Consider the following 43,905-nt stretch of genomic DNA (forward strand, 5'->3'; position numbering starts at 1 on the left):
GGTCATCGCCCGGTCAGGTGCGGCGCGGGGCCAGGACGCAGAACTCGTTGCCCTCCGGATCGGCGAGCACCACCCACGTCACCTCGGGGCCCTGCCCGACGTCGGCCGGGCGCGCGCCGTGCGCCAGCAGGCGCCGTACCTCCGCCTCCTGGTCGTCGGGGCGGAAGTCGAGGTGGAGGCGGTTCTTCACCGTCTTGGTGTCCGGCACCGGTACGAAGAGCAGCCCCGGCAGCCGTTCGGGGGCCGGGCGGATCTCGTACTCGTCCGGATCGTCGTTCACGACGACCCATCCCAGGGCCTGCGCCCACCAGTGCCCCAGGGCGGCCGGGTTCCCGGCGTCGACGACGAGCTGCTCCCACTCCAGTGCCATGCGCCGAGCCTAGGCCGTCCCTCTTGCCCGCCCCGCGCCGCCACACGCACCGGTCGCACCGCGGGGTCCCGGCCGGCCGGTGCGGGGCCGGCCGGGACACCGGGCTCAGGCGAGGTCGAACCGGTCGAGGGTCATCACCTTGTCCCAGGCCGCCACGAAATCGCGTACGAACTTCTCACCCGCGTCCTTGGACGCGTAGACCTCCGAGAGGGCCCGGAGCTGCGAGTGCGAACCGAAGACGAGGTCGACGGCGGTGGCGGTCCACCTGGCCTTGCCCGTGGCGACGTCCTGGCCTTCGAACACGTTCTCCGCCGTGGCCGACGCCTTCCACTGCGTACCCATGTCGAGCAGGTTGACGAAGAAGTCGTTGGTCAACGTCTCCGGCCGCTGGGTGAGCACGCCGTGGGCGGCCCCGCCGAAGCCGGCGTTCAGGGCCCGCATGCCGCCGACCAGGACCGTCATCTCGGGCGCCGTCAGGGTCAGCAGGTTGGCGCGGTCCAGCAGCAGGGTCTCCGGCGCGAGCTTCTCACCCGCCGGGAGGTAGTTGCGGAACCCGTCCGCCCTCGGTTCGAGTACGGCGAACGCCTCCACGTCGGTCTGCTCCTGCGAGGCGTCCGTGCGCCCCGGTGCGAACGGGACCGTGACGGCGTGGCCGGCCTTCTCGGCGGCCTGCTCCACGGCCGCGCACCCGCCCAGGACGATCAGGTCGGCGAGCGACACCTTCGCCGCCCCGGCCTGCGAGCCGTTGAAGTCCTGCTGGATCCCCTCCAGGGCCCGCAGCGTCTCGGTCACCTCGGGCAGGGCGTTGACCTCCCAGTCCTTCTGCGGAGCCAGCCGGATCCGTGCCCCGTTGGCCCCGCCCCGCTTGTCGGTGCCGCGGAAGCTCGCGGCCGCCGCCCAGGCGGTGGTGACCAGCTGGGAGACGGACAGTCCGGAGGCGAGGATCCGGGCCTTGAGGTCGGCGATCTCCGCGTCCCCGACCAGCGGGTGATCGACCGCGGGCACCGGGTCCTGCCACAGCTGCGGCTCCGGGATCCACGGGCCGAGGTAACGCGAGAGGGGGCCCATGTCGCGGTGCAGCAGCTTGTACCAGGCCTTGCCGAACGCCTCCGCGAGCCGGTCCGGGTTCTCGTGGAAGGCCTTCGAGATCGGCGCGTAGACCGGATCCAGCTTCAGCGCGAGGTCCGTCGTCAGCATCATGGGAGCGTGCCGCTTCGACGGATCGTGGGCGTCGGGCACCGTGCCCTGGGCCGAGGGATCCTTGGGCGTCCACTGCTGCGCACCGGCCGGGCTCGTCGTCAGCTCCCAGTCGTAGCGGAACAGGTTGTCCAGGTACCCGTTGTCCCACTTCGTCGGCTCGGAGGTCCATGCGCCCTCGAGCCCGCTGGTGAGCGCGTCGACGCCACTGCCGGTGCCGTACGAGTTCTTCCAGCCGAGGCCCTGCTGCTCGACCGGGCAGGCCTCGGGTTCCGGACCGATGTAATCGGCCCCGACCGCGCCGTGGCACTTGCCGAACGTGTGGCCGCCGATGATGAGCGCGGCCGTCTCCTCGTCGTTCATCGCCATGCGCTTGAACGTCTCGCGGATGTCCCTGGCGGCGGCGATCGGATCCGGATTCCCGTTGGGCCCCTCCGGATTGACGTAGATCAGTCCCATCTGAACGGCGCCGAAAGGACCGGTGAGTTCGCGGTCGCCGCTGTAGCGCTCGTCTCCGAGCCACGTGTCCTCGGGCCCCCAGAAAACCTCCTCGGGCTCCCAGATGTCCTCTCGGCCGAATCCGAAACCGAACGTCTTGAATCCCATGGATTCCATCGCACAGTTACCGGCGAAAACCAGAAGATCGGCCCATGAGATCTTGCGGCCGTACTTCTGCTTCACCGGCCAGAGCAGACGGCGCGCCTTGTCGAGGCTCGCGTTGTCCGGCCAGCTGTTGAGCGGGGCGAAGCGCTGGGCGCCGGAGCCGCCGCCGCCCCGGCCGTCCTCGATGCGGTAGGTGCCCGCGGCATGCCAGCTCATCCGGATGAAGAGCGGCCCGTAGTGGCCGTAGTCGGCGGGCCACCAGTCCTGCGAGGCCGTCATCACCTCGAACACGTCCTGCTTCAGCGCGTCGAGGTCCAGGGAGGCGAACTCTTTCGCGTAGTCGAAGTCCTCACCCATCGGATCGGACAGGGGCGAGTTCTGGTGGAGAACCTGAAGGTCCAGCTGATTCGGCCACCAGTCCCGGTTCGTCCGGGGGCGAGTCGGCGTGGGGGCCGGGGCGGGGATGACTGGGTTCTCGCTTTCGCTGCCGGACACGTCAGTCCTTCTTCCTGTCTCGGTGTTTCCCTCTGCTCACGAACGGCGCCGATAATCGAGCGCGTATCGGCGTCCGTATGGTCGCGCACCGCAGACCGCGCAGCCACGAGAACACGCAGAAGGTGACGGAAGCGGAAGTGGAACGGGAATTGTTTTCCGGCTCGGCTCGGCCCGGCGCGGCCCCCGGGCTCAGAGCCCGGCGACCTTGGAGCTCGCCGACAGCTCGTAGACCAGGGTGACCGTGCGCCGGCCGCCGGGCGGGAGGGCGACGTCCCAGCGGGCGATCCCGTCGGCGTCGACCACCTCCGGCGGCGGGGAGCAGGCCTCCTTGCGCAGCCGAACCTCCACCGCCGAGACCTCGGAGACCGGGATCCGCTCCCGGAGCACGACCACCCGGTCACCGCGCTCGCCGGGGGCGGAGAACCGGGACAGGTGCAGCCGGACCGTACGGGTGACCACGGTCCGCTGCATGATCCCGGCGGAATCGCGGGTCTCCTCGGCCTGCCGGACCACCCCGTGGTCGTCGCAGCTGCCGAAGGCCAGCTCGACGGGGGTGCCCGGGGCGGAGAATTCCAGTGTGCCGCGGCCGCTGAACCCGCTGCCGCGGACCAGGTCCACGGGACCTGCGAGCAGCGCGTGACCGGACAGGTTGTCGAACCGCACCACCTGGGTGACCAGCGGCGAGACCTCCGGTGAGCAGGCGTACTCGCTGCTCGCGGCCGTGGTGAAGACGGACAGCGGCACCCGGTGGGCGCGGCCGTCCCCGGGCACGGACACCGGCGCGGGGGAGTGCAGCACGCGCGCCTCGCCGCCGTCGTCCACCCCGGGCAGGCCGAGCACCGGGGCCGGGCCGAGGGTCCCGATCTCCTCCTCGCGCAGCTCGACGTCGACCGTGCGGCGCTCCGCCGCGGAGCGGTCCGTCAGCGTCAGCCGGTCCTCGTCCAGCCGCGGCGGATCGGTGGCCAGCGCCGAGCGAGCCGTCGACAGGGTCAGCCGTACGTCCGACCAGTCCTCCCCGGTGCGCTGCCAGACGACCGCGTCCGTTTCCAGGGTGAGGGCGTCCCCGTCGAGTACGGCCCGGTAGGCGGGCCGCCACAGCGCGCACGGGGTGAGGTGGCTCAGGCGCAGCCCGACCGGCCCGGCGACCGCGGTCTCCACCGTCAGCTCGACATGGGCGAGCAGCTCGGGGGGCTCCTCCTCGGAAAGGTCCATGGCCCGCTGGACGGCCCCCAGTTCGGCGCCGAGGGCGGTCAGCCGGGCCTCCTCGGCCCGCAGTTGCTCGCCGTACGTGTCGCGCTCGGCGTCCAGCCGGTCCAGTTCGCGGGTCCAGCGGGGCCGTTCGGCCTCTCCCGAACCGGCGCCTTCGCCGATGTCCCGCAGCAGGTCGGCGGTGAGGCGGCCGAGCAGGTCGAGGCGGGCGCGCAGCCGGTCGCGCCGCTGCCCGGTGGCCAGCCGCTCCTCTTCGAGGGCGTGTACGCGGTGGCGCAGCGCGGAGCCCTCCTCGGCGGACGGCAGTGGCCCGCGCGGGGTCCAGCCGCGGACGATCCGCACGTCGAGCACGGTCGCCGGGTGTTCGGCGGTCAGCTCGGCATGGAGGGTGCGGTCGACGGCCAGCGCACTGACCGGGCCGAGCCGCAGCCGCTGGACCCCGGCCTCCAGGTCGAGCACGGCGGTGCGCTCGACATGGGCGCGGTCCTCGAGACAGGTGACGGCGGTGACGGGGAGGGCGATCGGCTTCGGGGCCGTGGACATGGGGTGCGTCAGCTCCTGCGGTTGCCGCCGGCCAGGGCCTTGCCGGTCGGGATGCGGATCTCGTAGCCGCCGTCGAGGGCGGTGGTGGCGCCTGCGGGCAGGTCCAGCCGCCAGACGCGGGTGCCCGGGGCGTGGTGTTCGGGCCCCGTGCCCTCCTCGGGCACCGTCCAGTCGGCCCGTTCCTCGATGCGGACGTCCGGATCGGAGGTGACCGGAACCCGCTCGCGGACTTCGACGGTGACGGGCCTCGCCAGCCCGTTGGCCAGCTCCACGTGCACGCGGTGGTCGAGCACGGTGGTGTTGTTGCGCAGGCCCGAGGTCGACTCGCGCAGGTTCGTACGGCGGGTGACCCGGATGCCCTCGGCGGACCCGAGCCCGACCCGGCGGACCCCGCCGGGGGCGAGCGTGGGCAGCGCGGCGGTCAGCAGGAACTCGTCGTCGACGACGACCTCCACCGGGCCGGCCAGCAGCGCCTGGTCGGTGGCGTTGGAGAGGACCAGCGTGGCGTACACGGTCTGCTCCACGGACGGCACGCAGAGGTACTCGGTGCGCAGGCCGACCGGGACCTCGGCGACGGTGACGGTGTGCCAGGTGCCGTCCGACGGGACGTCGGCGCGCGCGGTGGCGTCGAAGCGGTGGTCGAAGGACCCCGCCGACTCGCGGGGCCGCACGGCCCGTCCGGGCAGCGGCAGCGAGGCCACCGACTCGGCGCGGCGCCGGCACTCGGCCGCCACCGGGTCGACGGGCGAGCCGGGGAAGAGCCGGCCCCGGCGGCCCCCCTGCTCGTCGGGGCCGCACAGGACGAGGGCGGAGTAGTCGAGTTCGGCGCCGCTCGGCTGCGGCGGACCGGCCACCGGCTCCGGAGGGGGCGGCGGCGGGGCCCCGCCCGGAGCCGCGGGAGCCGGGGGCGCCATGGCGGCGGGGGGCATCGCGGCGGGGGCTCCCGCGAAGGACCGGGCGGCGGAACGCGACCGGGAACCCGGCCGCGGGGCGGCGGGCTGCGCGGGCGGCGGCAGCGCGAAGTCGGGCATCGCGCCGCCGTAGCCCTGCGGTGCGGGTGGCGGCGGAGGCGGTGGCGGAACGGCGCCGTACCCGGAGCCGCCCACGAACGTCTCGGACGTCACGGAAGTCACCGACGGCACCGAAGTCACGTAGGCCGCGGCAGCCCCGACGGAGGCGGGGGCGGGGGTCGGGACGGGGCGCGGGCCGGCCGCCTCGTACCCGGCGAACAGGCCGGAGAGCCCCGCGGGAGGCTCGCGCCAGCCGGAGGGCGCGGGGGCGGGCTGACGGCGTCCGATCCGGACCGAGCGGAGCTTCGGCAGGTCGGTGCGGCGCCGGAGATCGGCGGTGGCCAGGGCGATGCGCACCCCGGTCCAGTCCTCGCCGGTCCGCTGGGCGACCGAGGCGCGCAGCACCAGGTGCCCGCTGTCGTCGCCCTGCCGGTGGGTGAGCCGGTAGGCCGGCACCCAGATGGCGCCCGGAACCCCGTACTCCAGCTCCAGTTCCACCTCGTCCTCACCGGCGCCCACGAGGGTCAACGCCGCGCAGACCGTGGTCTCCACGTGCGAGGAGGGCGCGTCGGTGGAGGCACGGGCGAACCGGTCGGCGGCGACGGAGAACGCGTGGTCGGCGATGCGCAGCTCCTCCTCCAGCTCCACGAGGCGGGCGTGCAGTGTCGCCAGCCGCTCGTCGACGAAGTCGGCCAGTTCCAGCCACGCGTCGACGGGGGTGCGGCGGTGCGGGTCGTCGCGCTTGCGGGGAGGCGGCACCGGGTGGAGGGTCCGGACCTCCTCGATCAGGCTGAGCTGCCGGTTCCGGCGTCCCTGCGCCGCCGCGTACGCGTCGCCCAGCCGCTCGGCCTCGCGCCGCAGGGCGTCGGGCGTGCCCGCGCCGAGCGGTTCGGCCTCGACCTCCACCCGGGCCTCGGTGACGCGCACCCCGGGAGCGCCGAGGACACGGGCCCGCAGCGAGCCCGGGTCCAGCGAGCGGGGCAGCCCCGGCACCCGTACCCGGCCGTCGGGGGGCACGCTGCCCCGGGCCAGGCGGCGGCAGAGGGCGCCCTGCGCGTACACCACGACCGAATCGAGGGTCGTCGCCCCCCAGACTCCTGCCGTCCCTGCCGTCCCTGCCGTCCCTGCCGTCCCTGCCGTCCCTGCCGGGTCTGCCGTTTCCGTCGTCATGTGCTCCGCCCCCGCCGTGCCGATGGGCGAAGCCTACGCCCGGGCCCGTGCGGGCGTGGTGCCGTGGTGATCTGCGCGCGGGCACGCGGTCGGCCGTGACGACGACTCAGGCGATGCCGTAGCGCGCCTCGATGCCCGCGATGAGCAGGCGCATGCCCTCCTCGAACCCCGTGGCGAAGTCCTGGAAGAGTTCGGCTCCCGCGGCTGCCGCCAAGGGGAACTCCGCCATGCGCGCGGCGCGTTCGTCGACGTCGAAGCCGTCGCGGCGGTCACCGGGGAGGGGTTCGACCCCTTGTTCCTCGGTGACGAAGCCGAGCGTGAAGTAGTAGGCCGTGGTGAGGGCCCGTACGGCCTGGGTGGGCTCGAAGCCGGCCGTGACGAAGGCGCGGAGGTTCTCCTCCAGCTGGACCGCGTGCTCGGTGCCGGTGAAGCGGGAGCCGCTGTAGACCTTGGCGCCGTCGCGGTATCCGAGCAGGGCGGCCCGCAGTCCCGCGTTGAAGACCATCAGCTGTTCCTGCCAGGTGGCGCCGGAGGGGATCCGCTGCCCGGCGACCATCCGGCGGTACATCTCGGTGGCCATTTCGTCGAGGAGTTCCTGCTTGTTCTTGAAGTGCCAGTAGAGGGCCGGCGCCTGGACGTCCAGCTCCTTGGCGATCGCGCGCAGGGTCAGTCCGTCGAGGCCGACCTCGTTCAACAGCCGCAGCGCGGTGTCGACGGCCTGCTTCTTGTCCAGCTTGGGGGGTTTCCGGGTTGCCACGCTTGACAGCTTAACACCGTTAAATGCATGCTGGTGATCGCAGCACTTAACAACGTTAAGGAGAATGCCGTGAACACGCACACCCATGCCCACGCACCCGTCCACGCCCTGCACACCGACGTGCTCATCGTCGGAGCCGGCCCCACCGGGCTCGCGCTGGCCATCGACCTCGCCCGGCGCGGCATCGACGCCGTCGTCGTCGAGCGGGCCGCTTCCCTCTTCCCGGGATCGCGCGGCAAGGGGTTGCAGCCCCGCACCCTGGAGGTGCTCGACGACCTCGGCGTGCACGACGCGGTCCGGGCGGCCGGGGCCTCGTACCCGGTCGGCGTGATCTGGCAGGACGGCGTCCGCACCGGCGAACACCGGATGTTCGACGCGGCCGTGCCGGCCGAGGGCGCCCCGTACGCCGAGCCCTGGATGGTGCCGCAGTGGCGGACGCAGGAGATCCTCGCCGCGCGGCTCGCGGAGCTGGGCGGGGAGATCGCCTTCGGCCGGGAGCTGGCCGGCATCGAGCAGGACCCGGAGGGAGTGACGGCCACCTTCGTCTCCGGGCCGCCCGTCCGGGCGCGGTACGCCGTGGCCGCGGACGGCGGCCGGTCCACCGTGCGGCGGGCGCTGGGCATCGGCATGACCGGCGAGACCGTGGACCCGAGCCCGATGCTGGTCGCGGACGTCCGCATCGAGGGCCTCGACCGCGACCACATGCACGTCTTCCCGCCGACCGAGGGCGGGGGCTACCTCGCCATCTGGCCCCTGGCCGCGACCGAGGAGTTCCAGGTGGTGGCGGGGTTCCCGGAGGGCACCGAGCCGGACCTCTCGCTCGACGGGATCCGCAAGGTGATCGGCGCCCGCTCGCACCTCGCGCCCGGCGACGTGACGCAGGTGCGCTGGGCCTCGGACTTCCGGCCGCGGGCCGCGATGGCCGACCGCTTCCGCGACGGCCGGGTGTTCCTCGCCGGAGACAGCGCGCACGTGCACTCGCCCGCCGGCGGGCAGGGCCTCAACACCAGCGTCCAGGACGCGTACAACCTGGGCTGGAAGCTGGCCGCCGTGCTGAGCGGGGAGGCCCGTGCCTCGCTGCTCGACACCTACGAGGAGGAGCGGCTGCCGGTCGCCGCCGAGATGCTCGGCCTGTCCACCCGCATCCACCGCGGCGAGGCCCGGCGCGGCGAAGCCACCCGGCAGCTCGGCATCGGCTACCGGGCTTCGGCCCTCGCGGTGGAGACCCGAGACGGCCTCGCCGAGGAGGCCCTGCAGGCGGGTGACCGCGCACCGGACGGGGTGCGCGGAGGCCTCCGGCTCTTCGACGAGTTCAGGGGAACGCACTGGACGCTGCTGACGGTCGGTGCCGGTTCGGACGTACCCGGCCTGCCGGACCCGTCCGCATTCCCCGGGCTGGCGGAGGTCCGTACCGTCCGGATCCCCTCGTACGAGGCGTACGGGGACGGGGTGTTCCTCATCCGCCCCGACGGCTACGTCGGCTGGGCCGGCACGACCGCGGAGGGCCTGGCCTCGTACGCGGCCGGGATCGCAGGCTAGGCCCTTGCCCGTCCTGGGTGCCGGTGCCGGTGCCGGTGCGTCGGCTCGGGGGCGCGTCAGCGGTCGTCGCGCATGTCGTCCAGGTCCTCCTCACGCAGGTCGTGCATCACGTCACGCATCGTCGCGTCCTCGCGGCCGCGCTCGTGCGCGACCTCGTCGGGGCTGCGCGGCCGGCCGCCCGTCTTCAGCTGGTCCGGTTCCGGCGACCGCCCGCGGATCCGCTCGCCGCGGCCCGTGTCCGGCGTCTGGTGCTTGTCTGCGCCCATGACGGTTCACACTCCTCGCGGGATTTCCCGGCAACCGGCGCCTAACCCGTCAGGCCCCCGCCAAACACGCGCCCCGGCCTCCGCCGCCGAAACGATCATGTGTTCATTCCGTGAAGGGGTTCACGAGAACATGTGTGCGAGATGGAGGCGGTGCGGAGGGCCTATTAAGAAACCTTGTTGAAGAAGCCCTTACCCCTGGTTCGCCCTTGATTTGCTCCTGTCAATCGGAACAGGGTTCTCCAGAACGTTTGACGCCCCACACGTCAACACGAGGAGAACCCTCTACATGGCAACTCACAAGCGATCCAACGCCCTTCGCAACGCGGGCATAGCCGCGGGCGCAGCAACTGCGGTTGCGGCGGCCCTGTTTGCGAGCCCCCTCGCCGGGGCGGCCACACCGGCCGAAGGCACGGTGCACGGACTCGGCGCCCCGGACGCCGTGGACGGCAGCTTCGTCGTCATCCTCGACGCATCCGCGAACAAGGAGGACTTGGCGAAGAAGTACGGCGGCAAGCTGGAGCGCTCCTACGGCTCCCAGGTCAACGGATTCTCCGCGTCCGGCATGACGCCGACGGAGGCGAAGCGGCTCGCCGCGGACCCCGCCGTCGGCACGGTCGTGCAGAACAAGCGCTTCCGCATCAACGAGACCCAGGAGAAGCCCCCGTCCTGGGGCCTGGACCGGATCGACCAGGCGGCCACGGCCGGCGACCAGAAGTACACGTACCCGGACGGCGGCGGCGAGGGGGTGACGGCGTACGTCATCGACACCGGTGTCCGGATCTCGCACAAGGACTTCGGCGGCCGCGCCGCTCACGGTTTCGACGCGGTCGACAACGACGAGACCGCTGACGACGGCAACGGCCACGGCACGCACGTGGCGGGCACCATCGCCGGCACCGCCCACGGCGTCGCCAAGAAGGCCAAGGTCGTCGCGGTGCGGGTGCTCGACGACAACGGATCCGGTACGACCGAGCAGGTCGTGGCGGGCATCGACTGGGTGACGAAGAACCACTCCGGGCCGTCGGTCGCGAACATGAGCCTCGGCGGCGGCGCCGACGAGGCGCTGGACGCGGCCGTCAAGCGGGCCGTCGCCTCCGGCGTGACCTTCGCGGTGGCGGCCGGCAACGAGTCCTCCGACGCCGGTCAGGGCTCGCCCTCCCGGGTGCCCGAGGCCCTCACGGTGGCGTCGAGCACCGAGGACGACCAGCAGTCGGACTTCTCGAACTTCGGCTCGGTGGTTGACCTGTACGCGCCCGGTTCGGAGATCACGTCGGCCTGGAAGGACAGCGACACGGCCGTCAAGACGATCTCCGGGACGTCGATGGCCTCCCCGCACGTGGCGGGCGCCGCCGCCCTCTACCTGGCGGCCCACCCGTCGGCGACACCCGCCGACACGGCCGCCGCGCTGACCGGGGCCGCGACGAAGGGTGCCATCAAGAACCCGTCCTCCGGCACCGCGAACAAGCTGCTGAAGGTAGCGCCGTAACGCGGTACCGGGTTCCTGCGGGAGCGCGGTGACCGGGCGGCCCTCCACACCGTGGAGGGCCGCTTCGGCGTGCGTACGGGCATCAGGGGCGCGCGTTGAGCTCCGCGACGATCGAGGCGGGGGTGTGGCCGCTCCCGTCGGACAGCCGGTGGAAGTCGACGGAGACGTAGTTCGGATCGCGTCCCCCGGTGGCCGTCCGGCACTGCCCGGCGATGCGGTCCCGGAGTTTGGCGCCGTTGTCCAGGGCCGCCGTCATGACGGTGGGCACGTTGCGGTGGTGGCTCATGGTGAACAGCCGCCGGAATCCCGGCTCCTGACGGTCCAGTGGCAGGTCGGACCAGCGGCTGACGCAGCTGAGGTCGTTGCCCAGGTCGCCGAGGCTCCAGTAGTTGCTCACCGTCCAGGACTTGTCGTACATGACGCCCAGGTGCTCGCGGTCGGAGCGGTCGGAGAAGATCAGCAGCCGCTTGCCGGCGGTGACGAGGTCGGCCACCTTCGGCCAGCCGTGCCCGCGCACGTCCCACGCGTCGGGCCGGAACACCATCTCGGGCAGCCCCCTGACCCTGCCGAGGGACTGCGCCAGCTGCTCGGCGCTGACGTAGTCCTCGAGGAAGACGGTCACGACCTCCTGCGGATGGGCGGCGAGGAAGTCCACCACGGTCTGCATCGTGCCGTGGAAGGACTGCCGGGGGAGCGCGTACGTGGCCCCGGCGAAGGTCTTGCAGTCGCCGTGGCACAGGTAGACGTCGCTGGGGTAGCAGTCGCTGCCGAAGCTGATGACGCACAGCCAGGTGCTGCGCTCGTACCAGTGCGTGTCCAGGCTCAGGCCGCGGACGCCGTTGTCGAGCTGGGCGCGCACCGACTCGGCCTGGTTCACCGAACTCCACCGGGAGTCCTCGTAGTTGGTGAAGGCGTTGTGGGTGGTCAGGAAGGCGGCCTCGTCCAGGCGCCGGTCTCCCCAGCGGGCGGCCGCGGCATCGGCCGCACTCGTGCCCGCCGGGGCGGCGACGGGGGAGGGGGTGCGGGCCGGGGTCGAGGCGGCCGCGGCGGTCGCCGTGCCGAGCAGGGCCAGCAGCAGGAGGCCGACGAAGGCGCGGCGGCCGGAACGCCTCCGGCGGGGCCCGCGCACCCGGAGTCTTAACATGCTCATGTCAATCATGGGGCGGAGGGTAGCGCGCCGGCCCCCGATTGCGGAGTCCCCGTACGCACACGGCCCCGCGCGGGGCCACGGGAGGGCGGCGCTCACGCCATGCCCTCCCGTGCGCCCCGGCCGGATCAGGCGGGTGACGTGGTCAGCGCACCCTTGCGCACGGCCGGTGTGACGAACCGCGGTTCCCGGTCCGGCAGCGGGTGCTCCCGTACGGGCGGCGCGGACGCGGCGGTGCCCGTCAGCAGTTCGATCAGGGAAGTACGGGCACGGGCGACGCGGGAGCGGACGGTGCCGATGGGACAGCCGATGGCCTCGGCCGCGTCGGCGTAGGGCAGGCCCAGGAGCTGGGTGAGGACGAAGGCCTCCCGGCGTTCGGACGGGATCGTGGCCAGGAGTTCGGCCAGCGCGACGCCCTCGTCGAAGCCCGGCACGTCGTGCGGCTGGGTCTGCTCGGCGGCGGTCTGCCAGTCGTACCGGTCCGAGAGCCTGGGCCGGGCCGCGGCGTGGCGGAGGCTGTCGACGACGGTGCGGCGGGCGATGGACAGCAGCCAGGTTCGTGCCGAGGACCGGCCCTCGAAGCGGGGAAGGGCGGCGAGGGCCCGCAGGAACACGTCCTGGGTGAGGTCGTCGGCTGCCTGGGTGTCGGCGCTGAGGTAGGCGACGTAGCGCCAGACGTCCCGGTGCAGTGCGCGGACGAAGCGGTCGGCCTTCGCGGGGTCGCCGTCGCGGGCGTCCAGGGCCAGTCGGGTCACCGCCGCGTCGGCGGTGTGCCGGTCCGGCTGCTCGACGGCGGGACGGTTCTGGGTGGGCAGGGCAGGAGTCATCGCCACAGGTCCTTCGGGGAAGGGGAGGCCGGCGCCGCGCGGGGGCGGGGCCGGTGAAGGGTGTACGGCCTGCCGGAGGGCAGGGCCGAGGCCCGAGGCGCGGAGGGCGGGCGCGAACGCGGTGCCGACGCGTGCTCGGGGAGCCGGCTGTCAGACGACAGCGGCTCCCGTCGGGGGACCCCGTGAGGTGATGGCGTGGGAGAGGAGGAGCCGGCGCAGTGCGTGGCGCCGGCGGGCGCGGCGTACGAGGACGCGCGGCGGGTGCGGTGTCGCGGCCGGCCGGAGGAGCAGGCGCAGCGGAGTCCAGAGCCATCCGGCGACGGCGCGCAGGATGCGGAAGGCGGCGCGCTCTCCGTAGGCGAGCCACAGGCCGCACAGCACCGCGGCCACGAGGTGGGCGGCGAGCATCGCCGTCGGCGACATGCCGCCCATGTCGTGGCCCCCGCCCGGCATCGCGGTCCCCGCGGACACGGCGCCGGCCATCTCGTGCACGGCGTGATGGCCATGGGCGGTGGCATCGGAGAGCGCGGTGCCGGGGGGTGGCCGGAAGACCAGCCCGCCGACCCCGGCCTCGTTGACCACCTTCAGCGCCTCGCGCGGGGAGACGGCCGAGGTCGCCCCGTCTCCGCAGGTCAGGTACTCCGCCCACTGGCGGGCGAACGAGGTGCCGGTGGGCAGGGAGGGGTGGACCAGGGACTGGGCCAGGGAGAAGCCCGCGTGGAGCCCGGCCTGGACGGTGACGGCCGCGGTGGTGACGGCGAGCAGCCCGCGCTCGCGGCCGGCGAAGGCCCAGGCCGCTCCCGCCGTGCCGGCGAACGCGGCGGACAGGGCCCACCAGGGCACCGCCGTACCCGACATGAGGATGTGGCCGGTGGCCGCGAGCAGCACGCAGAGGGCTGCGAACATCGCAGCCCGTACGACTCGTGAACATCGGCCCGGGTTCATGGCGGGGCTCATCCTCGCACCAGCGTCCGGGACTTCGAAGAAGGCTGCGCACTTCTGGACAAGTTCTGGTGGACGACCCGGCCGTGCCTTGAGCGCCCGCGTCGTGTGAGCCGGACCACACGACGCGCAGGGAACTCAAGGCCCTTGCCGGCCGACTGACTGGCCGGTCGCAACGATGTGCGCGCAGCGTGGGGAAGGAGCCATCAGTGGCGGTGGAGGAACCCGGGACCGTGCCGGCGCGCACCGACGAGGGCACGGGAAGGTCGCTGACGGCGCTGCTCACGTCCGCCATGGCGTTCTCGATGCTCCAGCTGTTCCTCCTCGGGGCCCTGGGCCCGCGGCTGGTGGACGAACTGGGAGTCTCGCCCGCGGTCCTCGGGCTGACGACGACGCTCGGCTTCGGGACGGCGGCCCTGCTGTCTCCGGCCGGCGGCCGGATCGTGGACCTGATCGGTCCGCGTCGCTCGCTGGTCGTCCTGCTGCTGGTGTCGGCCGCGGCGCTCGCCCTGATCGGCGCCGCGCCCGGCACCGCCGCGCTGTTGGGCGCCGTCGCACTGGGCGGCGTACCGCAGGCGCTGGCCAACCCCGCCACCAACAAGGCCATCATGCGCGTCGTCCCGCCGGCCCGGCGCGGTGCGGTGACCGGACTCAAGCAGTCCGGCGTCCAGCTGGGCGCCTTCGTGGCCGGACTGCCCCTCGTGCTGCTCGCGGGCGGGATCGGCTGGCGGGGCGCGGTGTGGACGGCGGCGGGCGCGGCCCTGCTCGCCGGGGGGTGGGCGCTGCGGGCGCTGCCCGACGATCCCGCGCCGCCCCCGACCGGCCCTCGTGCCCCACTCGTTCCCCGGGGGATGGTCGCCTGGCTGGCGGCCTTCTCCCTTTTCCTCGGGGCCGGGATCGCCTCGGTCAACACGTACCTGGCCCTCTTCGGGGCGCAGCGCCTGGGGATGGGTCCGACCGCGGCCGGCGCCCTGGTCGCCGTACTGGGCGTGGCCGGGATCGCCGGCCGGATCGGCTGGTCGAAGGCGGCCCGGCCCGGGCGGGCCGAGTGGCTGCCGGGATGGCTCGCCTGCGGCGCGCTCGGGGCGGCGCTCCTCCTGGGCGCCGCGCTCGTCGCGGGCCCCTTGGTGTGGCTCGGGGCCGTCGCCGTCGGTGTGTTCGCCGTGTCCGGGAACGCCGTGTCCATGGTGCTGGTCATGCAGCGGGCCGCTCCGGGCCGGGCCGGACAGGACTCGGCGCTCGTCGCGGCCGGGTTCTTCGGCGGATTCGCCCTGGGGCCGCCCCTGTTCGGGCTGCTGGCCGGGAGCGGCCGGTACGGCCACGGGTGGCTGCTGGTCGCCGTGGAGTTCGCGGCGGCGGGAGCCGTCGCGTTCGCTTGGGCCGCGCGGGACCGGCGGAAGGCCGCCTCGTGAACGGCGCGGTGCCCACGGATTGGGCCGAAAACGCCCTCGCGGCCGTCATCGGGCGGGTGAGCGTGACCGAGGCCCAGGTCGGCGAACGCTTCCCGCTCTACGCGCAGCCCGACGACGGGCGGTGGACGAGCACGGCCCGAGGCTCCTGGACCGGAGGCTTCTGGGCGGGGCTGCTGTGGCTGCGCGCCCGCTACACCGGTACCGACGCCGACCGGCGGGCCGCCGCCTGGTGCACGGCCCGGCTCGCCCCGTGGGCGGACGCCGACACCGCCACCCGGGGACTGATCTTCTGGTACGGGACCTCGCTCGCCGGGGCCGACGGCGAAGCCGCCCGGCTGCGGGAACGGGCCGCCCGGGCCTGCCTGTCGGCCTACGACCCCGCACTCGGCCTGGTTCCCTGGGGCGAAGCACTGGGCGGGCCCCGGCTGCTGGCCCGTGTGGACGGGGTACCGGGGATGGTGCCCCTGCTGGCGGGCGCCGACGCGCGGGGGACGGCCGCCGCGGCCGCCCACCTCCACCGGCACCTCGACCTCTGCCTCGGCACGGGCGCCGAGCGGCACCCCTGGCTGTGGCCCGCCCGCCTGTTCGACGAGAGCACCGGATGGCAGCCCTGCGACGATCCCGCGCCGGGCTGGAGCCGCGGTCAGGCCTGGCTGCTCCTGGCCGTCGCCGACGCCCTCGTACGGCCCGACGTCGTGGCCGATGCCCGCGCCCGGCTCGACGAGGCGGTCGGACAGCTGCTGGCGCAGGGGGAGGTGCTGGCCGGGCGGCTGGTACCGCCGGCCGACGCCTCCCGGCCCGCCGGCCCCCTGGACACATCGGCCGCCGCGATCACCGCGGTGGCCCTGCTGAAGCTCGCACGGGTCCCGGGCCCCCGGGCGCAGGCGTGTGCGGACCGGGCCGTGGCGATCCTGAACCGCCTGGCGCAGGCCCACCTCACCGGCGCGTGCTCCGGCCGCCCGCCGGGGATGCTCCTGGACGGCTGCTACGACGCGGCGAAGGGGCTGGCGGTCCGGCACGAGCTGATCTGGGGCGACTTCTTCCTGGCGCTCGGCCTGGCCGCCCTGGACGGCCTCGTCGACATCACCCGCGTGTAGGCGGCATCACCCGCGTGGAGCGGCCCCCGCGCCGTAGTCGCGCAGGACGCGGCGGGCCACGGTGGTGATGTGGAGTTCGTCGGGGCCGTCGAGGATGCGGGCGGCGCGGCCCGTACGGAAGAGGCCGGGCAGGGGGGTGTCCGGACCGAGCCCGGCGGCGCCGTGGACCTGGATGGCCGAGTCCGTGACCTGCTGGAGCATCCGCGCGGCGGCGACCTTGGCGAGTCCGACCTCCGTACGGGCGTCCTGCCCGGACGCGATCAGGTCCACCGCCTCGTGGACGAGCAGCCGGGTGGTGCGCAGCGCGAGCAGGGCGTCGAAAACGTGCTGCTGGACCAGCTGTTGGTCGGCGAGGGGGCCACGGGAGCCGCTGCGGGTGGCGGCCCGTTCACACATGAGGTCGAAGGCGCGCCGGGCCTGGCCCAGCCAGCGCAGGCAACGCAGCGTACGGCCGAGCAGCAGCCGCTCACCCGCGATGGCGAGGGCGTCGCCGGGCTCGCCGAGGAGGTGGTCGGCGGGCACCCGGACCCGGTCGAGTGCGATCTCGTACTGGCCCGCCCCACCGAGCACGGGGAGTTCGCGGACCACCCGGAAGCCGGGGGAGGAGGTCGGCACCAGGAGCAGGGAGAGCCCCGCGCGGTCGCCGGCGGTTCCGCCGGTGCGGGCCATGACGGTCACCAGGTCGGCGCCCGCGGCGCCGGAGGTGAACCACTTGCGGCCGGTCACGCGCCAGCTGCCGTCCGCCAGGCGTTCGGCGCAGGTGGCGGTCGAGAACGGGTCGGTGCCGGGCACGTCCGGCTCCGTCATCGCGTAGCAGGTGCGCATCTCCCCGGCGACCAGCCGTTCCAGGTACTCCGCGCGGACCCGGGGCGTGCCGTGACGGGCCAGCATGGTGACGTCGAGCAGGGGAGCGGAGCCGAGCGCGGCGGGGCCGTGGTCACTGGCGCCCTCGTCCTCGGCCAGTGCGGCGTACGCGGCGAAGGACAGGCCGCCGCCGCCCAGTTCGGCCGGGAGCGGGAGCGCCCAGAGCCCCTCCTCGCGGGCTTGGCGCCCCAACTCGGCGAGTGCCGCGGCCGCCGCCGGGCCGCCGGCGTCCAGCACGTCCTCCTGAGGGATCACCCGGCCGCGGACGAAAGCGGCGATCCGGTCTCTCAACTCGGCTCCCTGGAAAGCATGTTGGGTGGCCGTGTCTGGATCCGTCACTGTTTTCCTCCTCATTCCCGGGAACTCGTGGGAACGGTTGTCCGACTGTCTGTCCGTGGAACTGGTCGGGCGCGGACGCCCCCCGGTTCCCGCGTATCGCACGAACCGGGCGACGGCCACCGCCGCGCCGGGAGAGGAGAGGCATGGCGTCACCAGCCACCACGCAGACGGTCCGGCCGCTCGACACACTGCGCTTCGACACCTCGGGGCCCCCGCAGATCACAGGTGTGGTCGCCGACCACCTGCGCATGCTCGGCGCGAGCGGGGATCATCCCGGCCAGGAGGCTCCGCCGGACCGCATCAGGCTCACCGGCGGCGGCTTCGCACCGGCCCACGCGGTCGCCGCGTGGGCGGGCCCCGCGAGCGGGCTCGTCGACGAGGCGACCGTGCAGGCAGCCACCGGCATCATGGCCGTGCACGGCCGCCGGGACGGCTCCCCGCGGGGACTCGCCGCCGACTACGCGGCCACGGCCACCGCCGTCCTGACCGTGCAGGGGCTGCTCGCCGGCCTCATAGGCCAGGCACGCGGAGGGGCCGCCACCCAGGTCGCCACCCGCGCGGACCGGGCGGGCCTGCTGACGGTGTCCCAGTACCTCGCCGCCGCCGGAGCCGACGAGGGCGAAGCCGCCGAACTCGCCGCCGGCGGGCCACCCTTCCGCTCCGCCGAGGGCGTCCTCTTCGAACTGGAGACCCTCGACCCGGGTGCCTGGGCCGCCTTCTGGCGGGCGCTGGAGGCGCCCGCCGACGCGATGCGGGCGGGCTGGCGGCCCTTCCAGTTCCGGTACGCCACCGCCTGCGCGCCCTTCCCGGGAGCCCTCCACGAGATCACCCGGGCCACCCCCATGACGGGCATCCGGCGGGCCGCCGCCCTCTCCGGAGCCGAGGTGTGCGTCCTGCGCACGCTCGGGGAAAGGGCGCTGGAGGACGACGGCAGGGCCCCGTGGGAGCTCCGGCTCCTCGGGCCGGAAGCCGGCCGTCCGGGAACGGCGGCCAGGCACGGAGACGGACACCGGCCTTCCGCGGCCCGGCCGCTCGCCGGACTGACCGTGCTGGAGGCCGGCCGGCGCATCCAGGCCCCCCTCGCCGCACACCTGTTGGGCCTGCTGGGCGCCGACGTGATCCGGATCGAGCCGCCGGGCGGCGACCCGCTGCGCGGTATGCCGCCCGCCTGCTCCGGGATCTCCGCACGCTGGCTCGCCCTCAACCGGGGCAAGCGGGCCGTGGAGATCGACATCAAGGCCGACGCGGACCGGCGCACGTTGCGCGAGATGGCCGCGGAGGCCGACGTCTTCCTGCACAACTGGGCCCCGGGCAAGGCCGCCGAACTCGGCCTGGACCACGACGACCTGGCGGCGGTGAACCCCGCACTCGTCTACGCGTACACCAGCGGCTGGGCCGACCGGCTCGACGACGCCCCCATGGGCACCGACTTCATGGTCCAGGCCCGCACCGCGGTCGGCGAGGCCGTCCGCCCCCAGGACGAGGCCCCCGCCCCCTCACTGATGACCCTGCTCGACGTCCTCGGCGGACTGCACGGCACCGAGGCGGTCCTCGCCGGACTCCTCCTGCGCGAACGCACCGGCCACGGCGTCCGCGTGGACTCCTCGCTGCTCGGCGCCGCCGACACCCTGACCGCCCCCGCCCTGCGACGCGCGACACGCGGCGAGAACCCCCGCCGGCCGGCCGGATTCCGGCGCCCCCTGCCCACCGCCGACGGCTGGATCGCCCCGACCGACGCGGCCGCCCCCGCCGCGGCGGCGTACGACCTGCGCGAACTCCCCACCGCGGACGCCCTCAGGCAGCTGCGGGAACACGGCCTGACGGCCACCGCCGTCACCACCGAACTGGCCGACCTGCACCACGACCAGCGCTTCACCGGCTCGATCAGTCGCGACGCGCACGGCGCCCCTGCCGTTCCCGACCCCTGGAGCTTCACATGACCGCCAACAGGCTCGCCCTGCACGACCTGCTGCCCGCCGACCTCCGCCGCTCCTGGGTGATCGACGGCACCTGCCCCGACCTCGACCTCTACAGCCTGTTCCGGGCCCGGCAGATCGCCGACCTGCACGCCACCGCCGTCATCGACGCCAAGGGCCCCCTCTGTTACACCGCGCTCGACCGCAAAGTGCGATGTCTGGCCGGCGGCCTACGGGACCTCGGCATACGTCCCGGCGACGTGGTGGCCGTCCAGCTCCCGAACAACCGGAACGCCGTCATCGCCGACCTGGCCCTGGCCGCCCTCGGCGCGGTGGCCCTGCCCTTCCCCGTGGGCCGGGGCAGCCTGGAAGCGGAATGCCTGCTGCGCCGCGCCGAAGCCGTCGCCGTCATCGCCGCGACCGAGCACCGCGGCAGCCGCCACGCCGCCGACCTGCACACCCTGGCACCGGCCCTGCCCGCGCTGCGGCACGTGATCGCCGCCGGACCCGGGCCGGCCCCCGAGGGAACGGTTCCCTTCTCCGCCCTGCTGCGCTCCGACGCGAGCGCCTTCGTACCGGCCCGGCCCGACCCGGACAGCGCGGCCCGCATCCTGGTCTCCTCCGGTTCCGAGGCCGAGCCGAAGATGATCGCGTACTCGCACAACGCCCTCGCGGGCGGTCGCGGCAACTTCCTCGCCTCGCTGATGCCCGACGGGACCGCGCCGCGCTGCCTGTTCCTGGTGCCGCTCGGCTCCGCCTTCGGCTCCAACGGGACGGCCGTCACCCTGGCCCGGCACGGCGGCACGCTCGTCCTCCTCGACCACTTCACCCCGGAAGCGGCCCTCGCTGCGGTCCGCGAGCACGCGCCCACGCACATCCTCGGCGTACCGACCATGGTGCGGATGATGCTGGACCGGCTCGAAGGCGACGCCGCCCCGCTGCCCGCCCCCACCGCCCTCGTCCTGGGCGGGTCCGCGCTCGACGAGCGCACGGCCAAGGACGCCGCCCGCGCCTTCGGCTGCCCGGTCGTCAACCTCTACGGCTCGGCCGACGGCGTCAACTGCCACACCGGCCTGGACAACGAGATCCCGCCCGCGGACGGCCAGGGAGTCGTGGCCGGGCGCCCCGACCCCCGGGTCGCCGACATCCGCATCGCCGACACCGAGACGCACGAGCCGCTGCCGGACGGCCGGGTCGGGGAGATCATCGCGCGCGGCCCGATGACCCCGCTGTGCTACGTCGCCTCCCCGGACCTCGACGCCCTCTACCGCACCCCCGACGGCTGGGTCCGCACCGGAGACCTCGGCTTCCTCGACGAGGCCGGCACCCTCCACATCGTCGGACGGCTCAAGGACATCGTCATCCGGGGCGGAGCCAACATCAGCCCCGCCGAGGTCGAACGCCAGCTGTCCTCCCACCCGTTGGTGCGCGACGTGGTGTGCGTGGGCGTTCCGGACGCGGTGATGGGGGAGAGGCTGGCGGCCTGCGTCGTACCCCGCACGGGGCGGGCGCCGTCCCTGGACGAGCTCGGCGCGCACCTCGCGGAGCGCGGGCTCGAACCGCGCAAGTTCCCCGAGCGGCTCCTGATCGTCGCCGAACTCCCGCTGACCCCGGCGGGCAAGCCGGACCGGGCCGCCCTGCGCGCGTGCCTGACCGAGGTCCGGCCGCTGCCGCAGACCGCAAGCGCCCCGCTCGCCCAGGCGGGATGAGGGATCGGGGCCCGGCGGCGGCTCGCCGCCGGGCCCCGGACACCGCGTACCGCACGACGGGAGGGCACGCGTTCCACGCGTGCCCTCCCGTGTGTCGCGCCTTCCGGCGCCGGGTCAGGGGGCGCCCATGGCCTTCTTCAGCTCGGCCGCCGCGTTGCGGTAGACCGGCAGCAGGTCGAGGTCCTCGCCCGGGTAGTTGACGACCTTGACCTGCTTGGCGCCGGAGTCGGGCAGGACCGTGCCGGTGGACATGTGGGCATTGTCCAGGACGAGCGCCGGCTTCTTCGCGGACAGCTCCGCGAGCTGCGACGGGGTGACCGCCTCCGGCCCGAACGTGCCCACGGGGGTGGCCCCGGCGAGCTTCGCGGCCCAGGCGGTGAAGACCTGGGTGACGACGGAGGGGCTCTTGCCGCCGGGCCAGGCCGCCTGGACGTCCTTGTTCAGCTTCGCGTACTCGGTGTCGAAGCCGGTCTTCCACTGCGTGGCGGCGTCCGCCGTGCCGAAGAGGGCGCCCAGCTTGTCGACCTCGGCCTTGACCTTGTCGGGGTCGTTGTCGAGGTTGACCTCGACCAGCTTCGCCTTGGAGCCCGCCGCCTCCTTGATCTTCGCCGCGTACGGCTCGAAGGGCGCGTAGAGCACGAAGTCGGCCTTGGCGACGGCGGCGAGGTCCGAGGGCTTCGGGTCGTAGTCGGGGGCGTGGTGCACGGACTGCGGGACGATGACCTTGACGTCCTGGGCGCCCGCGGCCCGGGCGAAGGCGCCCTCCCAGGTGGTGGTCACGACCACCACCGGCTTGCTCTTGGCGGCCGGGGCACCGGCCGGCGCCGGGCCGTCGCCGGCCGCGGCGGTGCCGGTGTCGTCTGCGCAGCCGGCCGTGAGGAGGACCGCCGCGCTCAGTGCGAGGAGGGAAGGGATACGGCCGCGGGTGCGCGCCATGTGCTGATTCTCCGTTCGGGTATGAAGTGCACGGCGAGGACGAGTGCCCCCGCCGTCAGGACGAGGACCGGGCCGGGAGGCCAGTCCAGCCACAGGGCCAGCAGGAACCCCGTCAGGTTGACGACGATGCCGATGCCGACCGCCCAGAGGGTGATCGACCGCAGCGAACTGCCGAGGCGTCGGGCCGCGAGCGCGGGCAGCAGGGTCAGCGCGTCGACGAGCAGGGCGCCGGTGAGTTTGATGGCGCCGGCCACCGCGACGGCGACGAGGACCAGGAGGACCGCGGTCAGCGCCCGCACGGGCACGCCGGAGCACTGGGCGAGTTCGCGGTCGTAGAGGAGCAGCCCGATCTCGCGGCGCCGCCACCAGAACAGGCCGGGGACCACGACGGCGAGCACCCCGAGGACCACGAGATCGGCGGTGCCCACCGACAGGATCGACCCCCAGAGCAGGGCGAAAGCGCCGGAGGCGTTGACGCCCGACACGGCGAGCAAGAGGAGGGCCGCCGCGATCGCCAGGCTCATCAGCAGCCCCATCGCCCCCGACAGCCCGTCCGGGGTGCGGGCGAGCGGTGCGACGCCCGCGCCGGCCAGGGCGCAGGCCACCAGCGCGCACAGCATGGGGTCGAGGCCGGTGAGCAGGCCGACCGCGATGCCGAGCAGGGCGACGTGCATCATCGCGAACCGGACCGGCATGATGTCGAGCCCGACGATGACCACCCCGATCACGGGCAGCCCCACGGCGGCCAGCAGCAGGGCGATGCCCGCCCGCTGCACGGGCAGGAGTTGCAGGAGCGCGCCGAGGTCGGCGGTGGCGAGCGTCACCGGACCTCCCGCAGCCGGCCCGCGGCCATCTCCAGTACCCGGTCGCAGCGCTGCGCCAGCGCGCGGTCGTGCGTCACCACGACGAGGGTCACCGGCAGCGAGGTGAGGACGTCCGCCGCCTCCTCCTGGCCGTGGAAGTCGAGGGCCGCGGTGGGCTCGTCGGCGAGGAGTACCTGAGCCCCCGCGGCGACACAGCCGATCGCCCGGGCCAGGTACATGCGTTGCAACTGCCCGCCGGAGAGGGTGTGCAGCGGCCGCCCGGTCAGCGGACCCACCCCGAGCCGGTCCGCGGCCTCGACCGCGTCCGCCGGAGCGCCGCTGCTCGCCAGCAGCTCGGCGCCGAGCAGCGGGAAACGCCCCGCGGCCGGCTTCTGCGGGATCCAGGCGCAGGCCCGGCGCCGCCAGGCCCACTCCGCGGCCGAACCGGTGCCGCGTCCGCCGACCGTGATCGCGCCCGACACCTGCCGGTGGAGGCCGAGCACGGCACGCAGCAGCGTGGTCTTGCCCGAACCGTTCGTTCCGGTCAGGGCCACCCGCTCACCGGCCGCGATCTCCAGATCCACATCGGCGACGGCCTCCACCCTGCCGTGCCGGCAGGCCACCTCGCGCATGTGGACGTCCAGCCCGCCCATCTCTCGTCCCTCGATCCTCTGCAGCAGGATGACTTCGGCGCAGTGTCCGCCTCGTACGTGGCAGTAGTCGGCCGGCGACGGCTCCGGGTTCCCGAGATCGACGAGATGGACGAGATCGGTGAGATCCGTGACGAGAGGCGGCGCTCAGCTGCCGGGCCGCACGACGAACGCCACGGCCTGGACGGGCCCGCTGTTGCGGAAGTGCAGGACGAAGGGCACCGCGTCCCCCACCTGCCAGCGGCCCTTGACCGTCATCATCACGTCCAGCGTGCTCGGAGTCATCTGCAGCGTCGAGCCGGCGGGGATCTCCGCCGAGGGGACCATGCGCATGGAATCCGCCCCCGCGGCGCTCTCGTGCCGGCTCAGCATCACCGCCTCGACGACGGGGGAGGTCACGGAGACCAACTGGTCCCCGGACCCACCGGTGTTCGTGATCCGGAAGAACGCGGCGGTGCGCTCCCTGTCGGCGTACGGCAGGAAGACCCGCCCGATGCCGACCTCGATCCGGGCCGGAGTGCCCGCGGCCCCCGCCGTGGTCCACGCGGTCAGTCCGACCAGGGCCGTGAGACAGGCGGTCACCGGTGCGAGCACGGCGATCAGCCCTTCGCGCAGCCGGCGGCCGCCGGGCGACTGCGCGGCCGAGGACGTGGGGGAGAGGGGATCGGTCATCGCTGAAAACCCTTTCGGCGGGGACGGGGTGTTACGCCGCCGTGGCGCTTCGGCGCGGGCTGCCAGGCCCGCAGGCGCAGGCTGTTGCCGACCACCAGCAGCGAGCTGGCGGACATCGCGGCGGCGGCGACCATCGGGTTGAGCCAGCCGACCGCGGCCAGGGGCACGGTGACCGCGTTGTAGCCGAACGCCCAGACGAGGTTGGCGCGGATCGTCCCCAGGGTGCGGCGGGCCAGCCGGACGGCGTCGGCCACCGCCTCGATGTCACCGCGCACCAGCGTCACGTCGGCGGCGCCGATCGCCACGTCCGTACCGCTGCCCATCGCGATGCCCAGATCGGCCCGGGCCAGGGCGGCGGCGTCGTTCACCCCGTCGCCGATCACCGCCACCCGGCGGCCCTCCTCCTTCAGGCGCGTCACCAGCTCGGCCTTCCCCTCCGGAGTGCAGCGGGCGTGGACCGCGGAGATGCCGAGCTGCGCGGCGACCGCCAGGGCCGTGGCGTCGCGGTCACCGGTGGCCAGCACCGGTTCCACTCCCAGCCGGCGCATCCGGTCCACGGCCCGGTAGCTCCCGGGCCGCAGCACGTCCCCCAGGGTGATCAGGGCCTCGTCGAAGCCGTCCACCCGGACCAGGACGGGAGTGAGCACGGACGCCTCCGCCTCGGCCAGCGCCTGTGCCAACGACTTCGGCAGGCCGTCGTCGGGAGAGAGCAGGTCGATGCGCCGGCCCTCCACGAGCCCGGTGACGCCCGCACCGGCCGTCGCCAGGAAGTCGGTCACCGGGGGCAGCGTGCCCCCGGGCAGTGCGCGCTGCGCGTACGCGGCGAGGGCGCGGCCCAGCGGATGCTCCGAGCCCTGCTCCACGGCCCCGGCCAGGCGCAGGACCGCCTCGCGCCCGATGCCGCCGCTGACCGCGGTGACCTGGACGACGCTCATGTGTCCGGTGGTGAGCGTGCCGGTCTTGTCCAGGACCACGGTGTCGACGTGCCGCAGTGCCTCCAGTGCCTGCGGACCGCTGACCAGTACGCCCAGCTGCGCGCCCCGGCCGGTCGCGGCCAGCAGCGCGGTGGGCGTCGCCAGCCCCAGCGCGCACGGGCAGGCGACGACGAGGATCGCCACCGCCGCGGTCACGGCCGCCTGCGGGTCCGCCCCGGCGCCGAGCCAGAAACCGAGCACCGTGACCGCCAGGGCCATGACGACCGGGACGAAGACCCCCGCCACGCGGTCGGCGAGCCGCTGCGCCCGCGCCTTGCCCGCCTGGGCCTCGGTGACCATGCGGGTGATACGGGCGAGCTGGGTGTCCGCACCGACCGCGGTGGCCCGTACGAGGAGCAGGCCACCGGCGTTGACGGCGGCGCCCACCACCTTCCGGCCGGGCCCCACTTCCACGGGATCGCTCTCACCGGTGACCAGGGACAGGTCCAGGGCCGAGCTGCCGGAGACCACCACACCGTCGGTGGCGACCCGTTCACCGGGCCGTACGAGGAACTCCTGTCCCACCCGCAGCTCTTCCACGGGGATCAGCCGCTCCCTGCCGTCCTCGCGGACCGTCACGTCCTTGACGGCGAGCCCGGCCAGCGAGCGCAGGGCCGCGCCGGTGCTCCGCCGGGCCCTCCCCTCCAGATGGCGGCCGGCCAGGACGAACAGGGGAACTCCGACGGCGGCTTCCAGGTAGACGTGCGCGACCTCCCCGCCCGCCGAGGGGAGGAAGGTGAACGGCATCCGCATGTCCGGATCACCGGCGCCGCCGAGGAACAGCGCGTACAGGGACCAGGAGAACGAGGCGAGGACCCCGAGGGAGACCAGGGTGTCCATGGTGGCCGCCGCATGCCGCAGCCCGCGTACCGCCCGCAGGTGGAACGGCAGGGCGCTCCACACGACGACCGGAGCGGCCAGGGTGAGGCACAGCCACTGCCAGTTGCGGAACTGCAGGGCGGGCACCATCGACAGCACGAGGACCGGCAGGCACAGCAGAGCCGTGATCAACAGCCGTTCGCGCTCCGCGCGTTCACCGTCCGCCGGCGGCTCTGCGGGCGGCACGGCCCGCTCACGCGGTGCGGCGGCCGGCGGGGGCAGTTCGGCGGTGTAGCCGGCGCGTTCCACCGCTGCGACCAGGTCCTGGGCGCTCACGGCCGCCGGGTGGCTCACCCGCGCCTTCCCGGTGGCGAGGTTGGCCGTCGCGCTCACCCCGTCGAGCCGGGCCAGCCGCTTCTCCACCCGGTTCACACAGGCCGCGCACGTCATGCCGCCGACGATCAGATCGGTCGTCGTCAGGGTGCCGCCCGCCGTGTCCGCGGTCATCGGACGCTCCCCGGATGCGTGCCGCTCATGCCGCCCGTGCCGCCGCCACCGTGCGGACCGCCGGTGGATCCCGTGCCGGTGCCGGTGCGGTGCAGGCCGGGGGCGACCGGCCCGGCGGCCGAACCCACCCCGTAGGAAAGGGCGAACAGCGCCGCCAGGAGCACGACGAAGCCGGCCAGGGCCGGTGGCGGCGCCCCGCGCGGCCAGGCGCGGTCGGGGCGGGTCTCGGGTTGCCTTCCGGTCATCGGCTCTCCAGATCCTGGGTACGTGTACGGCGCTGCGCCCGTCGGGGTCGTCCGCGCGGGAGCCGCCGGGGAGGTAGTCGTACGCGGTGCGGTCCGAGTTCCCGCCCGTCACCCGGACGCGGTGGATCCGTCCGGCGGCGTACCTTATTGCGAGAAGGTTGCAATTGATCTGCATGTGCGAAAGAGGTTCCGGTGGGCTCTCCTGTGGTGCTGGGCATCGAGTCGTCGTGTGACGAGACCGGTGCCGGGATCGTGTCCGGCGGGCGGCTGCTCGCGCACGTGGTGGCGTCGAGCATGGACGAACACGCGCGGTTCGGCGGGGTGGTGCCGGAGATCGCCGCCCGCGCCCACCTGCACGCCTTCAACCCCGTCGTACGGGAGGCCCTGGACCAGGCGGGGCTGCGGATCTCCGACGTCGACGCCGTCGCGGTCACCACCGGACCGGGCCTCTCGGGCGCCCTGCAGGTCGGGCTGGCCGGGGCGAAGACCCTGGCCCACGCGGCCGGCGTGCCGCTGTACGGGGTGCACCACCTGGCCGGACACGTCGCCGCCGACACGCTGGAACACGGGCCGCTCCCCAACCCGTGCATGGTGCTGATCGTGTCGGGCGGGCACACCTCGCTCCTGTTCGTACGGGACCTCGTACGCGATCCGATCCTGCATCTCGGCGACACCGTGGACGACGCGGCCGGGGAGTGCTTCGACAAGGTCGCCCGGGTCTTCGGCCTCCCCTACCCGGGCGGGCCGGCCATCGACAGGGCCGCCCGCGGGGGCAACGGCTGCGCGGTGGCCTTCCCGCGCCCGCTGACGCGCCCCACGGACGCCCCGTACTCCTTCTCCTTCTCCGGGCTGAAGACCGCCGCCGCGCGCTGGGCCGAGCAGTACCGCCTGCGCGGCGAGGAGATCCCGCTGGCCGACGGCGCGGCCTCCCTCCAGGAGGCCGTGGCGGACGTGCTCACCCGCAAGGCCCTGGCCGCGTGCCGGGAGTACGCAGTGCGCACGCTCGTCGTGGTGGGCGGGGTCGCCGCCAACTCGAGGGTGCGCGCGCTGGCGGAGGAACGGTGCGCGGCGGCCGGAGTCGAACTGCGGGTGCCGCCGCTGACCTTGTGCACCGACAACGGGGCGATGATCGCCGCCGTCGGTGACCTCCTGGTGCGGGCGGGCTCGGCTCCGGCGCAGCTCGACGTCTCGATCGACCCGTCGGCTCCGCTGGAGTACGCCGCCCTGCACCCCGCCGCCCGCACCCCGGCGAGGGTCGCGCAAGTCGCACGAGTCGCGTGAGCGGCGTACCGGTCAGTCCCGGCGAACGGGCGGCACCTCTCCATCCGGTTCTCCGCCCTCCGGCGCCCCGCCGGCCGGCCGTTCCCAGCCGGGCAGGACGCTGACGAACGGCACCCCGGTGCGCGGATGCTCGATGACCTCCGCCTCGACCTCGTACACCTCGGACAGCAGCCGCGCCGTCAGCACCTCCTCGGGCGTTCCGGTGGCGACGACGCGGCCGCCCGCCATGACGCAGATCCGGTCGCAGAACGCCGCGGCGAGGTTCAGGTCGTGCAGCGCGACGACGGCGGTGACTCCGAGCCTGCGCACGAGCCGCAGCGCGTCGAGCTGATGGCGCAGGTCCAGGTGGTTGGTCGGCTCGTCCAGCACCATGGTCCCCGTGCGCTGGGCGAGCGCGCGGGCGATCAGCACCCGCTGCTTCTCCCCGCCCGACAGCCGGTCGAACGGCGCGTGCGCGAGGGCGTCGACGCGGAGCTCCGCCAGGGACCGCGTGATGATGTCGCGGTCGTCCGCGTCATCGCCCGCGAAGGCCCGCTTGTGCGGGGTACGGCCCATCGCCACCACGTCGTAGACGGTCAGTTCGAAGTCCCCGGCGGTCTCCTGGAGTACGGCCGCGAGCCGCTGGGCGAGCCGCTTGCCCGGCATCCGCCAGACGTCCTCGCCGTCGAGGAGGACCCGGCCCGAGGTGGGCCGCACCGCCCGGTAGAAGGTGCGCAGCAGCGTGGACTTGCCGGCGCCGTTGGGGCCGACCAGGCCCACGACCTCGCCGGGCGCCGCGTGCAGCGAAGCCCGGTGGACCAGCGCCCTGCCGTCGACCACGACGCTGACCTCCTCGGCGCGCAGGGATCCGGGCTCTCCGATCGGTCGGTCGCTCACCCGGCCGCCTTCCGTCGCATCAGCCAGAGGAAGAAGGGACCGCCGACCAGGGCGGTGAGGATGCCGACGGGTATCTCCTCCGGACTCATGAACGTCCGCGCGGCCAGATCGGCGGACATCAGGAACGCCGCCCCGAGGAGGGCCGCGGCGGGCAGCGCGCGACGGTGGTCGGCGCCCACGAGCAGCCGCACCACGTGCGGCATGATCAGCCCGACGAACCCGATCTGCCCGCTGACCGCCACGATCGTGCCGATCATCAGGGCCACCAGCGTGAACAGCGCGCCGCGGAACCGGTGCACGTCCAGACCGAGGGCCGCGGCCGCCTCCTCCCCGGCCAGCAGCAGGTTGAGCGGACGGCAGACACCCAGGAGGACGGCCGTCCCGAGCAGGACCGCGCCGACAGGGATCCACACCGTGGTCCAGGTGGTGCCGGCCAGCCCGCCGAGCATCCAGCGCAGCGCGGACTGCGTCTTGTGCGGATCGTTCGAGGTGACGATCAGGAAGCTGGCCAGCGCCGACAGCACCTCGGCCGTGGCCACACCCGCGAGGACCAGACGTACCGTCGTCATCCGCCCGCCGGAACGGGCCAGGAAGTAGACCGCGACCAGGGAGGCCAGGGCCCCGCAGAACGCCGCCACCGGCAGGGTGAACAGCCCGAACACCGAAAGGTTCAGCACCAGGACGAGCACCGCCCCGACCGACGCCCCCGAGGACACGCCCAGCAGCATCGGATCGGCCAGCGGATTGCGGACCAGCGCCTGCAGAGCCATGCCGGCCACCGACAGCCCCGCGCCGACCACCCCGGCCAGCAGCACCCGGGGAAGGCGGACGTCCACGACGATCGTCTCGCGCACCGGGGTCCACGTCGGCTCGGCGAGGGACGGGTGCACGCGGTGCAGCAGGATGCCCCACACCTGGTCGGCCGGGACGCTGATCGAGCCGGCCGCGATCCCGGCCGTGGCGGCGCAGAGCACCAGGACGCCCAGGAGGGCCAGCACCACGGAGTACGGGATCCCGGGGCGCCGCGCGAGGACGGGCCGGCCCTCCTCGCGAAGGGCGGCCTCCACGGCAGCCGGGGCCGCGGGGGCTCCCGTCCCCGCCCCGGTCACTGGACGCGGCCCGGGTGGAGCTGACGCGCCAGCGACTCGACGGCCGCCGGCACCCGCACGCCGACCACCGTGGAGGACAGCGGCAGGACCGCGAACCGCTGGTTCTTGATCGCGGGCACGTCCTTCAGCGCCGGATGGGCGAGCAGGAACTTCTTCTTGTCCTCGACGGACTGGTCGCCGTAGTCGTAGATGACGATGGCCTCGGGGGCGCGCTGCGCCACCTGTTCGAACGAGACGTCGCCGAAGGCCTTGTCCAGGTCGGCGAAGAGGTTCACCCCGCCGGCCCGCCGGATCATCTCGTTGCCGATGCCCTTGCCGCCCGCGGTGAAGGCCGTCTTGTCGCCGCTGTCGTACACGAAGAGCTTGACCGGGGTGACCCCGGTGAGCCGGGACTCCACCGCGTCGAGGGTGGCGTGCAGCTTCCCCAACCGCTCCTCGGCCCGCTCGGGCACCCCGAAGATCTTGGCGACCGTACGGATCTCCTCGTCCATGGCGGAAACGTCCACCGGACCGGTGGGGCACTCCTCGGTGTTGAGGCGGGTGTTGATCCCGGCCTTGGTGAAGGCGGCCCGGCTGCGGCCTTCCTTCTCGTCGAAGGTGGAGGTCCACCCGCCGTAGACGAAGTCGGGCTCGGCCTCCAGGAGCGCCTCGAAGGACGGGTACTCCTTGGAGAGGACCTTCACGCCGTCGTAGGCGGCCTGGTACTCGGGGAGGATCTTGTCGTCGAGATAGCCCGTCCCCACCATCGACTTCTCCAGGCCGAGCGACAGCATCACCTCGGTCGCGTGCTGGTTGAGCGATACGGCGCGCTGCGGGGGCCGCCGATAGGTGCTCGTCACCCCGCAGTTGTCCAGGGTGACGGGAAAGCCGGCGGCGGCCGAGCCGGTCGCCTCCGGCGAGGAGGCGGCGGAGGGCGCGGCCGGGCCGCCGCAGCCGGATATCAGCAGGGCCGCGGCGAGTGCGGACAGCACGGCCTTCGGGTGGTGGTTGCGGGGCATGGGTGGTCCTCTCACCGCGGGGGGATCGAATGTTCCGGGGTCCGGTTGTTCCGGGTGCGGCGGGGGCCGGTTGGGACGGGGCCGGGCGCGCGCCGGGGTGTCTCCTCGGGCGCCAAACGTGGCGGGCAGTCGGAGCGACTGGGCACCTTGCGTTTGGCGCCCTGCGGGGATCACCCCGACACACACCCGACCCCGCCCCAACCGGCCCGGCTGCCCCGATCCCTCGGCCCGCCCCACCTTCCGGCCTCGCCGCACCATATTCAGCCCCTCCGGCGTTTGAGGAGCGGGGTCCGGGGCGGAGCCCCGATCTTTGCGCCGCACCGCCTCCGGCTTCGCCGCACCAATTCAGCCTCGCCGGCGTTTGAGGCGCAGGGTGGAGCCCCGGTAGCGGCGCCGTGCGGAAGAGGCGGCCTAGGCGGGGAGTGGGTCGGGGGCGTCGAGGGTCGGGACGGGGCGCGGCCTGCCTTCGGCGTCGATCGCGACGAAGGCCAGTCGCGCGGTGGCGACTTCGGTCGTGGGGCCCGACGCGTTCCAGCGCTCGGCCCGGACGCGCACGCCGACCGTCATCGACGTCCGGCCCGCCCGTTCCAGCTCGGCGTCGACACTGAGCAGGTCACCGGCGCGCACCGGCGCCAGGAAGGACATCCGGTCCACGGCAACGGTGACGGCGGGTCCGTCGGCGTGGCGGCCCGCCGCGGCGGCGGCCGCGTCGTCGATGAGCTTCATCACCACGCCGCCGTGGATGGTGCCGTAGAGGTTGGTGTCGTGCTCACTCATGATGTGGGCGAGCGTCACCCGGGAGTCACCCGGACTCTTGGCAACGCGTCCTGTGGTGGCGACGGTCTGATCGGCCACGTCAACTCTCCTTCGCGAGTCGCGGCAGAAAGGTCCCGGAGGCGTTCCTCGGGACCCCGCACGACGTTTCGGCGTGCGGGCAGTGGCAGGTCTTCGGACTCGCGGGCGCGCCTGCCGGTCTCCCGGCGGGCACCTACTGGCCGTCGCTTCCCAGGACCGGTTCCGGTCCCAGTGCGTATGACGGCGGTCGTTCCCGCTCACCGCTGCGGGGCAGTCCCGGATTCCCACCGGGTTCCCTCTTACGACGCGTCCCGTCTGGCGGACGGGGGCGAACCAGCTGCACCCACACCCTACCCGCGAGCACGCCGCCCCCGGCCGGCCCGTCAGGCCGCCGGCCGCGGGTGGCGGGGGCAGTCGGAGCTGCGGGCGGGCGGGACCGTCGGGGGCGGGCCGGCGGCCGGGCCGTCCGGGAGCCGCCACGCGGTGCGGATGGAGCCGATCAACTGCCGGGCGCTGTACGGGGACACCTCCAGCTCCTGACGGGCCTGGCCCAGCAGGTCCAGGTCCCCTCCCGGCCCTCGTGCGGCCGCCTCGTCCCGGCGGCGGGCCAGGTCGCCCTCGCCGAAGATGTCGAGCAGGGTCAGGGAGAACAGGACGTACGCCGACGCCTCGTCGATGAGGTTCCGGGCCGCGTCCGGAAGCTCCTCGCCCAGGTTTCGGTGCAGGGGGTGGAAGGCCACGTGCTCCAGGGCCCGCCGGAGCTCGGGGGAGACGCAGGGGCAGCCCGGACGGACATGGCCCGTCAGGTTCCGGAACGCGATGAGGACCGCGCTGGTCAGTGGCGTCCACTGCTGCTTGCTCAGGAGCGTGCGAAACCCCGCGAGCGTGTCGCCGAGCTCTTCGAGGATCAACTGCCGTGTGATGTCGGTGAGTTCGATGAGCTGGGTCTTGGACTTGATCTCGTCCAGGCGCAGGCCGTAGCGGATGAGGTCCCTGGGTATCCCGCCCGCGAGGGCGTGCGTCAGCACCTTGTAGGGCTCGGACAGGCCGGACGCCCGGCGCCCGAGGATCTTCTTGGACTCCTCCAGCGTGCACGGCAGGACGTGCACGATGTCGTCCAACGAGCTGTCGGTGACACCGCGGTGCGGAAGCCCCCGGCGTACGAAGGAGGCGCCGACGTCATCGGCGACCGAGATCAGGTAGTGGACGTGGGGCACGCCCAGGATGGCCTTGATCTCGTTCATGAACGCGAGCGCCTGGGTGTCCGAGCCCAGCCGGTCCAGTTCGTCGATCGCGATCACGACGCGCTGCTCCAGCCGGTGCTGCTCGGCGGCGATGCCCGTCAGCAGGTCACGGAAGTCGGACACCAGCTCGGGGAAGTTCGGCGGCAGGGTCGACAGCGAGGCCGTGTGCGTGGTGAGGAGCTGCGGAGCCCCCGCGGTGACGGCGGAGGAGGCCGTCTGCAGGGTCTGAAGCCGGTACAGCTCGTCCTGGCAGGCGGACACGAGGGGCGGGATCGGGTTCGACGGGTTCCAGAGGGCCGCTTTGATCAGCAGCAGTCCCGCGAGAACGCAGGCGAGCCGGAGGGGATTCTCGGGGTCGGTCGCGATCGCCTGCGGTGCGGGTCTGGTGAGGAGCAGGGCGATCGACACGAGGAGCATTCCGAGCGCGATCCGACCACGGGCGACGGAGCCGAGGAGCATGCGGCCGCGGAATTCCCAATCCCGTTCGGGCTGCAGGTTCGCCAGTCCGACCAGTGCCGAGAGCAGCAGGAGGAGGGCCCGTGGGTCTTCGTCCATCTTCCCCGCGGCGGTCCGGACTTGGCCGTCGAAGAGCAGGGAGACGAACGCCGCCAGGGCCAGCACCACCCCCGTCACGGCCATCCCGCTCCGGGCGCGCCGCCGGAGGTCCCGCCACCGGCTCCACCGCCGCAGGCTCCACAGGAACACACCGGCGATGACGATGAGAACGGCCGTCCCGATCCGCTCGCCCCGCCAGACGTCCACCACCACGTCGGTCGCCCGGTGCCCGTACTCCGCGGCGTGAGCGCGTACGGAATGTCCGTACCGGGTCGCGAGGGAGCGCGCGCTCGCGGCCAGGCCGAGGACGACGAGCGCGCCCGCAGCCAGCCCGAAGGCCAGCAGGGTGAGCGCCTTGCGGAGAGCGGGGAACAGCCGGCGCGCAGCCCTGCGGAAGGTCGAGAGCCGGACGAACGCGGGAGGTTCGTATCCCTGGTGGACGAGGTACCTCTCGCACGTCCTGACGTACAGGGACAGCAGGAAGTCGTACGGGGAGTAGGTGGCCGGTGCCTGCACGACGACCGCGAACCCGGCATCGTTCGCGCAGGTTTCCAGGAGCGTCGACTTGCCCACGCCACGGGAACCGCTGACCGCGATCGTCCCGCCGCTCTCCAGCTGGGTCATCTTGCGGGCGAGGCTCCGGGCCGCCGGACTGTCGATCACGTACTGCGGATTGCGCGGCGAGCGCAGGCCGTCGTAGCTGTCGGCGAGGAGCAGCGAGTCGTGGTCCTCACCGAGCAGTGCCTCCACCACGCGGGCGACCAGGGGGCGCACCCCGTTCTCCTGGAGGTCCCGGCTCCAGGCGGTTTCGGTCCATTCGCTCCTTCGGCCCGAGAGGGCGAGGCCCGGCCGCAGCCACCATTCCCGCAGGTTCAGCAGGACGCTCATGCGCCACACCGGGTGCCGCCACACCGCGGCGGCGGTCAGGAACGGGATCACGGCGGTGGCGAGGGCCGTGGCCCAGGAGGCGAAGACGAGGAACAGGAGCGTCAGCAGGGTGGTCGAGCAGAGCACCACGGTGGCCGGATGCGTTCCGTTGCGCAGGTAGTCGACCCGTCTACGGAGCCGTTCCTGCTCTTCGAGGCAGGAACGGAAGCGTGCCTGGGTGTCCCGGCACGGTTCGACGGCGCGCGCGACGTTGGCCTCGGTGAGCATGGCCGCACGGGTGCTTTCGGCGGTCGCCTGTGGACGCACGCCCAGGCGCCGCGCGGTGGCCGGCTCGGCCACGCAGGCGTCCACCGCGCCGAGGTACACCTCGGCTTCCCGCTCCAGGGCGAAGAAGTCGGCGACCTGCCATGCGGGGCGCGGTCGGGGTCGGGGCATGGGCGCAGGGCCTTTCGGGACGGACGCGGGTCAGCGCGGGTGGGGTGAGGCGGGGGAGAGGGAACTCAGGGCGTGTTGCGGACGCGTATGAGTTCCCGCCGCGAGATGCGCTTTCCCCGCTCGTGCCTGAGCCGGAAGTAGGCCCGGAGCCCGGGTTCGTCCTTCGATCCGTCGTCGTCGTAGGTGACGGCGTGGGCGCCCCCGTCGTCCAGCAGCCGCCCGACGCACTCGGCGAGGGTGGTGGGCCCCGAGCCGCTGTATCCCCAGGTCAGGCCGGGGGCGTCCATGGCGGGGACCGGGTACAGCAGCCCGTCGCCGGTGCGCACCCAGATCGGTTCGTCGAGGATGAGCTCCTTGAGGACCGAGCCGGCGGGAAGCCGCTTGGGGGCTCGCCCGATGTAGGTGATCTCGCGGGGGTCCCGGGAGCGGGACTTCCCCTTCACGGCGACCACGGGGCTCCCGGTCGCCGGATCGACGAAGGTGCCCACGGTGTCGTAGGCCTCCTCCCACACGCGATGGAGCGCGGTCGGCGGCACGGCGCGCAGCCGGTTGATCCACTCGGCCGCGGGCCGGGTGACCGCCGTCCGCGTCACCTCGAACGTGCCGCCGTACGGAAGGTCCTCGGCGCCGCTCCACCCGCTGACCTGCTCGAGGCACTCCACCGCCAGGTCGTCGGTGCGTGCGCAGAGCTCGGCGAGTCCGGCGCCGACGACGTCGTCCGTGGCGACCTCGGCGAGGCCGGGATCAGCCGGGTCCGGCACGGCCGGGAACACCATCGAGCCGACCGCCGACCCCTCCCACGTGCGGAGGTTCTCCATCTCCTCTGTGGCGCCGTCCGCGGCTCCGGCCCGGATCCGGTGGCCGATGGTGAAACAGGCGCGCCGGAGCGGGGATCCTTCGGGCTCCTGGCGCGCGAGCGCGTAGAGCGGCTCCCACGAGGGGAAGGTGATCACTTCCACCGGCTGGGGCTCGTCCCCGTGCCGCCACGCGGTCAGGTGTTCCTCGCGGCGCAGCGCGCCGGGCCACCACGGGACGCGGGTCCCCAGATGGGCGGCCAACTGCGCCCAGGACGGGTCGTAGACGAGATCGGGCCGGTCCCGATCCACGGCGCGCAGCCCGGGCCCGTCGAGATCGTAGGCGTATCCGACGGCGACGAGGGTGTCGGCGTCGTCGTGGACGTCGAGGAGCTCCCTCCCCGCGTCGATCCTGCCGTGCAGGGGATAGACGACGGCGACCACGCCCGCGTGAGTCCGCCACAGCCCGGCGAAGAGCTCGGCGTCGACGGCCGTGTCGTCCTCCGGAGTCCGGTACACGCCGCCCAGGTACCGGGGCTCGACCGTGGGCGCCGGGCGCAGCAGGAGGGGACCCTTGCCCGCGAGGCCGGGATGCTCGGTGGCGAGCCAACGGCCGAACGCGTGTCCGGACCACATCGTCTCGCCTTCGGTGTAGGCGGAATCGATGGGGTCGATCATGTCGCCCGCGATGCGCGACCACGCGGCTTCCGATAACCGGAATACATTCTTCAGGTCCGCAGCGGTGAGCTTCTCCAACATGCCCCTCCTCCATGCCCCTTGCGGCGTTCCATCATGGGGGAGGGGTCTGACAACGCGCACCGCGGCCCGTGGAACTCTTCCGTTCCAGTGGCCCGGTGGCCTGGTGGCTCGGTGGTCAGGCCGCGGGCTTGCCGGGCTGGTCGTGGGTCGAGCAGTGGATGCCGCCGCCGCCCGACGCGATCGTGTCGATCGGGACCGGCACGACGTCCCGCTTCGGGAAGTGCTCCTGCAGGATGCCGCGGGCCTTGTCGTCGGCCTTGCGGTCCCCGAACTTGGGCATGAAGACGGCGTCGTTGGCGATGTAGAAGTTGGCGTACGTCGACACGAAGTCGTCGCCCTGGCCCGTGATCCTGTCCAGGTCGGGCTGCGGCAGGTCGATGACCTCGAAGCTCCGGCCGCGTGCGTCCGTCGCCTTCGACAGGACGGACTTGGCCTGGTCGGCGGAGCGGGACCAGGAGTCCGGCGGGGTGCTGGGGTGTGCGCGGTCCAGCAGCACCACACCCGGCGCGGTGAAGCGGACGAGGCTGTCCACGTGGGCGTCGGTGATGTCCTCACCGCGTACGCCGGCCAGCCACACCACCTTCTCGACGCCCAGGGTCTGCTTGAGCTCGGCCTCGATCGCGTCCCGGCTCTTCCCCCGGTTGCGGTTGTCGTTGACGATCGAGCTCTCGGTGATCAGCAGGGTGCCCTCGCCGTCGGGCTCGAAGGAGCCGCCCTCGGCGACGAGGGGGGCCTGCGCCCGGGGGATCCCGTACTTCTGGAGCAGGGTGCGCCCGACGGCCCCGTCGTTCTTGTGCTCCTGCTTGTTGCCCCAGCCGTTGAAGTTGAAGTCGACGCCGACGACCTTCCCGCCCTCCTCGACGAAGACGGGAACGGTGTCGCGCGCCCACAGGTCGTCGACCGCCAGCGGGATCACCTCGACCTGCGATCCACAGGCCCGCTGGGCCGCGTCCGCCTGATCGGGCCGGGCCATCATGACGACCGCCTCGTACTCCCCGACGGCCCGCGCGATCCGCGCGATGTCCTCGCGTACGTACGGCAGGTCCTCCTCCCAGACCGATGCCAGGGCCGGCCAGGACATGAAGGTGCGGGTGTGGCTCTCCCACTCGGCGCCCAGACGACGCTTGCCGCCCGCCGTGGCGGGCTGCGAGGAGCCGGCGGTGGCTCCCGTCGCGGAAGGGCCGCAGGCCGAGGCGCCCGCGACGATGGCGCCGATTCCGGCGAGGGTGCGAAGGACGGTCCGACGGGTGGGGGGCAGGAAGGACACGGGGGGACTCCGATCGTGGGCTGGCGGAAGGGGTGCATCCGGCCAGGGCGGGCGCGAAGGTGTGGCGTAGGCGGACAAACCGGGCCCTACGAACAAGACTGCGCGCTCCGCGCCGCGAACGGCCGCTCTGCACGGAGAGTGATGCGGCCTCGTGTCGTCACTGTCCCACTGACTGGAAATTCAGTCAATTCGCGGAGGTGAGGGAACCCAGTCGTCCGATTTCCACTCCGATCGCCTCGTGCAGCAGACCGCGGGCGTGTTCGAGGGGGAGCAGGCCGCTGAGCCAGCGGACGCTCAGCCCCTCCAGCAGGGCGGTCAGCCGCTCGGCGCCGGCCGTGACCGCGCCGGACGGCGCGGCCGGGCACAGTTCGGCGAGGTGGCCGGCGACCTCCGCCACCCAGGCCGCCCCCGCCGTCGCGAGGTCCTCCCGCAGCTCCGGGTCGAAGACCGAGTGGGCCCGCAGTTCCCCCCAGGCCGTGCTGTTCTCGCGCACCTCGGGCAGGTCCTGGAACTCCAGCAGCAGGGTCTGTTCCAGGAGCTGCCGCGGATCGGACGGCCGGGCCGCGACCTGGCCCTCGCCCGTCGCGGTGTAGCGGTCCGCCCGGTCCCCGATGAACGCCAGCGCGTGCCGCAGGATCCCGGGCCGGTCCTTGAAGTGGTAGTAGATCAGGGCGGTGGACACGCCGGCCTCGGCCGCCAGGTCCGCCACCCGCAGCCCGCGGACGCCGCGGCGCGCGATGACCCGTGCGGCGCCCGTGAGGATTGCTCGTCTGCGGTCGGTCACTGTGTGATCCCTCCTGGCCGTGTGCGTCTCGCATTGTCACACATTGACTGAAAGTTTAGTTAGCGGCACGATGCGCCCAGATCATTGCCGCACCGTTGAAAGAGCCACCGCATGCCCGAGCAGCCCCCCGGCGTACTGCCCACCCCCACGGCGCTGTCCGCCGACGACCCCTACGAGATCGGCGGCTATCGCCTCCACGCCCGTCTCGGCTCCGGCGGTATGGGGGTGGTCTACCTGGCGTACACGCCCGGGGGTCGCCCCATCGCGCTGAAGGCCGTCCGCGCGGAGTTCGCCGCCGATTCCGAGTTCCGTGAGCGGTTCGCCCAGGAGGTGGCCAGCGCCCGCCGGATCCACGGCCTGTTCACGGCCCAGGTGGTCGACTCCGGGGTCGACGACCGCACCCCGTGGCTGGCCACGGCCTATGTGCCCGGCCCGTCGCTGCACGAGGTGGTGCGCAGGCACGGACCGCTGCCGGTGCGCACGGTGCTGCTGCTCGTCGCGGGCATCGCCGAGGCGCTCCAGGCCATCCACCGGGCGGGCGTCGTCCACCGCGACCTCAAGCCGGCCAACGTGCTGGTCGCCGGGGACGGTCCCCGAGTGATCGACTTCGGCATCGCGCGCGCGGCGGACGCGGCCGCCCTCACCGGAACGGGCCTGCGGATCGGCACCGCCGCCTTCATGGCGCCCGAGCAGGCGCTGGGCCGGCAGGTGACACCGGCCACCGACGTCTTCGCTCTCGGAACGCTGGCCGCGTACGTGGCGGGAGGGGTTCCGCCCTTCGGGAACGGGCCGGAGTCCGGCGCCCTCTACCGGGTGGTCCACGAGCTTCCCGACCTCACCCGCGTACCCCCTGACCTGCACGAACTGATCTCGTGGTGCCTGGCCAAGCGTCCCGAGGACCGCCCCACCACCGTCGAACTGATGGCGTCGGTGCACGCGCACCCCGAAGTGGGACCGCGGCCGGAGTTCACGGACGGCTGGCTCCCCCGTCCGGTGCGGGAGGAGGTCACCGAGCCGCCGGGCGCAGCCGCCCCGGAGGATCCGCGCGGCGATCACTTCGCCCCGACGGCGGCCGCAGCCGCCCACCCTGCGGCCGCGGCGGCGCCCGTCGCCCCGGCTCCCACGCGGGCCGCCCCGCCCGCGTGGGGGCCCGTACCCGCCCCGGTGGGGGCCCCTGCCCCGGGGGCCCGCCGCCGCGCGGCCCCGCGCGGGCGGCTGCCGGCGGTGGCCCTGGCGGTGGCCGCCACCCTGCTGGCCTGCGGCGGAGCCGTGTACTACTTCGACGACCCCGTGGACGGGGGAGGGGAGCCCGACGCGGGACCCGCCGTCGGACCGACCGCGCCCGCCGACGGCGGGGCAACGCCCTCGGGCGCCGGGCCGACGCCGTCGGGCGGGGGCGGGGCGACGCCGCCCACCGGCCCCGCCTACCTGCCCGGCTATACGAAGTCCCAGCTCACCGCCCCCGACTCCGGCTACGAGTTCGATCTGGGAGCGGGCAAGGTGGTGCCCGCCGAGACGGCCGCCTGGTACCTGGCCCGCGAGGGTCAGGCCTTCCTGCCGTCCGGGGAGTCGGACGCCTTCGTCGCCGACGGCGCCGCGCTGACCCCGGCCGACTGCGTGCGGGGCATCGAATCGCGTCCCGCCAGTGCGCTGCCCTTCGGCACGCTCGGCAAGGCGCGGCCGTTCTGCGTGCGCAGCCCGGACCGGAGCGAGATCGCCATCGTGCGGCTGGTCGCCGCGCCCGCCGACGGCTCGGTCACCATCGCGGTCGACCAGTACCGACAGGGCTGAGGCCCCCGACATGGCTTGACTGAATTTTCAGTTAACGCAAGGGTGCCGAGTCATCCCGACCGTTCACCCCTGAGGGAGACCCATGGACATGCCCAGCACCACCCGCCGCCGCCTGCTCCGGTTCGGAGCGACGGCACTGCCGCTCGCCGCCCTCGGTCCGGTCCTTCCCTCCGCCGCGCACGCGGCCCCCGCCCCCGACCCCGCCCCCGACGGAGGTTCCGCGACCCTGCGCATGCCCGACGAGGGCGACCGCCACGTCCGTACCTACATGTCCTGGCCCGCCCTCTCCTCGGTGTGGGGCAACAGGCTGGACGCGGTGCGCGGCGACATCGCCGACGTCGCGTACGAGATATCGCGCTTCGAGCCGGTCGTGATGCTGGCCCGCCCCGGTCAGGCCGCGGAAGCCCGCCACCGCTGCGGGCGCGGTGCCCGCCACGCCGTCGACGTCATCGAGATCCCCAACGACGACCTGTGGATCCGCGATTTCGGCCCCACCTTCGTCGTGGGCCCGGGAGCCGTCGCGGGGGTGGACACCAACTTCAACGGCTGGGGCAAGACGGGCACGCCGTACGCCCAGCCGTTCGCCAACGACGCGGCGGCCGCGGGCATCCTCCTCGACGAGTACGCAGTGCCCCGGATCCGCGCGGGCTTCGTCGGGGAGGGCGGCTCGCTGGAGACCGACGGTGAGGGAACCCTGCTGGCCACGGTCAGCTCGCTGGTGAACGCCAACCGCAACCCTGGCATGAGCCAGGAACAGGTCGAGCAGGCCCTGAAATCGGCGCTCGGCATCGACAAGGTCATCTGGGTCCCGGGGCTGGCCGGGCAGGACATCACCGACTGCCACATCGACTGCCTCGCCCGCTTCACCGCCCCGGGGCGGGTCATCCTCGACAAGCCCGGAGCCGGCGCGGACCGCAAGTGGATCGCCGTCTACGAGGAGACCGAGCGGGCCCTGGACAGCGCCACCGACGCCCGCGGCCGCCGTCTCTCCGTCACGGAACTCCCCGGCCCCGATCGCCGCCTCATCCGCGGTGGGGGAGCGGAGTTCCTGTCCAGCTACACCAACTACTACACCGCGAACGGCGCGGTCATCGCCCCGCAGTTCGGCGACGCCCACGCCGACGGCCTGGCGTACACCATCCTGCGGGCCGCCCACCCCGGTCGGCAGGTGGTCCAGGTCGGCATCGACAACATCGCCGGCGGGGGCGGTGGCATCCACTGCGCCACCCAGTCGCATCCTGCCGTCCCGCCGGCGGCCTGATGTCCGCCGCGCCCCGAACTCCCGGTGACGGGCCGTGTGCACCTGTCCGGGAGGGCCCCGGTAAGGTGCGGGTCATGGCGTCTCGCAGCACTCAGATCCTCGAAGCGGCCGCACGGGTGATCGCCCGGCGCGGGGTCCGCGGGCTGCGCGTGGAGGAACTCGCGGCCGAGGCCGGGGTCTCCACCGCCCTGATCTACTACCACTTCAAGGACCGTACGGGGGTCCTGCGCCAGACCCTCGAGTTCATCAACGACCGCGCCGAGCGCTACACCACCGACCGCGACCCGGACGACCCTCCGCTCACCCCTCGGGAAGAGCTGGAGGAAACCTTGCTGCTGGAGCTCCAGGACACCGCCGAGGTACGGGAGAACAGCTCGGCCTGGGGCGAACTGCGGGCCAGCGCCGTCTTCGACGAGGTGCTCCGCGAGGATCTCGCCCGGGCGACCCTGGTATGGGTCCAGGAGGTCGCCGCACTGCTGGGCCAGGTCCAGCCGATGGCGCCCGCCTCGTCGCTCGCGGCCGCCGCCGAACGGCTCACCGCCCTCCTGGAGGGGCTCAGCATGCGCTGGCTCAGTGGTGGCATCCAGATCGGTCACGCGCGGGAACTCATGCGCGGGGCCGTCGACGCCGAACTGGCCGGGCTCCGGCAGAACTGACGTACCCGGGCCGCCCCGCCCTGCGGGGCCCCGGACCTTTCGCTGTCCCATCTATTGACTGAATTTTCAGTCAATGCCAGAGTGAAGGCCCGAGCCGCCGCCGGCCGCCGAGCTCCGCTCCGGCCCCCCGTGGGCCCCGGGATCCCCCGCCGGACATGGCCCGGCCCACCGCTCTCCGTCCCGCCGCCACGGTCCAGGCGCTCCGCGCACCTCCCCATCCGTACCGCGGAACCCGCGGCCCCGGTGGCCCCCGCACCCGCCCCCGAGCGAAGGAATGGACAGATCATGAAGGCTTCGACAGGCCAGGATCCCTGGGCGGACACCCGGTGGGCGTCATGCCGCTGACGCCCACCGAACGCGACCGACTCCTGCTGTTCGGCGCCGCCGAACTGGCGCGGGCCCGCCACGCGCGGGGCCTGCGGCTCAACGTCCCGGAGGCGACCGCCGTGATCGCCGACACGGTGTGCGAGGCGGCGCGCGACGGCCTCCGCCTCGCCGACGCCCTCGCCCGCGGCCGTGGCGTCCTCGGCCCGGACGACGTCCTGCCCGGCGTCGTCGACATCGTGACCGAGGTGATGGTCGAGGCGGTGTTCGAGGACGGCACCCGGCTCGCGGCGGTCAGCGAACCCTTCGGGGAGTGCCCCCGTGACGACGGTGCGCCGGGTGCCGTGCTGCCCGCCGCGGACACCGTCCCGGCCGTCGCGCCGGCCGTGGTCCTCGATGTGCGCAACCGCGCGACGGTCCCGGTGAGCGTGACCTCGCACTTCCACTTCTTCGAGGCCAATCCGCGCCTCGACTTCGACCGGGCCGCCGCGTACGGCATGCGGCTGGCCGTCCCCGCGGGTTCGTCCGTCCGCTTCGACGCGGGCTCCACCGTCGAGGTGGGCCTGGTCCCCATCGGCGGCGACCGCATCGCGATCGGCTTCGCGGGCCTGGTGGACGGCCCGCTGGACGCCCCCGGAGCCAAGGCGCTCGCGCTGGCCCGGGCGGAGGCGTGCGGCTACCTGGGCGCGGCCACCCCAGAACGAACCCGTGAAGGAACCCCCGAAGGAACCACCCAATGAGCAGACCGACCCGGCACGGCGATCACAGTGCGCACTGCGCGCCGGGCAGCCGGCACATCGACCCGCACGAGTACGCCGCGGTGCACGGCCCGAGGGCGGGGGACCGGGTCCGGCTCGGCGATTCGGGGCTCGTCGTCCGGGTGGAGTCCGACGCGCAGAAGCCGGGTGACGAGTTCCTGGCGGGTTTCGGCAAGACGGCCCGTGACGGTCTGCACCTGAAGGCGGCGGCGGTCCGCGAGACCTGTGACGTGGTGATCAGCAACGTCCTGGTCATCGACGCGGTGCTCGGCATCCGCAAGGTGTCCATCGGTATCCGTGAGGGCCGCATCCGCGCGATCGGCCGGGCCGGGAACCCGGACACCCTCGACGGCGTCGACGTGGTCGTCGGCACCGGCACGACCATGGTGTCCGGCGAGGGCCTGATCGCCACCGCGGGAGCCGTGGACACCCACGTGCACCTGCTCTCCCCGCGGATCATGGAGGCGTCCCTCGCGAGTGGCGTGACGACGATCATCGGCCAGGAGATCGGGCCGAGCTGGGGTGTGGGGGTGAACTCGCCCTGGGCCCTCAGGCACGGGTTCAACGCCTTCGACGCCTGGCCGGTGAACATCGGCTTCCTGGCCCGGGGTTCGTCCTCGGACGCGGCTCCGCTGGTGGAGGCGCTGGCCGAGGGCGGCGCCTGCGGTTTCAAGGTCCACGAGGACATGGGAGCCCACACCCGCGCCCTGGACACCGCCCTGCGGGTGGCCGAGGAGCACGACGTCCAGGTCGCCCTGCACAGCGACGGCCTCAACGAGTGCCTGTCCGTCGAGGACACCCTGCGGGTGCTGGACGGCCGGACCAT

General features: G+C 73.6%; 36 protein-coding genes and 1 riboswitch. Of the genes, 12 read left to right on the top strand and 24 right to left on the bottom strand.

The window, feature by feature from the left end:
* Positions 1 to 13: 13 nt before the first annotated feature.
* From AB0D29_RS30200 to AB0D29_RS30220, 5 genes are all read right to left on the bottom strand, one after another.
* The gene (locus AB0D29_RS30200; RefSeq protein ID WP_362858567.1) at positions 14 to 370 is read right to left on the bottom strand and encodes a VOC family protein; all 357 of its coding nucleotides are present in this window, start codon (positions 368 to 370) and stop codon (positions 14 to 16) included.
* A 105-nt stretch (positions 371 to 475) separates the two neighbouring features.
* Positions 476 to 2,665, bottom strand: a complete 2,190-nt coding sequence (gene katG / locus AB0D29_RS30205; protein ID WP_362858569.1) for a catalase/peroxidase HPI — start codon at positions 2,663 to 2,665, stop codon at positions 476 to 478.
* Between the two features lie 189 nt (positions 2,666 to 2,854).
* Positions 2,855 to 4,417, bottom strand: coding sequence for a mucoidy inhibitor MuiA family protein (locus AB0D29_RS30210; RefSeq protein WP_362858570.1), 1,563 nt, complete (start codon positions 4,415 to 4,417; stop codon positions 2,855 to 2,857).
* Between the two features lie 8 nt (positions 4,418 to 4,425).
* Positions 4,426 to 6,492 (bottom strand): DUF4139 domain-containing protein, encoded by a 2,067-nt coding sequence (locus tag AB0D29_RS30215; RefSeq protein ID WP_362858572.1) that lies wholly within the window; start codon positions 6,490 to 6,492, stop codon positions 4,426 to 4,428.
* Between the two features lie 211 nt (positions 6,493 to 6,703).
* Positions 6,704 to 7,354 carry a TetR/AcrR family transcriptional regulator C-terminal domain-containing protein gene (locus tag AB0D29_RS30220; RefSeq protein WP_362858574.1) on the bottom strand — a complete coding sequence of 217 codons (651 nt, stop codon included), beginning with the start codon at positions 7,352 to 7,354 and terminating at the stop codon, positions 6,704 to 6,706.
* Positions 7,355 to 7,423: 69 nt separating this feature from the next.
* Between AB0D29_RS30220 and AB0D29_RS30225 the strand changes: the two genes are divergently transcribed.
* Positions 7,424 to 8,893 carry an FAD-dependent oxidoreductase gene (locus tag AB0D29_RS30225; RefSeq protein ID WP_362858575.1) on the top strand — a complete coding sequence of 490 codons (1,470 nt, stop codon included), beginning with the start codon at positions 7,424 to 7,426 and terminating at the stop codon, positions 8,891 to 8,893.
* Between the two features lie 56 nt (positions 8,894 to 8,949).
* On the opposite strand, the gene AB0D29_RS30230 is transcribed toward AB0D29_RS30225, so the two are convergent.
* Positions 8,950 to 9,159, bottom strand: coding sequence for a hypothetical protein (locus AB0D29_RS30230; RefSeq protein WP_362858576.1), 210 nt, complete (start codon positions 9,157 to 9,159; stop codon positions 8,950 to 8,952).
* A gap of 286 nt (positions 9,160 to 9,445) precedes the next feature.
* Here AB0D29_RS30230 and AB0D29_RS30235 point away from each other — a divergent pair, with 286 nt between their 5' ends.
* The gene (locus tag AB0D29_RS30235; protein ID WP_362858578.1) at positions 9,446 to 10,645 is read left to right on the top strand and encodes a S8 family serine peptidase; all 1,200 of its coding nucleotides are present in this window, start codon (positions 9,446 to 9,448) and stop codon (positions 10,643 to 10,645) included.
* 82 nt (positions 10,646 to 10,727) lie between these two features.
* On the opposite strand, the gene AB0D29_RS30240 is transcribed toward AB0D29_RS30235, so the two are convergent.
* From AB0D29_RS30240 to AB0D29_RS30250, 3 genes are all read right to left on the bottom strand, one after another.
* A complete protein-coding gene (locus tag AB0D29_RS30240) occupies positions 10,728 to 11,804 on the bottom strand; it encodes a PI-PLC domain-containing protein (RefSeq protein WP_362858580.1) in 1,077 nt (358 codons plus the stop codon).
* Between the two features lie 116 nt (positions 11,805 to 11,920).
* On the bottom strand, positions 11,921 to 12,619 hold the full coding sequence (locus AB0D29_RS30245; protein WP_362858581.1) for a sigma-70 family RNA polymerase sigma factor: 699 nt from the start codon (positions 12,617 to 12,619) through the stop codon (positions 11,921 to 11,923).
* 150 nt (positions 12,620 to 12,769) lie between these two features.
* Complete coding sequence (locus AB0D29_RS30250; RefSeq protein WP_362858582.1) at positions 12,770 to 13,525, bottom strand: hypothetical protein; 756 nt, start codon at positions 13,523 to 13,525, stop codon at positions 12,770 to 12,772.
* Between the two features lie 245 nt (positions 13,526 to 13,770).
* On the opposite strand from AB0D29_RS30250, the gene AB0D29_RS30255 reads away from it, so the two are divergent.
* Positions 13,771 to 14,973: an MFS transporter gene (locus AB0D29_RS30255; RefSeq protein WP_362858583.1), complete on the top strand. Its 1,203-nt coding sequence runs from the start codon at positions 13,771 to 13,773 to the stop codon at positions 14,971 to 14,973.
* A gap of 56 nt (positions 14,974 to 15,029) precedes the next feature.
* Positions 15,030 to 16,070, top strand: a complete 1,041-nt coding sequence (locus AB0D29_RS30260) for a sugar ABC transporter permease (RefSeq protein ID WP_362858585.1) — start codon at positions 15,030 to 15,032, stop codon at positions 16,068 to 16,070.
* A 6-nt stretch (positions 16,071 to 16,076) separates the two neighbouring features.
* Here the strand turns inward: AB0D29_RS30260 and AB0D29_RS30265 are convergent, their stop codons facing one another.
* A complete protein-coding gene (locus AB0D29_RS30265) occupies positions 16,077 to 17,273 on the bottom strand; it encodes an acyl-CoA dehydrogenase family protein (RefSeq protein ID WP_362858586.1) in 1,197 nt (398 codons plus the stop codon).
* 143 nt (positions 17,274 to 17,416) lie between these two features.
* On the opposite strand from AB0D29_RS30265, the gene AB0D29_RS30270 reads away from it, so the two are divergent.
* Positions 17,417 to 19,213 (top strand): CoA transferase, encoded by a 1,797-nt coding sequence (locus AB0D29_RS30270; protein ID WP_362858587.1) that lies wholly within the window; start codon positions 17,417 to 17,419, stop codon positions 19,211 to 19,213.
* Positions 19,210 to 20,898, top strand: coding sequence for a class I adenylate-forming enzyme family protein (locus tag AB0D29_RS30275; RefSeq protein ID WP_362858589.1), 1,689 nt, complete (start codon positions 19,210 to 19,212; stop codon positions 20,896 to 20,898). Before AB0D29_RS30270 ends, AB0D29_RS30275 begins: the two co-directional genes overlap by 4 nt.
* A gap of 114 nt (positions 20,899 to 21,012) precedes the next feature.
* Here the strand turns inward: AB0D29_RS30275 and AB0D29_RS30280 are convergent, their stop codons facing one another.
* From AB0D29_RS30280 to AB0D29_RS30305, 6 genes are all read right to left on the bottom strand, one after another.
* Positions 21,013 to 21,834, bottom strand: a complete 822-nt coding sequence (locus AB0D29_RS30280; RefSeq protein ID WP_362858590.1) for a zinc ABC transporter substrate-binding protein — start codon at positions 21,832 to 21,834, stop codon at positions 21,013 to 21,015.
* A complete protein-coding gene (locus AB0D29_RS30285; protein ID WP_030719115.1) occupies positions 21,792 to 22,658 on the bottom strand; it encodes a metal ABC transporter permease in 867 nt (288 codons plus the stop codon). Before AB0D29_RS30285 ends, AB0D29_RS30280 begins: the two co-directional genes overlap by 43 nt.
* On the bottom strand, positions 22,655 to 23,290 hold the full coding sequence (locus AB0D29_RS30290; protein ID WP_362858592.1) for an ABC transporter ATP-binding protein: 636 nt from the start codon (positions 23,288 to 23,290) through the stop codon (positions 22,655 to 22,657). The genes AB0D29_RS30285 and AB0D29_RS30290 overlap by 4 nt, the downstream gene beginning before the upstream one ends.
* A gap of 144 nt (positions 23,291 to 23,434) precedes the next feature.
* On the bottom strand, positions 23,435 to 23,959 hold the full coding sequence (locus tag AB0D29_RS30295) for a copper chaperone PCu(A)C (RefSeq protein ID WP_362858593.1): 525 nt from the start codon (positions 23,957 to 23,959) through the stop codon (positions 23,435 to 23,437).
* Positions 23,956 to 26,259, bottom strand: coding sequence for a heavy metal translocating P-type ATPase (locus AB0D29_RS30300; protein ID WP_362858595.1), 2,304 nt, complete (start codon positions 26,257 to 26,259; stop codon positions 23,956 to 23,958). Before AB0D29_RS30300 ends, AB0D29_RS30295 begins: the two co-directional genes overlap by 4 nt.
* A complete protein-coding gene (locus tag AB0D29_RS30305; RefSeq protein WP_362858596.1) occupies positions 26,256 to 26,504 on the bottom strand; it encodes a hypothetical protein in 249 nt (82 codons plus the stop codon). Before AB0D29_RS30305 ends, AB0D29_RS30300 begins: the two co-directional genes overlap by 4 nt.
* A 204-nt stretch (positions 26,505 to 26,708) precedes the next feature.
* Here AB0D29_RS30305 and tsaD point away from each other — a divergent pair, with 204 nt between their 5' ends.
* Complete coding sequence (tsaD, locus tag AB0D29_RS30310; RefSeq protein WP_362858612.1) at positions 26,709 to 27,785, top strand: tRNA (adenosine(37)-N6)-threonylcarbamoyltransferase complex transferase subunit TsaD; 1,077 nt, start codon at positions 26,709 to 26,711, stop codon at positions 27,783 to 27,785.
* Between the two features lie 12 nt (positions 27,786 to 27,797).
* On the opposite strand, the gene AB0D29_RS30315 is transcribed toward tsaD, so the two are convergent.
* The 8 genes from AB0D29_RS30315 to AB0D29_RS30350 form a co-directional block, all read right to left on the bottom strand.
* Positions 27,798 to 28,688 carry an ABC transporter ATP-binding protein gene (locus tag AB0D29_RS30315; RefSeq protein WP_362858613.1) on the bottom strand — a complete coding sequence of 297 codons (891 nt, stop codon included), beginning with the start codon at positions 28,686 to 28,688 and terminating at the stop codon, positions 27,798 to 27,800.
* Complete coding sequence (locus tag AB0D29_RS30320) at positions 28,658 to 29,728, bottom strand: iron ABC transporter permease (protein ID WP_362858597.1); 1,071 nt, start codon at positions 29,726 to 29,728, stop codon at positions 28,658 to 28,660. Before AB0D29_RS30320 ends, AB0D29_RS30315 begins: the two co-directional genes overlap by 31 nt.
* A gap of 38 nt (positions 29,729 to 29,766) precedes the next feature.
* Positions 29,767 to 30,768, bottom strand: a complete 1,002-nt coding sequence (locus AB0D29_RS30325) for an ABC transporter substrate-binding protein (protein WP_362858599.1) — start codon at positions 30,766 to 30,768, stop codon at positions 29,767 to 29,769.
* Between the two features lie 411 nt (positions 30,769 to 31,179).
* On the bottom strand, positions 31,180 to 31,623 hold the full coding sequence (locus tag AB0D29_RS30330) for an acyl-CoA thioesterase (protein WP_362858600.1): 444 nt from the start codon (positions 31,621 to 31,623) through the stop codon (positions 31,180 to 31,182).
* 66 nt (positions 31,624 to 31,689) lie between these two features.
* Positions 31,690 to 31,916: riboswitch (cobalamin riboswitch) on the bottom strand.
* Positions 31,917 to 31,946: 30 nt separating this feature from the next.
* Positions 31,947 to 34,685 carry a P-loop NTPase fold protein gene (locus tag AB0D29_RS30335; RefSeq protein ID WP_362858601.1) on the bottom strand — a complete coding sequence of 913 codons (2,739 nt, stop codon included), beginning with the start codon at positions 34,683 to 34,685 and terminating at the stop codon, positions 31,947 to 31,949.
* 65 nt (positions 34,686 to 34,750) lie between these two features.
* On the bottom strand, positions 34,751 to 36,238 hold the full coding sequence (locus tag AB0D29_RS30340; RefSeq protein ID WP_362858602.1) for a hypothetical protein: 1,488 nt from the start codon (positions 36,236 to 36,238) through the stop codon (positions 34,751 to 34,753).
* Between the two features lie 115 nt (positions 36,239 to 36,353).
* Positions 36,354 to 37,505 carry an agmatine deiminase family protein gene (locus tag AB0D29_RS30345; RefSeq protein WP_362858603.1) on the bottom strand — a complete coding sequence of 384 codons (1,152 nt, stop codon included), beginning with the start codon at positions 37,503 to 37,505 and terminating at the stop codon, positions 36,354 to 36,356.
* A gap of 184 nt (positions 37,506 to 37,689) precedes the next feature.
* A complete protein-coding gene (locus AB0D29_RS30350) occupies positions 37,690 to 38,289 on the bottom strand; it encodes a TetR/AcrR family transcriptional regulator (RefSeq protein ID WP_362858605.1) in 600 nt (199 codons plus the stop codon).
* A gap of 111 nt (positions 38,290 to 38,400) precedes the next feature.
* Here AB0D29_RS30350 and AB0D29_RS30355 point away from each other — a divergent pair, with 111 nt between their 5' ends.
* The 5 genes from AB0D29_RS30355 to AB0D29_RS30375 form a co-directional block, all read left to right on the top strand.
* On the top strand, positions 38,401 to 40,080 hold the full coding sequence (locus tag AB0D29_RS30355) for a serine/threonine-protein kinase (RefSeq protein WP_362858606.1): 1,680 nt from the start codon (positions 38,401 to 38,403) through the stop codon (positions 40,078 to 40,080).
* 88 nt (positions 40,081 to 40,168) lie between these two features.
* Entirely contained in the window at positions 40,169 to 41,341 is a 1,173-nt protein-coding gene (locus AB0D29_RS30360) for an agmatine deiminase family protein (RefSeq protein WP_362858607.1), read from the top strand.
* A gap of 74 nt (positions 41,342 to 41,415) precedes the next feature.
* Complete coding sequence (locus tag AB0D29_RS30365) at positions 41,416 to 41,997, top strand: helix-turn-helix domain-containing protein (RefSeq protein ID WP_362858608.1); 582 nt, start codon at positions 41,416 to 41,418, stop codon at positions 41,995 to 41,997.
* A 335-nt stretch (positions 41,998 to 42,332) separates the two neighbouring features.
* Entirely contained in the window at positions 42,333 to 43,061 is a 729-nt protein-coding gene (gene ureA, locus AB0D29_RS30370) for an urease subunit gamma (RefSeq protein ID WP_362858609.1), read from the top strand.
* On the top strand, positions 43,058 to 43,905 hold an 848-nt coding region (locus tag AB0D29_RS30375; RefSeq protein WP_362858610.1), incomplete at its 3' end, for an amidohydrolase family protein. The genes ureA and AB0D29_RS30375, both read left to right, overlap by 4 nt.

The organism is Streptomyces sp. NPDC048424, assembly GCF_040651555.1.
GTDB lineage: Bacteria > Actinomycetota > Actinomycetes > Streptomycetales > Streptomycetaceae > Streptomyces.

Bases quoted from the DNA above. Each gene is read 5' to 3' on its own strand.
- AB0D29_RS30200 (WP_362858567.1), bottom strand. From the start codon at position 370: ATGGCACTGGAGTGGGAGCAGCTCGTCGTCGACGCCGGGAACCCGGCC.
- AB0D29_RS30210 (WP_362858570.1), bottom strand. From the start codon at position 4,417: ATGTCCACGGCCCCGAAGCCGATCGCCCTCCCCGTCACCGCCGTCACC.
- AB0D29_RS30230 (WP_362858576.1), bottom strand. From the start codon at position 9,159: ATGGGCGCAGACAAGCACCAGACGCCGGACACGGGCCGCGGCGAGCGG.
- AB0D29_RS30235 (WP_362858578.1), top strand. From the start codon at position 9,446: ATGGCAACTCACAAGCGATCCAACGCCCTTCGCAACGCGGGCATAGCC.
- AB0D29_RS30240 (WP_362858580.1), bottom strand. From the start codon at position 11,804: ATGATTGACATGAGCATGTTAAGACTCCGGGTGCGCGGGCCCCGCCGG.
- AB0D29_RS30245 (WP_362858581.1), bottom strand. From the start codon at position 12,619: ATGACTCCTGCCCTGCCCACCCAGAACCGTCCCGCCGTCGAGCAGCCG.
- AB0D29_RS30250 (WP_362858582.1), bottom strand. From the start codon at position 13,525: ATGTTCGCAGCCCTCTGCGTGCTGCTCGCGGCCACCGGCCACATCCTC.
- AB0D29_RS30270 (WP_362858587.1), top strand. From the start codon at position 17,417: ATGGCGTCACCAGCCACCACGCAGACGGTCCGGCCGCTCGACACACTG.
- AB0D29_RS30275 (WP_362858589.1), top strand. From the start codon at position 19,210: ATGACCGCCAACAGGCTCGCCCTGCACGACCTGCTGCCCGCCGACCTC.
- AB0D29_RS30280 (WP_362858590.1), bottom strand. From the start codon at position 21,834: ATGGCGCGCACCCGCGGCCGTATCCCTTCCCTCCTCGCACTGAGCGCG.
- AB0D29_RS30290 (WP_362858592.1), bottom strand. From the start codon at position 23,290: ATGGGCGGGCTGGACGTCCACATGCGCGAGGTGGCCTGCCGGCACGGC.
- AB0D29_RS30295 (WP_362858593.1), bottom strand. From the start codon at position 23,959: ATGACCGATCCCCTCTCCCCCACGTCCTCGGCCGCGCAGTCGCCCGGC.
- AB0D29_RS30300 (WP_362858595.1), bottom strand. From the start codon at position 26,259: ATGACCGCGGACACGGCGGGCGGCACCCTGACGACGACCGATCTGATC.
- AB0D29_RS30305 (WP_362858596.1), bottom strand. From the start codon at position 26,504: ATGACCGGAAGGCAACCCGAGACCCGCCCCGACCGCGCCTGGCCGCGC.
- AB0D29_RS30325 (WP_362858599.1), bottom strand. From the start codon at position 30,768: ATGCCCCGCAACCACCACCCGAAGGCCGTGCTGTCCGCACTCGCCGCG.
- AB0D29_RS30335 (WP_362858601.1), bottom strand. From the start codon at position 34,685: ATGCCCCGACCCCGACCGCGCCCCGCATGGCAGGTCGCCGACTTCTTC.
- AB0D29_RS30340 (WP_362858602.1), bottom strand. From the start codon at position 36,238: ATGTTGGAGAAGCTCACCGCTGCGGACCTGAAGAATGTATTCCGGTTA.
- AB0D29_RS30355 (WP_362858606.1), top strand. From the start codon at position 38,401: ATGCCCGAGCAGCCCCCCGGCGTACTGCCCACCCCCACGGCGCTGTCC.
- AB0D29_RS30360 (WP_362858607.1), top strand. From the start codon at position 40,169: ATGCCCAGCACCACCCGCCGCCGCCTGCTCCGGTTCGGAGCGACGGCA.
- AB0D29_RS30365 (WP_362858608.1), top strand. From the start codon at position 41,416: ATGGCGTCTCGCAGCACTCAGATCCTCGAAGCGGCCGCACGGGTGATC.
- ureA (WP_362858609.1), top strand. From the start codon at position 42,333: ATGCCGCTGACGCCCACCGAACGCGACCGACTCCTGCTGTTCGGCGCC.